The organism is Variovorax sp. 22077, from assembly GCF_052044195.1.
GTDB lineage: Bacteria > Pseudomonadota > Gammaproteobacteria > Burkholderiales > Burkholderiaceae_C > Variovorax > Variovorax atrisoli.
In genome coordinates this window covers 1-54,271 of the sequence record NZ_JBQEQC010000012.1, presented here as the reverse complement: position 1 = coordinate 54,271, position 54,271 = coordinate 1, and the positions used below count along the sequence as shown (strand labels likewise).

General features: G+C 68.2%; 57 protein-coding genes (1 of these 57 cut by a window edge). 29 read left to right on the top strand and 28 right to left on the bottom strand.

Annotation, left to right across the window (positions count from 1 at the left end):
- On the top strand, positions 1-136 hold the final stretch of the coding sequence (locus tag ACTJLF_RS18370) for an efflux transporter outer membrane subunit (protein WP_440883702.1). Its footprint begins 1,307 nt before the window's first position; only the last 136 of its 1,443 coding nucleotides appear in the window; its start codon lies off the left edge, out of view; its stop codon occupies positions 134-136.
- Between the two features lie 18 nt (positions 137-154).
- On the opposite strand, the gene ACTJLF_RS18365 is transcribed toward ACTJLF_RS18370, so the two are convergent.
- The 7 genes from ACTJLF_RS18365 to ACTJLF_RS18335 all read right to left on the bottom strand — a co-directional run bounded on the left by ACTJLF_RS18365 (position 155) and on the right by ACTJLF_RS18335 (position 4,791).
- Positions 155-1,087 (bottom strand): LysR family transcriptional regulator, encoded by a 933-nt coding sequence (locus ACTJLF_RS18365; protein ID WP_440883657.1) that lies wholly within the window; start codon positions 1,085-1,087, stop codon positions 155-157.
- Positions 1,088-1,108: 21 nt separating this feature from the next.
- Positions 1,109-1,468: a hypothetical protein gene (locus ACTJLF_RS18360; RefSeq protein ID WP_126185041.1), complete on the bottom strand. Its 360-nt coding sequence runs from the start codon at positions 1,466-1,468 to the stop codon at positions 1,109-1,111.
- A gap of 97 nt (positions 1,469-1,565) precedes the next feature.
- Positions 1,566-1,961, bottom strand: coding sequence for a roadblock/LC7 domain-containing protein (locus tag ACTJLF_RS18355; protein WP_019655788.1), 396 nt, complete (start codon positions 1,959-1,961; stop codon positions 1,566-1,568).
- Positions 1,958-2,500: a GTP-binding protein gene (locus ACTJLF_RS18350; RefSeq protein WP_132751731.1), complete on the bottom strand. Its 543-nt coding sequence runs from the start codon at positions 2,498-2,500 to the stop codon at positions 1,958-1,960. Before ACTJLF_RS18350 ends, ACTJLF_RS18355 begins: the two co-directional genes overlap by 4 nt.
- Entirely contained in the window at positions 2,497-3,174 is a 678-nt protein-coding gene (locus ACTJLF_RS18345; RefSeq protein WP_354324321.1) for a hypothetical protein, read from the bottom strand. Before ACTJLF_RS18345 ends, ACTJLF_RS18350 begins: the two co-directional genes overlap by 4 nt.
- 32 nt (positions 3,175-3,206) lie before the next feature.
- The gene (locus ACTJLF_RS18340; RefSeq protein ID WP_132800465.1) at positions 3,207-3,395 is read right to left on the bottom strand and encodes a hypothetical protein; all 189 of its coding nucleotides are present in this window, start codon (positions 3,393-3,395) and stop codon (positions 3,207-3,209) included.
- Between the two features lie 427 nt (positions 3,396-3,822).
- Complete coding sequence (locus ACTJLF_RS18335) at positions 3,823-4,791, bottom strand: LysR family transcriptional regulator (RefSeq protein WP_132751734.1); 969 nt, start codon at positions 4,789-4,791, stop codon at positions 3,823-3,825.
- 326 nt (positions 4,792-5,117) lie between these two features.
- Here ACTJLF_RS18335 and ACTJLF_RS18330 point away from each other — a divergent pair, with 326 nt between their 5' ends.
- From ACTJLF_RS18330 to ACTJLF_RS18320, 3 genes are all read left to right on the top strand, one after another.
- Complete coding sequence (locus ACTJLF_RS18330; protein WP_019655783.1) at positions 5,118-5,663, top strand: MarR family winged helix-turn-helix transcriptional regulator; 546 nt, start codon at positions 5,118-5,120, stop codon at positions 5,661-5,663.
- Positions 5,664-5,744: 81 nt separating this feature from the next.
- Complete coding sequence (locus tag ACTJLF_RS18325; protein ID WP_019655782.1) at positions 5,745-6,323, top strand: DUF1569 domain-containing protein; 579 nt, start codon at positions 5,745-5,747, stop codon at positions 6,321-6,323.
- A gap of 188 nt (positions 6,324-6,511) precedes the next feature.
- Entirely contained in the window at positions 6,512-7,270 is a 759-nt protein-coding gene (locus ACTJLF_RS18320; protein ID WP_440883656.1) for an alpha/beta fold hydrolase, read from the top strand.
- 52 nt (positions 7,271-7,322) lie between these two features.
- On the opposite strand, the gene ACTJLF_RS18315 is transcribed toward ACTJLF_RS18320, so the two are convergent.
- On the bottom strand, positions 7,323-8,366 hold the full coding sequence (locus ACTJLF_RS18315; protein ID WP_132751736.1) for an RNA methyltransferase: 1,044 nt from the start codon (positions 8,364-8,366) through the stop codon (positions 7,323-7,325).
- Between the two features lie 87 nt (positions 8,367-8,453).
- Complete coding sequence (locus ACTJLF_RS18310) at positions 8,454-9,548, bottom strand: PA0069 family radical SAM protein (RefSeq protein WP_126185049.1); 1,095 nt, start codon at positions 9,546-9,548, stop codon at positions 8,454-8,456.
- 124 nt (positions 9,549-9,672) lie between these two features.
- Between ACTJLF_RS18310 and ACTJLF_RS18305 the strand changes: the two genes are divergently transcribed.
- Genes ACTJLF_RS18305 through ACTJLF_RS18280 form a run of 6 tightly spaced genes read left to right on the top strand, consistent with a single transcriptional unit; the run spans position 9,673 to position 13,828 of the window.
- Positions 9,673-10,269: a GbsR/MarR family transcriptional regulator gene (locus tag ACTJLF_RS18305; RefSeq protein WP_019655778.1), complete on the top strand. Its 597-nt coding sequence runs from the start codon at positions 9,673-9,675 to the stop codon at positions 10,267-10,269.
- A 60-nt stretch (positions 10,270-10,329) separates the two neighbouring features.
- Complete coding sequence (locus ACTJLF_RS18300; RefSeq protein WP_440883655.1) at positions 10,330-10,752, top strand: thiol-disulfide oxidoreductase DCC family protein; 423 nt, start codon at positions 10,330-10,332, stop codon at positions 10,750-10,752.
- Between the two features lie 29 nt (positions 10,753-10,781).
- On the top strand, positions 10,782-11,729 hold the full coding sequence (locus ACTJLF_RS18295) for an SAM-dependent methyltransferase (RefSeq protein WP_440883654.1): 948 nt from the start codon (positions 10,782-10,784) through the stop codon (positions 11,727-11,729).
- A 56-nt stretch (positions 11,730-11,785) separates the two neighbouring features.
- Positions 11,786-12,847, top strand: a complete 1,062-nt coding sequence (locus ACTJLF_RS18290; RefSeq protein WP_440883653.1) for an SRPBCC family protein — start codon at positions 11,786-11,788, stop codon at positions 12,845-12,847.
- A complete protein-coding gene (locus ACTJLF_RS18285; protein WP_440883652.1) occupies positions 12,844-13,473 on the top strand; it encodes a DUF4166 domain-containing protein in 630 nt (209 codons plus the stop codon). Before ACTJLF_RS18290 ends, ACTJLF_RS18285 begins: the two co-directional genes overlap by 4 nt.
- 7 nt (positions 13,474-13,480) lie before the next feature.
- Positions 13,481-13,828 (top strand): DOPA 4,5-dioxygenase family protein, encoded by a 348-nt coding sequence (locus tag ACTJLF_RS18280; protein ID WP_440883651.1) that lies wholly within the window; start codon positions 13,481-13,483, stop codon positions 13,826-13,828.
- Here ACTJLF_RS18280 and ACTJLF_RS18275 read toward each other — a convergent pair.
- Complete coding sequence (locus ACTJLF_RS18275) at positions 13,825-15,177, bottom strand: Rieske 2Fe-2S domain-containing protein (RefSeq protein ID WP_440883650.1); 1,353 nt, start codon at positions 15,175-15,177, stop codon at positions 13,825-13,827. The two genes, ACTJLF_RS18280 and ACTJLF_RS18275, sit on opposite strands and share 4 nt — an antisense overlap.
- 34 nt (positions 15,178-15,211) lie before the next feature.
- Entirely contained in the window at positions 15,212-16,198 is a 987-nt protein-coding gene (locus ACTJLF_RS18270; protein ID WP_440883649.1) for a Bug family tripartite tricarboxylate transporter substrate binding protein, read from the bottom strand.
- A 109-nt stretch (positions 16,199-16,307) separates the two neighbouring features.
- Between ACTJLF_RS18270 and ACTJLF_RS18265 the strand changes: the two genes are divergently transcribed.
- Positions 16,308-17,135: a helix-turn-helix domain-containing protein gene (locus ACTJLF_RS18265; protein WP_440883648.1), complete on the top strand. Its 828-nt coding sequence runs from the start codon at positions 16,308-16,310 to the stop codon at positions 17,133-17,135.
- A gap of 10 nt (positions 17,136-17,145) precedes the next feature.
- Here the strand turns inward: ACTJLF_RS18265 and ACTJLF_RS18260 are convergent, their stop codons facing one another.
- A complete protein-coding gene (locus tag ACTJLF_RS18260) occupies positions 17,146-17,802 on the bottom strand; it encodes a glutathione S-transferase (RefSeq protein WP_026346511.1) in 657 nt (218 codons plus the stop codon).
- A gap of 90 nt (positions 17,803-17,892) precedes the next feature.
- On the opposite strand from ACTJLF_RS18260, the gene ACTJLF_RS18255 reads away from it, so the two are divergent.
- The 3 genes from ACTJLF_RS18255 (at position 17,893) to ACTJLF_RS18245 (ending at position 20,980) form a co-directional block, all read left to right on the top strand.
- The gene (locus ACTJLF_RS18255) at positions 17,893-19,113 is read left to right on the top strand and encodes a polyhydroxyalkanoate depolymerase (protein ID WP_019655768.1); all 1,221 of its coding nucleotides are present in this window, start codon (positions 17,893-17,895) and stop codon (positions 19,111-19,113) included.
- Between the two features lie 350 nt (positions 19,114-19,463).
- Complete coding sequence (locus tag ACTJLF_RS18250; RefSeq protein WP_440883647.1) at positions 19,464-20,348, top strand: universal stress protein; 885 nt, start codon at positions 19,464-19,466, stop codon at positions 20,346-20,348.
- Complete coding sequence (locus ACTJLF_RS18245; RefSeq protein ID WP_440883646.1) at positions 20,345-20,980, top strand: N-acetyltransferase; 636 nt, start codon at positions 20,345-20,347, stop codon at positions 20,978-20,980. Before ACTJLF_RS18250 ends, ACTJLF_RS18245 begins: the two co-directional genes overlap by 4 nt.
- 4 nt (positions 20,981-20,984) lie before the next feature.
- Here ACTJLF_RS18245 and ACTJLF_RS18240 read toward each other — a convergent pair whose 3' ends face one another.
- Positions 20,985-21,941: a LysR family transcriptional regulator gene (locus tag ACTJLF_RS18240; protein ID WP_440883645.1), complete on the bottom strand. Its 957-nt coding sequence runs from the start codon at positions 21,939-21,941 to the stop codon at positions 20,985-20,987.
- Between the two features lie 87 nt (positions 21,942-22,028).
- Here ACTJLF_RS18240 and add point away from each other — a divergent pair, with 87 nt between their 5' ends.
- The 3 genes from add to ACTJLF_RS18225 are packed head-to-tail and all read left to right on the top strand — an operon-like array spanning position 22,029 to position 25,223.
- On the top strand, positions 22,029-23,138 hold the full coding sequence (gene add, locus ACTJLF_RS18235; RefSeq protein WP_440883644.1) for an adenosine deaminase: 1,110 nt from the start codon (positions 22,029-22,031) through the stop codon (positions 23,136-23,138).
- Between the two features lie 8 nt (positions 23,139-23,146).
- A complete protein-coding gene (locus tag ACTJLF_RS18230) occupies positions 23,147-24,127 on the top strand; it encodes a Bug family tripartite tricarboxylate transporter substrate binding protein (protein WP_440883643.1) in 981 nt (326 codons plus the stop codon).
- A gap of 4 nt (positions 24,128-24,131) precedes the next feature.
- Positions 24,132-25,223 carry a nucleoside hydrolase gene (locus ACTJLF_RS18225; protein WP_440883642.1) on the top strand — a complete coding sequence of 364 codons (1,092 nt, stop codon included), beginning with the start codon at positions 24,132-24,134 and terminating at the stop codon, positions 25,221-25,223.
- Positions 25,224-25,256: 33 nt separating this feature from the next.
- On the opposite strand, the gene ACTJLF_RS18220 is transcribed toward ACTJLF_RS18225, so the two are convergent.
- Positions 25,257-25,709, bottom strand: coding sequence for a CBS domain-containing protein (locus ACTJLF_RS18220; protein WP_019655760.1), 453 nt, complete (start codon positions 25,707-25,709; stop codon positions 25,257-25,259).
- A 166-nt stretch (positions 25,710-25,875) separates the two neighbouring features.
- On the opposite strand from ACTJLF_RS18220, the gene ACTJLF_RS18215 reads away from it, so the two are divergent.
- A complete protein-coding gene (locus ACTJLF_RS18215; RefSeq protein WP_126185062.1) occupies positions 25,876-27,186 on the top strand; it encodes an O-acetylhomoserine aminocarboxypropyltransferase in 1,311 nt (436 codons plus the stop codon).
- A 1-nt stretch (position 27,187) separates the two neighbouring features.
- Complete coding sequence (locus ACTJLF_RS18210) at positions 27,188-27,994, top strand: alpha/beta fold hydrolase (RefSeq protein WP_440883641.1); 807 nt, start codon at positions 27,188-27,190, stop codon at positions 27,992-27,994.
- Positions 27,995-27,997: 3 nt separating this feature from the next.
- Here the strand turns inward: ACTJLF_RS18210 and ACTJLF_RS18205 are convergent, their stop codons facing one another.
- Together ACTJLF_RS18205 and ACTJLF_RS18200 are read right to left on the bottom strand one after the other, a co-directional pair.
- Positions 27,998-28,987 (bottom strand): Bug family tripartite tricarboxylate transporter substrate binding protein, encoded by a 990-nt coding sequence (locus tag ACTJLF_RS18205; RefSeq protein ID WP_440883640.1) that lies wholly within the window; start codon positions 28,985-28,987, stop codon positions 27,998-28,000.
- Positions 28,988-28,995: 8 nt separating this feature from the next.
- Positions 28,996-30,423 carry a M20 family metallopeptidase gene (locus tag ACTJLF_RS18200; RefSeq protein WP_440883639.1) on the bottom strand — a complete coding sequence of 476 codons (1,428 nt, stop codon included), beginning with the start codon at positions 30,421-30,423 and terminating at the stop codon, positions 28,996-28,998.
- A gap of 127 nt (positions 30,424-30,550) precedes the next feature.
- Between ACTJLF_RS18200 and ACTJLF_RS18195 the strand changes: the two genes are divergently transcribed.
- Positions 30,551-31,519 carry a LysR family transcriptional regulator gene (locus tag ACTJLF_RS18195; protein WP_440883638.1) on the top strand — a complete coding sequence of 323 codons (969 nt, stop codon included), beginning with the start codon at positions 30,551-30,553 and terminating at the stop codon, positions 31,517-31,519.
- Here ACTJLF_RS18195 and ACTJLF_RS18190 read toward each other — a convergent pair.
- Entirely contained in the window at positions 31,503-32,165 is a 663-nt protein-coding gene (locus tag ACTJLF_RS18190; RefSeq protein WP_145758965.1) for an NAD-dependent epimerase/dehydratase family protein, read from the bottom strand. The two genes, ACTJLF_RS18195 and ACTJLF_RS18190, sit on opposite strands and share 17 nt — an antisense overlap.
- An 18-nt stretch (positions 32,166-32,183) precedes the next feature.
- Entirely contained in the window at positions 32,184-32,576 is a 393-nt protein-coding gene (locus tag ACTJLF_RS18185) for a thioredoxin family protein (protein WP_405054263.1), read from the bottom strand.
- Positions 32,577-32,678: 102 nt separating this feature from the next.
- Between ACTJLF_RS18185 and ACTJLF_RS18180 the strand changes: the two genes are divergently transcribed.
- Positions 32,679-33,020 (top strand): Mpo1-like protein, encoded by a 342-nt coding sequence (locus ACTJLF_RS18180; protein WP_019655752.1) that lies wholly within the window; start codon positions 32,679-32,681, stop codon positions 33,018-33,020.
- A 99-nt stretch (positions 33,021-33,119) separates the two neighbouring features.
- Here the strand turns inward: ACTJLF_RS18180 and ACTJLF_RS18175 are convergent, their stop codons facing one another.
- A complete protein-coding gene (locus tag ACTJLF_RS18175; RefSeq protein ID WP_440883637.1) occupies positions 33,120-34,331 on the bottom strand; it encodes a YihY family inner membrane protein in 1,212 nt (403 codons plus the stop codon).
- A 109-nt stretch (positions 34,332-34,440) separates the two neighbouring features.
- Between ACTJLF_RS18175 and ACTJLF_RS18170 the strand changes: the two genes are divergently transcribed.
- The 4 genes from ACTJLF_RS18170 to ACTJLF_RS18155 all read left to right on the top strand — a co-directional run bounded on the left by ACTJLF_RS18170 (position 34,441) and on the right by ACTJLF_RS18155 (position 38,246).
- Positions 34,441-34,851, top strand: coding sequence for a DUF2069 domain-containing protein (locus tag ACTJLF_RS18170; protein WP_019655750.1), 411 nt, complete (start codon positions 34,441-34,443; stop codon positions 34,849-34,851).
- Positions 34,848-36,293, top strand: coding sequence for an FAD-binding oxidoreductase (locus ACTJLF_RS18165; RefSeq protein ID WP_126185069.1), 1,446 nt, complete (start codon positions 34,848-34,850; stop codon positions 36,291-36,293). The genes ACTJLF_RS18170 and ACTJLF_RS18165 overlap by 4 nt, the downstream gene beginning before the upstream one ends.
- A 271-nt stretch (positions 36,294-36,564) precedes the next feature.
- Positions 36,565-37,185 (top strand): RNA polymerase sigma factor, encoded by a 621-nt coding sequence (locus tag ACTJLF_RS18160; RefSeq protein WP_145758966.1) that lies wholly within the window; start codon positions 36,565-36,567, stop codon positions 37,183-37,185.
- Positions 37,182-38,246, top strand: a complete 1,065-nt coding sequence (locus tag ACTJLF_RS18155; RefSeq protein ID WP_440883636.1) for a FecR family protein — start codon at positions 37,182-37,184, stop codon at positions 38,244-38,246. The genes ACTJLF_RS18160 and ACTJLF_RS18155 overlap by 4 nt, the downstream gene beginning before the upstream one ends.
- A gap of 31 nt (positions 38,247-38,277) precedes the next feature.
- Here the strand turns inward: ACTJLF_RS18155 and ACTJLF_RS18150 are convergent, their stop codons facing one another.
- The 8 genes from ACTJLF_RS18150 to ACTJLF_RS18115 form a co-directional block, all read right to left on the bottom strand.
- Positions 38,278-38,505, bottom strand: coding sequence for a hypothetical protein (locus ACTJLF_RS18150; RefSeq protein ID WP_132756398.1), 228 nt, complete (start codon positions 38,503-38,505; stop codon positions 38,278-38,280).
- Complete coding sequence (locus tag ACTJLF_RS18145; protein ID WP_132756396.1) at positions 38,502-38,741, bottom strand: hypothetical protein; 240 nt, start codon at positions 38,739-38,741, stop codon at positions 38,502-38,504. Before ACTJLF_RS18145 ends, ACTJLF_RS18150 begins: the two co-directional genes overlap by 4 nt.
- A 118-nt stretch (positions 38,742-38,859) precedes the next feature.
- Entirely contained in the window at positions 38,860-40,167 is a 1,308-nt protein-coding gene (locus ACTJLF_RS18140) for a PepSY domain-containing protein (RefSeq protein ID WP_019655744.1), read from the bottom strand.
- Complete coding sequence (locus ACTJLF_RS18135) at positions 40,167-41,609, bottom strand: efflux transporter outer membrane subunit (RefSeq protein WP_440883635.1); 1,443 nt, start codon at positions 41,607-41,609, stop codon at positions 40,167-40,169. The genes ACTJLF_RS18140 and ACTJLF_RS18135 overlap by 1 nt, the downstream gene beginning before the upstream one ends.
- Positions 41,610-41,611: 2 nt before the next feature.
- Entirely contained in the window at positions 41,612-43,609 is a 1,998-nt protein-coding gene (locus tag ACTJLF_RS18130; RefSeq protein WP_440883634.1) for an ABC transporter permease, read from the bottom strand.
- A complete protein-coding gene (locus tag ACTJLF_RS18125) occupies positions 43,606-44,793 on the bottom strand; it encodes an efflux RND transporter periplasmic adaptor subunit (protein ID WP_440883633.1) in 1,188 nt (395 codons plus the stop codon). The genes ACTJLF_RS18130 and ACTJLF_RS18125 overlap by 4 nt, the downstream gene beginning before the upstream one ends.
- 12 nt (positions 44,794-44,805) lie before the next feature.
- Complete coding sequence (locus ACTJLF_RS18120) at positions 44,806-45,408, bottom strand: Fur family transcriptional regulator (RefSeq protein ID WP_020723173.1); 603 nt, start codon at positions 45,406-45,408, stop codon at positions 44,806-44,808.
- Positions 45,405-47,087, bottom strand: coding sequence for a cyclic peptide export ABC transporter (locus tag ACTJLF_RS18115; RefSeq protein ID WP_440883632.1), 1,683 nt, complete (start codon positions 47,085-47,087; stop codon positions 45,405-45,407). Before ACTJLF_RS18115 ends, ACTJLF_RS18120 begins: the two co-directional genes overlap by 4 nt.
- Positions 47,088-47,333: 246 nt before the next feature.
- On the opposite strand from ACTJLF_RS18115, the gene fhuF reads away from it, so the two are divergent.
- The 4 genes from fhuF to ACTJLF_RS18095 all read left to right on the top strand — a co-directional run bounded on the left by fhuF (position 47,334) and on the right by ACTJLF_RS18095 (position 53,086).
- Positions 47,334-48,110 (top strand): siderophore-iron reductase FhuF, encoded by a 777-nt coding sequence (gene fhuF, locus ACTJLF_RS18110; RefSeq protein WP_440883631.1) that lies wholly within the window; start codon positions 47,334-47,336, stop codon positions 48,108-48,110.
- Positions 48,111-48,214: 104 nt separating this feature from the next.
- Positions 48,215-49,060 (top strand): N(5)-hydroxyornithine transformylase PvdF, encoded by an 846-nt coding sequence (locus ACTJLF_RS18105; protein ID WP_019655737.1) that lies wholly within the window; start codon positions 48,215-48,217, stop codon positions 49,058-49,060.
- Between the two features lie 96 nt (positions 49,061-49,156).
- Positions 49,157-50,476: a lysine N(6)-hydroxylase/L-ornithine N(5)-oxygenase family protein gene (locus ACTJLF_RS18100; RefSeq protein ID WP_440883630.1), complete on the top strand. Its 1,320-nt coding sequence runs from the start codon at positions 49,157-49,159 to the stop codon at positions 50,474-50,476.
- Between the two features lie 258 nt (positions 50,477-50,734).
- Complete coding sequence (locus tag ACTJLF_RS18095) at positions 50,735-53,086, top strand: TonB-dependent siderophore receptor (RefSeq protein ID WP_440883629.1); 2,352 nt, start codon at positions 50,735-50,737, stop codon at positions 53,084-53,086.
- A 172-nt stretch (positions 53,087-53,258) separates the two neighbouring features.
- Here the strand turns inward: ACTJLF_RS18095 and ACTJLF_RS18090 are convergent.
- The coding region (locus ACTJLF_RS18090) for a thioesterase domain-containing protein (RefSeq protein ID WP_440883628.1) at positions 53,259-54,271 on the bottom strand (1,013 nt) is incomplete at its 5' end.

The window sequence follows — 54,271 nt, the reverse complement described above, 5'->3', positions numbered from 1 at the left end:
GCTGCAGGGGCAGCGGCTGCTGACGTCGGTGTTCCTGGTGAAGGCGCTGGGCGGCGACTGGTGCGGCGCCGACGTGGCCGGTGCGCCCGCGAACTGCCCTGCGCCCGCGGCCGACCGTACCGCCAAGGCCGACTGACCGCCGCCGGCCGGCGTTTCAGCCGGCAGGCCTCCCCGGAGAAGCCGAACCCCAGTCCTGGCTGGCGGCAAGCTTCTCCATCGCCATCTCGACGAAGGCCGAGACCGCGTGCGGAATGTGGTGGCGGCTGGCGTAGGTCACGCTCAGCCCGCGTCCGGCGCGCCTGTACTGCGGCAGCACGCGCACCAGCCGTCCGGCGGCCAGGTCGGAGGCCACCACGATCGACGGCAGCGCCGCGATGCCCAGGCCGGCGCATGCGGCCTTGCGCCGCACGTCCTCCATGTTGCTCACGAAGCGGCCGCGCACCTGCACGTCGTGCTCCACGCCTTCGACGTCCAGCAGGAGCCAGGTCGACAGGCGGCCGGTGTCCGGCGGCGGCGTCACGCAATGGTGTTCGCCCAGCTCCTCCAGGCTGGCAGGCTGGCCGTGCGCAGCCACGTAGCCGGGGCTCGCGAAGAGGCCGCCGTAGCTGGCGAATATCCTGCGTGTCGCGCCGCTCGCATCCCGTAGCGGGCCACCGCGGAAAGCCACGTCGACGCGCTCCGCGATCATGTCGGCCACCGCGTCGCTGAGGACGAAGTCGAGCCGCACGTGCGGGTTCGCAGAGAGAAAGGCGGACACCCACTCGATCGGGAAGAAGTCGAAGAAATTGGCCGGGGCGGCCACCCGCACCAGGCCCCTCGGCTCCTGGCCTCCGGCGAGCTGCAGCTTGCCGGCGCCCATGAGCTCCTCGACCGCGGGCAGGCAGCGGTCGAGAAAGCCCTGCCCCGCGCTGGTCAGCGCCAGCTTGCGGGTCGAGCGCTGCAGCAGGCGGGTGCCCAGGTGCGCCTCCAGCTGCCGCACTCGACGGCTCAGGGTGGCGGAAGGCATGCGCAGGTGCCTCGCGGCTTCGGCAAAACTGCCCAGCCGCGCCACCTGCACGAACATGGCGACTTCGTTGAGATCCAGCACCGGGAACTGCCTGCCGCTTTCTCAGAAGTCCATCAGCTTGTCGACTTCCTGCGTCTTGCGGCGCGCGAGCGCGAGGTTGGCGCGCTGCTTGTCGAGCACCACGTAGAGGAAGAGCCCTTCCTTCACCGACGAGGGCCGAAGGATGTGGTACTGCCTGCCGAGCGTGATGAGCATGTCCTCGATCACGTCGCTCAGGCCCAGCGCACGCATGGTCTTGAGCTTGGCGCGCACCACTTCCGTGTTGCCGGCCGCGGCGATCTCCATGTCCACGCCCGACCCTGCGCTGCCGAGGATCATGCCGCTGCCGGCGTCGACGACGGCCGCGCACATGGCGCCGTCGATGGTGAGGATGTCTTCGAGCGTCTGCTTGATGGAAGCCAAGTTTTTCTCCAGGGAAATCGTTGAAGTTCAATGAAGGGATTGCTGCGTACGGGAAGAGACCCGCGCGCCACGCAGACGCGCGCGGGGGAATCGGTGGTCACACCTCGGCGAGGGTCCTGGCGAGCTGGGCGGCGCGGTACGCCACCATCGCGGGCACGGCGCTGTCTCGCGCCAGCACGTTGATCACGAGATCGGCATCGCGGCGATGAACGCTGTGGAACACCGCGAAGCCAGAGTCCGTGAGCACCATCACACTCTCGCGGCGACCGAGGCGAGCCTCCTGGGAGACCACGTCGCCGATCGCCACGATGGAGCTGCCCATGGCGGCCACGCGCGCCGGGTCCGTGTCGCTGACGCAGGCGGAGGCGACGTCGAAGCCGTCCGCCGTGGCGACCACCACCGCCGTCACCCCGGTCAGCTCTTCGACCAGCTTTCGCACTTCGCGCTGCGCGTGCGCCGTGGCAGTCTTTGACAGGCCGTGTGTGGAACTCACGCTTCGTCTCCCCGCATGTCGGCTTCGAGTTGCATGAGCAGCGTGTCGATGAGCAGAAGCACGTCGCTCCTGCGGCGCACGTCCACGTCGAGAATCGGAAACACCCGGCCGGAGGATGCGAGCCGCTCGGCATAGTCGTCGAGGGTGGGCACGGGATGGGAGTGCATCCGCCCCACGCCCACGACGCAGGGCAGCGTCCGCAGGTGCTCGGCAAATGCGTCCAGGTACATGGACAGGTCGGCCAGCGGATCGGCCCGCGAGTTGTCCATCAGCACGATCAGGCCCAGCGCGTTGCGCGCGAGGATCTTCCAGAGAAAGTCGAAGCGGGCCTGCCCCGGCGTGCCGAACAGGCGGACGATGTCGCCGTTGTCCAGCGTGAGCTGGCCGTAGTCCAGCCCGACGGTGGTGCGGGCCTTGTCGATGGACGCGTCGGAATTGCGCACGTCGGTCACGACGGGCGCGACCTCGCTCACGAGGCCGATGGCCGTCGTCTTGCCAGCACCGACGGTGCCCGTGACGAGGATCTTGTGCTCCCTCATGGCACGCGCAGGCCCAGCCGGCGGCGGATGCCATCGATGAAGCTGCGCGCGAGATCGCGGCTGCGCAGCGCCTTGTCGCTCCGGGGCGCGACAGGCGGCAGCGCCTGCGCCACGTGCAGCTCCAGCACGCCGGCCCTGCGCAGTTCGAGCAGGAAGGCCACGCACTTCGAGAAAGGAAGCTGGCTGATGTCCGACAGCTCGCTCGCGTTCAACGCGCGGCGCGACAGCAGGCTCGCCATGCGGATGTTGTCGAGGTCGTTGCGAAGCAGCATGGACGGCGGCCAGCGGCGCAGCATGAAGCGCTCCGCGTCGGAGACCTCGACTTCCAGCGCCGTCTGCTCGTGCAGCATGAGGCCGCCGGGCTGCGCCTCGCGCAACGCCTGCTCGATGCTGCAAAGCCACTGCTGCAGCCTGTCGGCGCGGATCGGCCGCTCCATGGTGCCGGGCTGCCAGCCCGCGTTCATGCGCGTGAGCCTGAGCACGGCCGCGGCCATGCTGCCGACCACCCCGGGATATTCATGCTGCGCCGAGGAGCCGTCGACCAGCAGCGCGTCGTAGGGCGGCGCATCGACCAGCTGCCAGGCAAAGCCGGGCTGGCCCGCCGAGAGCCGCATGATCGTGCGGATCAGGACCACCTCTGCCATGGGCAGCTTGTGGACGCCGAGCCTCAGCATGGGTGTCTCCTCTGCGCCGTCGCCATGCCCCGTCAATCCATCGAAGCCGTGTCGCGCCAGCCTTGCAGGCCCGGCGCAAGGATGCGCTCCAGCGCCCCTGCGGCAGCATGTTGGAAGCGCTGCATGCCGATGTGGGACGCCACGAGGCCGTCCGACCCGGCAAGCGGACGTCCGCTCAGGAGTTCGTTCTTGCAGCGGGGCAGCACGGCGGATGCGGCCACGGCGAAGCAAGCCAGAAGGACCGCCGACTCGATCAGCGTGAAACCCTTGGTGCGGCGCGAAAGCCGTTGGCCTGCCTGTTCTGCCTGTTGTTTCGCTGCACCCGTCGACCGTGTATTCAACCCGTACCCCTTGCCCGTGACCTGGGAGATCCATTTCCCAATGCGGGAATGATGAAAATGAATGAGTTTTTTCGTGCACTGAGCACAATGCAGACATGCCGAATTGCATGTCCATCAAAAGACTTCGTGACAATTGTTTACGAGATTTGTTGCGCTCCACTAGCGCACAAAATGAGTTTCAGCCGATCAGCTTTCGACGCAATCCACTCGATCAAGCAGAATAAATTGCACCAAATAATGGCAAATTCGCCCTCATATGGTGCATATGCGACAAGCAAATAAGAACGGCGGAAATTGCGCGCGAAGCTCAGCGGCAGACCGAATAATCGAGATGCCGCTGCGGCCGGCCTTCGCTCATGGTGTCGGCTGAATGAGGCGTCCACTCCTGCAGACTGAGCTTTTCGACCGCCATGTCCACGAACGCCGTGACCGCCAGCGGCCGTTGCTGGCGGCTCGGGTAGACCACGCTCATGCCTCGCCCTGCCCGCATGTATTGGGGCAGCACGGGCACCAGCCGGCCCGACGCCAGTTCGGCCGCGGTCAGGATCGCCGGCAGGGCGACGATGCCCAGTCCTGCGCAGGCGGCCTCGCGCAGTGCGACGTGGGTGTTGCTGCTGAAGCGGCCGCGCACACGCACGTCTTCCTCGGAGCCGTCGGGACCCTGCAGGCGCCAGGTGGCGAAGCTGCCCGTGGCAGGCGGCTGCGTCACGCATTCGTGCTCGCTCAGTTCGCGAAGGTCGCGCGGCGCGCCGTTCGCCGCGATGTAGGCGGGGCTTGCCAGGAGGCCGCCGTAGCTCGTGAAGATCCGGCGCGCCACGTAGCTCGAATCTTCGAGCGCTCCGATCTGGAACGCCACGTCGATGCGGTCGGCGATGAGGTCGGCCGGCAGGTCGCTGAGCACGAAGTCGATCTGCACCAGCGGGTGCGCAGCCATGAAGGCCGACACCCAGCTCATGTCGAAATACTCGAAGAAGCTGGCCGAAGCGGCCACCCGGATCGCGCCGCTGGGCTCCTTGTTAACCGCCACATGCGACTGCCCGGCCTCGATCAGTTCCTCGACCGCCGGGCCGCAGCGTTCGTGGAATGTCTGGCCGGCGCTCGTCAGCGTGAGCTTGCGGGTCGAGCGCTGCATCAGGCGCGTGCCCAGGCGCGCCTCGAGCTGCTGGATGCGCCGGCTCACCGTGGCCGAGGGCACGCGCAGGTGCCGCGCGGCCTCCGCGAAGCTGCCCAGGCGCGCCACCTGGACAAACATGGCGACTTCGTTCAGATCGAGCAAGGGATTCCTTCCTTGAATGACTGCTGCAAAAGGCTTGGGGTCCAACAATTCCACTATTGCTATCGATCGATATTCAAATTGCGATCAATACGGCGCGAATAGCGGTGCGATATGCCGACTCTGCGCGCAAGCGCGGCGGCGAATACTGAGCAACAACTGACTTTCCGCAATTGGCGGACGTCTTAATGGATAAATTCCGCGAGTCTCAATGACATTGCGGCAATATTCATTGCCCGGCAGTTTATAAATATCAACAAACGATTGATCTAATCCATCACCCACCATCGAGGTCGGTTGGCCCGCAAGACCTCGCGTTCGGATTTCCAATGCAAGCTTTCCCCGATGCTCAGGCGCTGCGCGCGCCGCGCTCCCTGGACGACCTGCTCCTTTACCGCCTCTCCCGTGCCATGCGCGCGGGCAGTGGCATGGCGACGCGCCTCGTCGAAGGCGGCTTCGGCATCACGCACCGCGAGTGGGGAATGATCGGCATGCTCGCGCAGATCGGAGAGATCACCTCCTCCGCATTCGCCGAGCGCCTGCACCTCGACCGCGTGCGCACCTCGCGCGGCCTGCGCAGCCTGGCAGAGAAGAAGCTGGTGGAGCGCCGGCGCGATGCCGACGACGGCCGCGAGGTGCACGTGCGGCTGAGCGCCGCGGGCCGGGAACTGTGCGACTCGGTGTTCCCGCGGATCGCGCGCCTCAACATGGACCTGCTCGAAGCCATCGACGAGGAACACCTCGACGTCTTCCTCACATGCCTGCGCCGGCTCGAACTGCGCGGCAAGGAACTGAGCGCGCTGGGCGTGGTGCCCGAGAAGGCCGACCGCCGCTCCGGGGGCACGCGCCACAGGTGGCCGGGCCGCAGCGCCTGAGCAGCCCGAAGCGCGATCGTTGGGAGATCGTCGGAAATTTGACAGTTCCGGCGCTGACCGGTGCCTACCATCCGGCACCACATGAACACCGACACCAGGAATGACCATCCGGCCCGGCGCACCCGGCGCGCCCTGCTGACCGGCGGCGCGCTGCTCGCCGGCGCGGCGGCCGCGGGTGCCGGCTACGTCCTCACCCACGCCGACCAGCCCATCGCCATGGCCGACTTCACCGACCTTCCCCGCGCCATGCGCACCCTCGAACGCCTGCGCACCACACCGCTGCACACCCGCTCCGGCTGGGACCTGGCCCAGGTGCTGCACCACAGCGCGCAGAGCATCGAGTACTCGCTGGACGGTTTTCCGCATCTCAAGCCCGCGTGGTTCCGCGCCTCGCTGGGCCGCACGGCGTTCGCGGTGTTCTCGGCGCGCGGAAAGATGAGCCACGGGCTCGAAGAGCCCATCCCCGGTGCACCGGCGATCGCCTCAGGCCAGCCCCTCGATGCGGCCGTGGACCACCTGATGAGCGCGCTGGAACGCTTCGAGCGGCACCGCTCGGCGCTCGCACCGCACTTCGCCTACGGCGCGCTCGGCAAGCCGGAGTACACCCGGGCGCATCTCATGCACCTGGCCAATCACTGGGAGCTGGTGGACGCCGGCTGAGGCGCGGAGTGTCGCGGCGCGCAGGTGATCCTCGTCGTGGCAACGCCTTGCGCTCCTTGATGGCGTGCCTGCCCGCCCCTTGGCTTTGCCTGATGTGCGCGGCGGCTCTGCCGGAGGCGTCGTGCACGCACCGGCGGGTATTCTCGGCTCTTCGAAGATCCGACGGAGACAAGGCGGTGGACATCCACATGGAACAAGGCGGCGAAGGCCCCGACCTGCTTCTGATGCTGCATGGCATGGGCGCGACCGGCGCAGTGTGGTCGCCTCTGTGCGCGGACATGCGCACCGGCGCAAGCGCCGCCTGGCAAGGCCGCTGGCTGGCGCCGGACCTGCCCGGCCACGGCCGCTCCGCCGCCCAGGATTCCTATGCCATCGGCCAGCACGCCGCGAGCGTGGCGCGCGCGGTGTTGCCGCACATCCAGCCCGGCGGACGCCTCGTGGTGCTCGGGCATTCGCTGGGCGGCGTGGTCGCCCTTGCGCTCGCCACCGGCTGGTTCGGCCTGATGCCTCAACGCGTGTTCGCGGCCGGCATCAAGATCGCGTGGAGCGACGAGGAGCTTCGTCGCATGGAGGCGCTGGCGCTGCAGCCCGCGAAGCTGTTCGCGACGCAAGCGGAGGCGCAGGAGCGCTACCTGAAGGTGTCCGGCCTCGCGGCGGTGGCCGGTGCGGCATCACCGGTGGCTGCGCGAGGTGTCGCCCGAGAAGGCGAGAGCTGGCGCCTGGCGATGGATCCGCGCGCCAATGCGGTCGGCAAGCCGCCGCTGTCCGAACTGATGTCGCTGGCGCGCTGCCCCGTCCATCTCGCCCGCGGCGGCAACGATGCGATGGTGACGCTGGCGCAGACCCGCTCTCTCGATCCCGACGCCATGGACCTCGGTGCGCACGGCCACAACGTGATGGTCGAGGCACCCGACAAGATCCGCCACTGGATGGCCTCCTTCGCCTGAGGCAGGCGCCAGGCGACAGGCGGCCGGAGCGCCGCTTTCCTTCTTCGCTTCCTCAGCGCTGCGCTTCGATCCGGCGGATCGGTATCGCGACCTCGGCCGCCTCGGCGGCACGCGCCCTCAGCTGCCCGCACCCGCCGTCGATGTCCTGCCCCGCCGACTGCCGCAGCTTCGTGAGAATGCCGCGCTCGTGCAGCGTGCGGGCGATCTGCTTGCAGCGCTCCCACGACGGACGGTTGAACGCCACGCCATCCACGGCGTTGAAGGGAATCATGTTCAGCACGCCCCACTTGCCAGAGAGCAGCCGCACGATGCCGTCGATCTCGTCCTGCCCGTCGTTCACGCCTTCGAGCAGCGTCCACTGGTACTGGATCGGGTAGCCGCTGGCACGCGCATAGCCTTCGCCAGCCTCGACCAGCTCCTCGGGCGTCATGCCGGGCGCGCGCGGAAGCAGCTTCCTGCGCAGCTCGGCCTTGGTGGTGTGCAGCGAGAGCGCCAGCGCGGGCCTCACGCGCTCCCTGGCGAGTCGCTCGAACACGCGCGGATCGCCCACCGTGGAGAACACCAGGTTCTTGTGGCCGACGTTGCCCACGGTGCCGAGCAGCTCGATGGCTTCGAGCACGTTGTCCATGTTGTGCGCCGGCTCGCCCATGCCCATGAACACCACCTTGCGCACCGGCCTGCGCATGCGCGCGAGCGCGACCTGGGCAATGATCTCGGCGCTTCCGACCTGGCGCAGCAGGCCGTCGCGGCCCGTCATGCAGAACTGGCAGCCGACCGCGCAGCCCACCTGCGACGAGACGCAGAGCCCGTCGCGCGGCAGCAGCACGCTTTCGACGGTCTGGCCGTCGGCGAGGGCCACCAGCAGCCTCTCAGAGCCATCGGCACCCGGATGCGCCGCGACCACGCGCGCCAGCCCCGCCAGCTCGGCCTCGATGGCAGGCAGCGCCTCCATCAGCGGCGCGGGAAAGAAGCTCGCGGGCAGGCGCCTGCCGCTGTTCCTGGGCAGGGCGTGGGACCACAGCCGCAGGATGCGCTGTTCGTGGCTGGGGCCGGCTCCGGCTTTTCGCAGCCGCTCTTTCAGTTCGTGGATTCGCATGCGCCCTCTGGGGCTGGAGGCTCTGCGCGCATGCCGGGCGTACCGGGTGCGCTGCGGGGTGGTCGACAAGCCCCGGATTGTGCACCTCTAGAACAGGCTGCCCTGCCCCGCAGCCCCCGGCGGCCGGAACGCGGAAAGATCGAGCGGGATGCGCTCGCGGTTGTAGCCCAGGCGGTTCGCGGCCTTCTGGAAGCGCTGGTGGATCAGGTCGGCCCACAGGCCCGAGCCCTTCATGCGGGTGGCGAAGTCGGCGTCGTAGTCCTTGCCGCCGCGCATCTCGCGGATGCGCGCCATGATGCGGTCGGCGCGCTGCGGGTAGTGCAGCGCCAGCCACTCCTTGAAGAGCGGCGCCACCTCCCAGGGCAGCCGCACCACCGTATAGAAGGCGCTGCGCGCGCCCGCCTCCCAGGCGGCCTCGAGTACCTGCTCCATGTCTTCGGTGACGAAGGGAATCTGCGGCGCCACGCTCACTCCCACCGGCACGCCGGCCTCGGTGAGCGCGCGGATGGTGCGCAGCCGGCGGTGCGGTGCGGCCGCGCGGGGCTCCAGCTTGCGGGCGAGGTCGCCGTCGAGCGTGGTCACGGTGACGTACACGGCCGCCAGATGGTCGGCCGCCATGGGCGCGATCAGGTCGAGGTCGCGCTCGACGGCGCTCGACTTGGTGACCAGCGCGAACGGATGCCGCGCCTCGCTCAGCAGCTCGATCACCGAGCGCGTGAGCCGCAGCTCGCGCTCGATGGGCTGGTAGCAGTCGGTGGCGGTGCCGATGGCGATGTAGTTCGGGCGATAGCTGCGGCGCCCGAGTTCGGCGCGCAGCACCTCGACGATGTTGCGCTTGGCGATCAGCTTGGTCTCGAAGTCGAGGCCGGGCGACAGGTTGAGGTAGCTGTGGGTCGGACGCGCGAAGCAGTAGATGCAGCCGTGCTCGCATCCCCGGTACGGGTTGATCGAGCGGTCGAAGTAGATGTCGGGCGAGTCGTTCTCGTTGAGCGCCGACTTCACGTCCTCGAAGCGCACCTCGGTGGCGATGGGCTGGAGCTCCTCGGCTTCGGCCGCGCCTTCCTCCAGCGTGCCCCAGCCGTCGTCGAAGGCGTTGCGCTCGTCCTTGGAGAAGCGGTGCGCGATGTGCGTGGCCGCGCCGCGGCCCTTGATGGCGTGGATGGGAATGAAGGCGGCTGGCATGGTCGGCGATTCCTTGGCAACTCGATTAACTGTTTATTCATACAGTATTCCACCGATTCACCGTCGCTGCCGAATTTTTAATTTCTGTCTTGACAGAAATTTCGAGAATCCTAAACTCGGCGCCATGGAACTCACCGACATCCAACGCAAGTTCGTCCTGCACTGGGGCGAAATGGGCTCGCTGTGGGGCGTGAACCGCACCGTCTCGCAGATCCATGCCCTGCTCTTCGCCCACGGCAAGCCCATGAACGCCGAAGAGCTGTGCGAAACCCTCGGCGTGGCCCGCTCCAACATCAGCAACAGCTTGAAGGAGCTGCAGGCCTGGAACCTGGTCCGCGTGACCCACACACTGGGCGACCGGCGCGACTACTTCGAGACCAGCGTCGACGTGTGGGAGCTGTTCCGCACCGTCGTTCGCGAGCGCAAGGAGCGCGAGTTCGACCCCACGGTGCGCGTGCTGCGCGAGCTCGTGGCCAGCCCCGACTTCCAGAAAGAGCCCGCCGATGCGCAGGACCGCATCCGCTCGACGATGGAGCTCATGGAAAAGCTCGCCACCTGGGCCGACGAAATGCTGCGGCTGTCGCCTGGCACGCTCGACAAGGTGCTGACGCTCGGCGCGAGCGTGCAGAAGTTCGTGCGCGGCGATTCGTCGCAAGGCGGCAAGGGCGCGGGCAAGGGCGAAGACCCGGACGCGCACCACGCCAGCCTTCCCATGATCTGAGGTCTCTTTTTTTGCCCGTCAATTTCTGTTTTAACAGAAATATCGATAACAAGGAACAACATGAGCCACACCACCGTTCCAGTCCCCCCTCTGACGATCTATTTCGATGCGAGCTGCGCGATCTGCTCCGCCGAAATGGGCGCGCTCAAGGCACGCGATACGGCGGGCCGGCTGAATCTGGTCGACTGCTCGCCAGCCGATTTCACAAGCGGCCCTGCACCGCGCGAGGCGCTGATGGCCGCCATCCACGTCGTCGACGCCGAAGGCCGTGTGCACGTCGGCGTGCCGGCGATCCGCATCTGCCGCGCGGCGGTGGGCCTGTCCAGCGGCGGCGTGCTGCTCGACCTGCCGCTGGTCGCGCCGCTGGCCGATCGCGCCTATGCGCTGCTGGCGCGCAACCGCTACCGCATTCCACGCTGGCTGGCCGCGAGGCTGGCGGGGCGCGTCGCGCCGTCCTGCAATGACGGCAACTGCCGCATCTGAAGAAGAAACGACCATCCGAGGAAACCGCCATGCCGACCGTATTCCAGCCCGACTTCCGCCTGCCGCACGAGACTCGCGCGCGCAGCCACTCCGAGAACACTCTCACCCCCGAAGACACCCAGGACTACTTCACCGAGGTAGCAACCGACTACAGCGCCTGGAGCCCCAGCTACAACATGCACTTCGGCTTCTGGCGCGCGGGCCTGAACCCGCTGCGCCGCGAAGGCATGCTGGTCGAGATGAACCGCATGGTCGGCCGTGCGCTGCGCATCGACGCCGCACTCTCGGGCGGCGACATCCACCGATGCGTGATCGACATGGGCTGCGGCGCCGGCGCCACCGCGCGCACGCTGGTCGGCGACCATGCGTCGCTCTATGCCGTCACCGTGACCAACGTGGCCGTGCAGAACCGCATCGCCGCGAAGCTCGACGCCGCCGCGGGCGTGGCACACCGCATGGCCCACATCGAGGCCGACTACACCCGCACCGGCCTGCCCGCCGCCCAGGCCGACGGCGCATGGGCGCTCGAAAGCGCCTGCTATGCCGCCGGCACCGACAAGGCCGACTTCGTCCGCGAAGTTGCGCGCCTGCTGAAGCCCGGCGCGCGCCTCGCGGTGGTCGACGGCTTCCTGCTTCGACGCAAGCCCGGCGGCATCGCTGGCTGGCTGCACCGCCTGTGGGCCGACAGCTGGGCCGTGCCCACGCTGGCCGTGCGCGAAGACTTCGTGGCTGCGCTGCATGCCCATGGCTTCGAGGATGTCGAGGTGAAGTCGCTGCGCTGGCGCGTGGCGCCGAGCGCGCTGCACATCCCGGTGCTGGCCACCCGCTTCACGCTGGCCGAGCTCTGGAAGGCACGCGGCAGGCTCAGCCCGTGGCGGCGCAAGCACATCGTGGCGAGCTACTGCGCCCTGGCGCTGGGCATGTTCTGGCGCGACTTCGACTACTGCATCGTCACCGCCACCCGCCGCGCCGACTGAGGGCCCGACAGCAACACAAACAAGACAGACGTACAGACAGAGGAGAAGAGCCTTCCATGCAGAACGACTCCGACGACAGCAGGCTCGCCGAGCTGCCCCCCAACCAGCCGCAGCCCGCGCCGAACGAAGAAGCACAGCCCAGGCCCGTTCGCGGCATGCCCTTCGGCTGGTTCTGGCCGATGGCCATCGGCGCGGCGGTCGCGCTCGTGCTGCGCCTGTTCTTCAGCAGCGCGCCCGGCAAGCCCTACTCGGCCATGCTGGCCTCCTTCGTTTACTTCGTGCCCGCCGTGTGCGGCGCGGTCACGGTGTACATGGCCGAGCGCATCGAGCGCCGCAGCTGGGGCTACTACATCTGGGCGCCTTGGGTGGCGACCTCGCTCTTCGTCGGCGGCACGCTGCTGGTGTTCATCGAGGGGCTGATCTGCGCCATCGTCATCGTTCCGCTCTTCGCCACCATGGGCAGCGTGGGCGGCCTGGCGATGGGCATCGTGTGCCGCGTCACCAACTGGCCGAAGCAGGCCGTCTACAGCTTCGCGATGCTGCCGCTGGTGCTGGGCGCCATCGAGCCCCAGCTGCCCAACCCCGACCGCTACTCGGACACCTCTCGCGCACTCTTCATCGCCGCGCCGCCCGAGCGTGTGTGGCACGAGCTCAACGCAGCGCGCGACATCCGCCCCGCCGAAGTCGGCGACGCCTGGGCCTACCGCATCGGCGTGCCGATGCCGGTGTCGGGCGTGACCGTCGACACGCCCGAGGGCCGCGTGCGCCAGGTGCAGTGGCAGAAGAACGTCCACTTCGAGGAGGTCATCACCGAGTGGGAGCCCAACCGGCTGCTGAAGTGGCGCTTCCGCTTCTCGCCCGACTCCTTCCCGGCCGGCGCGCTCGACGACCACGTGATGATCGGCGGCCAGTACTTCGACCTGCGCGACGCCACCTACACGCTGACGCCGCGAGAGGGCGGCACCGAGCTGCGCGTGGCGGTGTCGTGGCGGCTGAGCACCAGCTTCAACTGGTATGCCGACCGCGTCATGCACCTGCTGCTCAACGATGCTTCGGAGAACATCCTGCGCTTCTACAAGGCACGCGCCGAAGCCACGGCGACTGCGGCCGTTCGATGACGGTGCAACCCGTCTTCCGGCAGGCGCTGGGCCCCGCGTGGGACCGGCTGGGCGAGGTCATCCGCCGCCACTATGCGATGAGGCCCTTCTCCGACGATCACGTCTGCGTGCGCGGCACCATGGACGAGGTCTGGCACGCGCCCTGGGCTGCGCTGCTGATGCCCTTCGGGCGGCTGTTCGGCGCGCTGGTGCCGCACCAGGGCAAGGAAGTGCCCATCGAGGTGCACTACCGCTGCCGCCCCGACGCCGCCACGCTCCACTGGGACCGCGTCTTCCGCTTCCCCGGCAGGGCGGCCTTCCATTTCCGCTCGCACATGGAACACGATGCGGCCCGGGGCAGCGAGGTGATCGAGTACGTGCGCTTCGGCATCGGCATGCGCCTCGCGGTGAGCGCCGAAGAAGGCGCGCTGGTGTTCCGCGACCTGGGCTATGTCTGGCGCGTCGCGGGGATGAGCGTTCCACTGCCGCTCGGGCTCTTGCTCGGCACCGCCTATGTCGAGGAGCGGCCCGACCCCGCCGACGCAGACCGCTTCACCATGAAGATGCTGCTGCGCCACCGCTGGCTGGGCGACGTGTTCCGCTACAGCGGGCGCTTCAGCCTCGGAGCGCGAACGGGATCACAATGAGCGCACCATGCCCCGCCGTCCAGAAAACCTCTACGCCCAGTACCACGCCCACGTCTATTTCGGCCCCGACACGCTCGCGCAGGCCAAGGCCCTCTGCGAACGCGCGGGCCGCGAGCTGATGGTGGTGGTCGGCCGCGTGCACGAGCGGCTTGTGGGCCCCCATCCGCACTGGAGCTGCCAGCTCGCCTTCGACGCCGCCGAGTTCGACCAAGTCATCGGCTGGCTCGACGCCAACCGCGACGGGCTCGACGTGTTCGTGCATGGCGTGACCGGCGACGACCTCGCCGACCACACGACGCACGCCATGTGGCTGGGCGAGGAAAGCGAGCTCGACCTGCGGATGTTCCGGCGCTAGACCTCTTCCCGCGCCTCTTTCCGAGACTCTTCCCGGGCCTCTTCCTCGATGCCGGCGCCGTGCACCTTGAAGAAGGTGGCGCCCTCCACCTTCTGCCCGATGGCCTTCTCGTAGGCCGCGCGCACCTCGTCGGGCTGCCCGGCCTGGCCGAAGAAGTCCTTCAGGTACGGCCCCAGCAGCGGATGTGCCGCCAGCTCCTTGCGCGGCAGGCCGTTGATCATCTCGTCGCGGCATGCCGAGGGCAGGAACACATTGCGGTTCTTCTCCGGATCTCGGATCAGCCCCTTGGGCTCGTGCGCCGGATCGGCCTGCATCGCCTCGAGCTCCTCGAAGAAGCGGCGCCGCATCATCACGATGCCCTTGTCGCTCTGCCCCAGCTTCTCGCGCGTGCGGTCGGTGACGGTGCCCTGCCCCACCCACACCACGAAGTCCTGGTTGGCGACGTGGCTGGTGATCCAGCGGCCCGTCACCGGGTCCTTGATCGGTCCGTACCACGACGGGATTCGCTCCTGCACGTAGGGCTCCTGCTCGCTGGGCACGCGGCTCAGCACCCACAGCACGCTCAGCGTGTTGTGGTCGTCGATGGGCACGCGCCATTCGAAGTGATGGCCCAGGAAGAAGCCGTTGGGCCACAGCGTGACGCGGCCGGTGGTCCACATCACGTTGTCCTCGCGCTCGCCGCCGCGCAGGCGCTTGTAGACGAAGCCGTGCTCGAACTCCTCGAAGGCCAGCTTCAGGTGGGTGGGCACGTACGGCCCTTCGTCGCCCTGCAGGCGCGTGGTCCAGTTGTTGTGGGTCCACTCGAAGTGCACCGGGTCGATGGAGTTCTCCTGGCACTGGAACCAGTTGCAGGGGATCTCGGCGAACACCGCCTGCGCGAAGCCGTTCGCGCAGTTGAAGAGTTCCCAGTCGGGCAAAAGAGGCGCGGGCTGCGGGCCCATGTATGCCCACAGCAGGCCGGCCTTCTCCTGCACCGAGTAGGCCTTGATCCTCGTGTTCCTGCGCATGCGTGCGCCGGGGTCCAGCGTTTCCTCGAAGGGCTGGTGCACGCACTGGCCGCTCTGGTCGTACTGCCAGCCGTGGTAGCTGCAGCGCAGGCCGCACTGCTCGACGTAGCCGTAGGACATGTCGGCGCTGCGGTGCGGGCAGCGGCGGTCGACCAGGCCGTAGTTGCCGCTCAGGTCCTTGTAGAGCACCAGGTCCTCGCCCAGGATGCGAAGCGGCTTCACCGCCTTGTCGTCGAACTCGCTGGCGCCCGCGATCGGGTGCCAGTAGCGGCGCAGGTAGTCGCCCATCGGCTTGCCGGGGCCCACTTCGGTCAGCAGGCGGTTCTTTTCTTCGCTCAACATGCGCAGTCTCCTTGTTCCGTGTCGCTTGTCTTCTTCAGTCGGCGCGGATGCCGAACTCGCGAACCAGCCTGCCGAAGCGCTGGTCGTCGTCTGAAATCTGCTGCGCCAGCACCGCGGGCGCGCCGCCCACGGGTTCGATGCCGAGCGCGGCCATCCTTGCCTGCACGTCGGGCATCTTCAGGATCTCGTTGAAGTGCCTGTTGATCGCCTGCACGACGTCCGGCGGCATCGCCTTTGGGCCGAGCAGGCCCATCCATGCGCTCACGTCCACATCCTTGAAGCCCAGCTCGATGAAGGTGGGCACCTCGGGCATCAGCTTCGTGCGCTGGCGCTCCGCCACGCCGAGCGGCACCAGCTTGCCCGCCGCGATGTGGCTCGCCACCGCGCCCGGCGTGATCCAGCCCACGGCGACATGGCCGCCGAGCACGTCGTTGACCACCGGCGCCACGCCGCGGTAAGGCGCGTGCGTGGCTGCGATGCCCGCGTCCTTGTTGAAGAGCTCGCCCGCGATGTGCATCGGCGAGCCCGCGCCCGGCGTGCCGTAGCTCAGCGCCTTTCCCGCCTTCGCGCCGGCCACGAGCTGCGCGACGCTGCGGATGCCTGTCACCGGCGCGGTCACCAGCAGCAGCGGGATGTTGCCGGTCTTGACTATGGGGGTGAAGTCCTTCACCACGTCGTGCGCCACGCCGGGGCCGGCCTTCAGCACATGCTGCGCGATGGGAAAGGTGCTGGGCGTGAACAGCAGCGTGTAGCCGTCGGCCGGCGCCTTCGCGACCCAGGCGTTGCCGATCATCCCGCTCGCGCCGGGCCGGTTGTCGATCAGCACCGGCTGGCCGGTGCGCTGCGACAGCTTCTCGGCATAGGTGCGCGCAATGGCGTCGGTGTCGCCGCCGGCCGGATAGGCGACGACGATGGTGATCGGCTTCGACGGCCAGGACTGCGCCATGGCCGCGGTCACGGCGCATAGCGAAAGAACGGCTGCTGCAGCGGCTCGGGCCGGGTTTCGAGGGTGAAACAACATGCTCTTTTCCTTCTCGGTGGGACGACGTTGGTGTCGTCCGCACTGTAGGAACGGGGCCGCGAAGCCAGAAGATATAGTTTCACGCAGTGAACCTTTGCCGGAGACCGGCATGTCGGACACCACGGGCGCGCAGAGCGTGAAATCCATCGATGCATTGCGCCGCGGGCTCGATGTGATGCTGGCCATCCAGCGCTCCTCGGCCGTGACGCTGCAGGAGCTGCACCGGCAGACGGGCCTGTCGAAGGCCACGCTGCTGCGCATCCTCAAGACGCTGCAGCAGGCGGGCTGGGCCGAGCGCAGCGAGCATGACCGGCGCTACGTGCCCACCTCGGCAACGGGTCAGTCGGGGGCTGTGGCGACGTGGCGCACGCGCCTGTCGGCACTGGCGGCGCCCGCGCGCGCCACGCTGCAGCGCGTGGTGCCATGGCCCATCGACCTGGGCGTGCGCGACGGCACGGCCATGCTCATCCTCGACACCGACAGGCCGCGCAACGGGCTGGCGGTCAACTACCGTGCGCTGGGCTTCCGCCCGCCGATGCTGCTGTCCTCGCTGGGGCGCTGCTATCTCTCGTTCTGCCCGGAAGACGAGCGCCGGGAGATCCTCTCCGCGCTGACGCGTTCGCCCAATGACTTCGACCGCAGCGCGCGGCGCCCCGAAAACATCCGCCGCATGGTGGTGCATGCGCGCGACCTCGGCTACGTGGCGCGCGACCCGACCTCGACCAGCATGGATTCGCCCGACCGCTTCGGCGCGATCTCGGTGCCGCTGCGCCAGGGCGAGCGGGTGTTGGGCTGCCTCAGCTGCGCCTGGCTGCCGGCGGTGAAGAGCGAGCGGGAGATCGTGTCGGCCCATCTGGGCGACCTGCAGCAGGCCGCGCAGAACATCGAGCGCAGGCTAGCGCAGGCGGGCTTCGGGCCGCCTCCGGCAAGCCAATGAAGCGCGCGGCTCAGAACTCCGCGTCGAGCTCGTCGATCTCGTCGGGTTCCTGCTTCGCGGCCGCCACCCATTCCTTCATGGCGGGCAGCTCCATCACCCGCTTGCAGTACGCGGCGCAGACGCTGTCGAGCGCCACGTCGTAGCTCAGGAAGCGCGTGACCACCGGCGCGTACATCGCGTCGGCCATGCCGGGCTGGGAGCCGAAGAGAAAGGGGCCGCCATAGGCCTTGAGACACTCGCGCCAGATCGCGACGATGCGGTCGATGTCGGCCTGCGCGCGCGACCACACCTTGAAGTTCTTGAAATGGGCCTTGATGTTCATCGGCAGCGCGCCGCGCATCGAGGCGAAGCCCGAATGCATCTCGCCGCAGATGGCCCTGCAATGGGCGCGGGCGGCGACATCGGCGGGCAGCAGGCCGGCCTTGGGCTTGATCTCGTTGAGGTATTCGCCGATGGCCAGCGTGTCCCACACCTTCACGCTGCCGTGCTGCAGCGAGGGCACCAGCATCGACGAAGACAGCAGCAGCATCTCGGCCTTCATGGCCGGGTCGTCGGGCGGAATCACCTTCTCGCTGAAGTCCAGCCCCGCCAGCCTGCACATCAGCCAGCCGCGCAGCGCCCAGGCGCCGTAGTTCTTGCTGCTGATGGTGAGTACGGGTTTGGCCATCTCGGAGCTCTCCTTGGGCGTTGCGCCTTTGGCTTTGCCGTGCAAGCCCCATGCCATGCGGCTGGCCCGCAACTTGCCTGCGCGAGGTTCATGCTGTACCGGGCCTACCAGAACCAAGCCGACCTGCTCTCCCCGGCACGGCTCGCGGCGCAGTACCTGGCCAAGGCGCTGTGGAAGGAAGGCACCGAGCGCACCATGATGCGGCGCATGGCGGCCCAGTTCGAGGTGTTCTCGCGCATGCGGCTGACCCACACCCGGCCCGACTACGGCATCCGCAGCGTGGTGTCCGACGGCACCGAGGTAGCCGTGCACGAGGAGAAAACCCTCGTCTCCCCCTTCGGCACCCTGCTGCACTTCCGCAAGGACACCGATGCGGTGCATCCACCCGTGCTGCTGGCCGCACCGTTGTCGGGCCATTTCGCCACGCTGCTGCGCGAAACGGTGCGCACCCTGCTGCGCGACCACGACGTCTACCTGACCGACTGGCACAACGCGCGCGACGTGCCGCTGTGGCACGGCGGCTTCGGGCTGGACGACTACACGCTGCAGCTCATCCGCTTCCTGGAGGCCGTCGGCCCTGGCGTTCACATGGTGGCCGTCTGCCAGCCCTGCGTGGCCGCGCTGGCCGCCACCGCGCTCATGGCCGAGGACGGCAACCCCGCCACGCCCCGCAGCCTGACGCTGATGGCGGGCCCGGTCGACTGCCGCATCAACCCCACGGCGGTGAACAAGCTCGCGACCGACCGTCCCATCGACTGGTTCCGGCGCAACCTCATCAGCCACGTGCCATGGCCGCACGCCGGCATGATGCGGCGCGTGTACCCCGGCTTCCTGCAGCTGTCGGCCTTCATGAGCATGAACCCCGAGCGGCACAAGAAGCAGTTCGAGGACATGTACACCCACCTGGTCGAAGGCGACATCGAGAAGGCCCGCACCATCGGCACCTTCTACGACGAGTACCTGGCCGTGAACGACCTGCCGGCCGAGTTCTACCTGGAGACGGTGGAGCGCGTGTTCCAGACCTACGACCTGCCACTGGGCAAACTCACCGTGGGCGAGCGAACCGTGAACCCGGCCGCCATCCGCCGCACCGCGCTGCTCACCGTGGAAGGCGAGCGCGACGACATCTGCTCCGTGGGCCAGACCGTCGCGGCGCAAGACCTCTGCACCGGCATCCGGCCCTACATGAAGGCGCATCACCTTCAGGCCGGCGTGGGGCACTACGGGGTTTTCAGCGGCAGCAAGTGGAACGCGCAGATCTATCCGCGCGTGCGCGAGACGATCCATGCAGCAGCCGAGTTGAGCGGCTGAGAGAGAAGAACAATCTGGCAAGGGCCGTGAGGCCTTTGTTTGCCCTTGTGCGCCGGTCTTCCTACACTCGGCCGCCATGCAACGCCAGCCCTTGATCCGCAGCACGCCGCGCGCAGTCTTCACTGCGCGGACCGTCGCGGGGTCGCACCAGACCCTCGCAGATCTCTGAGCCCGGCGGTCAGCCTCCTTCCCCTTTCATCAGCACCTTTCATCGACCGCCGGGCCCAAGCCCCGCGCGGTAGCGCGCCCGCCCGGGCGCGCAGCGCCTTCCCCCGCTGAACCCCTTGCCCGTCGCCAGCCGCTTCGCCGCGGACGGCGGCCGGCCTTGCCATGCGGAAAGAGCACTGACGATGAGCAACATCCAATCGATCCTGGCGGTGACGGACCTGTCGGCGCACGGCCTGCGCACTGTCGTGCGCGCAGCCTCCATCGCGGCGGCGCACGGCGCGCTGCTGAAGATCATGTACGCCCCCGCGGCCTTCGCGGGTCCTGCGAATGCCGATGCGGCAGGCGGCCTTGGCGCCGTGTGCCTGGAGGTGGCCGAGCGCTTCGGCATCCTCGTCAAGAAGATCGACGACACGCGAGGACTGCTCGACGATGCCGCGCGCGAGGCGCGCTGGTGCGACCTCGTGGTGATCGGCGACGAACCCGACCGCTCGCTCGCCGCCTTCTTCCAGGGCCAGCCGGCCGAACGGCTGCTGCGGGCGTCGCAGCGGCCCGTGCTGGTGACAAGGCTGCACGCACAGGCTGGCGGCTACGCGCGCATCCTCGTCGCCGTCGACCTCATCGAGGAATCGCGCTCGCTGGTCGACCTGGCCTGCGACCTCGACGAACAGGCCGATATCGAGCTGTTCCATGCCTTCACACCCATGCATGAAGGCAAGCTGCGCTATGCCGACGTGTCGGCGCACGCGATAGACGCCTACCGTCACGCCTGCGCCCGCCAGGCGCGCGAACGCATGCTGTGGCTGTCGGACGCGTCGAACGCGCGCCGCAACCGCGTGGTGTCGTCGATCGGGCGTGGCGATCCGGCTCGGCAGGCGGCCGTGCAGCAGCAGTACACGGGGGCCGACCTGCTGGTGGTCGGCAAGCGCAGGCGCTCGGCGCTGACGGATTTCCTGCTCGGCAGCGTGGCGCTGCGCGCGCTGAGATGGTCCACGGGCGACGTGCTCGTGGTGCCGCACGGCACGCAAGTTCGGCATGCTCCCTCACTCGCGCAAAGGGGCACGGCATGACCATGCTGGCACTGCCATTCCCTTTTCTTACGCCGCTGCCGGGCTGCCTCTTGAGGCCGGCCGAGCTTCGCATCGACGTGGCCCCGGGCAAGCCAGGCCCCGCGGACACGCTCGCGCCCGTCCACGAGCGCATGCGCGCCATGCACGACCGCCTTCTGGAAATGCCGGGCCTTGCGCTCGGCGACCCCGGCCTGCGCGCACGTTTTCGCGAGGCCGACGGCGAGTTGTACGTCTACATCGAGGACCTGCGCCGGGACATGCTCGTGGGCTACACCGTGTTCAATCGTCTGATCGAGCTGAGCCGCAGGGCGGATCGCCACGTCCGTGCGCCGCATTCGCAGTACCACCCGGCCTGGCAGCGGCGCGGGCTGGCCTCCGCCGTCTACCGCTGGGCACTGGACCGGGGCATCTGCCTCATGAGCGGCGCACGGCAATCGCCGGGCGCGCATGCGCTCTGGCAGCGGCTGGCGTGCCGCTACGAGGCCGGCTTCGCCGATCTGCGATGCAAGCAGCTGAACTATCTGGGCCGCGAGATCGATGGCGCCACGCTCGATGCGCTGCACACCCGCATGTTCCTGATCGGCGAAGGCTGGACGCTGGAGCGCTTCCGCTTCGAGACGCAGATGGGCTAGCGCCTCAGCGCCGCGCCCGCGCGCCCTTGCCGCTCACGCGCCGCACCGTCGCCTCGCCGGCCTGCGGCAGCCGCTCGCGCAGGAAGGCGATGAGCTCCTGCGCCACCACGTTGCGCATCGGCCCCGGCAGGTAGGCCAGCACCACTCGGCGCTCGACGCGCGGCTTCAGCAGCGGCACCACGGCCAGCTCGGGGTCGCGCAGCGACGAGGTGTACAGGCGCGGCATCAGCCCCAGGGCCTGGCCGCCGCGCACCAGCGCATAGAGCGTCTCGGAGTAGCTCACGCGGTAGGGCTGCGGCCCCTGCGCGAACTGCGCACGCGCCGGGTTTCCCAGCGCCGGCATGCTTCCGCTTTCGAAGAGCACCAGCCGCTCCTTGCCGATGGCCTCCCAGCTCGCATCGCCGGCCGCCGCCAGCGGGTGGTCGCGCCGCACCACCAGCACGAGCGGGTCACGGAAGAGGTCGATGCAGGTAAGGCCACCCGGCGGCTCGGTGATGGCGGCCACGGCCATGTCGATCTGGCCACTGCGCAGCTCGGCCAGCAGGGTGTTCGACGGGGCATCGCGCCAGGACAGCTCCACCTCGCGATGGCCGTCCTGAAGGAACTCGCTGGCGGCAGCCGCCACCCGCGCGCTGGCCGAGGGGATCACGCCGATGCGCACATAGGCCCGGCCGCGCTGCACCGTGCTCTCGATGTCGCGCAATGCCACCTCGAAGGTGTTGACCAGGAAGTCGGTGCGCGCGAGCACCTCGGCGCCCACGGGCGTGAGTTCGAGCCGATGGGTGGACCGGGTGAGCAGTTCGGCGCCAAGCAGCTTCTCCATCTGCTTGATGGCGTTGCTCAGGGCCGGCTGGGTGATGGCCAGCCGCCGCGCGGCCCTGCCGAACTGGCCTTCTTCCACGAGCACCGAGAAGAACTGCAGCTGGCGCAGCGTGAGAGCGCGCAGGGGCAAGGCGGCCATGGCGAATCCCTGGTTATTGATTCAGTGAATCAAATTATAGAAATTCAAAATTTTCCTTATGGGCACTGCGTTACTAGACTGCCCGCCATGATCAGCCCCACGTCCGCGCCCACCATCTCCGCAGCGCCCCTCACGCTGGAGGTGATGCTGCATGCGATGCCCAAGGCCGAGCTGCACTGCCACCTGTTCGGCACGGTGCGCCACGAGACCTTCAAGCAGCTCAACCGCCGCGCCGGCTCTCCGCTGGCCGACGACGAGATCGAGGGCTTCTACACGCGCGGCGAGAAGCCGGTCGGTGTGCTGCGGGTGCTGCGCGCGCTCGATGCCCAGCTGGTGCGCAGCGCCGGCGACCTCTACCAGCTCACGCTCGAATACCTGCAGGACGCCGCTGCCCACAACGTGCGCCATGCGGAGTTCTTCTGGAACCCGACCGGCACGGTGCATGAGTCGGGCATCGCCTACCCGCTCGCGCAGGGCGCCATCGTGCGGGCCATCCAGGATGCGAAGCAGGAGTTCGGCATCTCCGGCCGCCTCATCGCCGCCATCGACCGCGAGGCCAGCCCCGAGGCGGCCGTGGAGATGGTCGAATGGGTCAAGGCTCATCGCTGCGACGAAGTGATTGGCATCGGCATCGACTACCGCGAGGTCGACCGCCCGCCCGAGATGTTCGCCCGGGCCTATGCCGACGCGAAGAAGGCCGGCCTGAAGACCACCGCGCACGCGGGCGAGTTCGGCATGCCCTGGACCAACGTGCGCACCGCGCTCGACGAATTGCAGGTCGACCGCATCGACCACGGCTACACGGTGGTCGACCAGCCCGACTACGCGCGCAGGTGCGCCGAGCGCGGCGTGATCTTCACCGTCGTGCCCACCAACTCCTACTACCTGCGCACCCTGCCCCCCGAGCGCTGGGCGCTGGACCACCCCATCCGCCGCATGCCCGGCCTGGGCCTGCGCATCCACCCGAACACCGACGACCCGACGCTGCACAAGGTCACGCCCACGCAGGCCTGGCTGATGATGGTGCGCGACTTCGGCTTCGGGCTGGACGACCTGCGCGGCTTCATGCTCAACGGCCTCGACGGCGCATGGATCGACGACGCGCAGCGCCGCGAGTGGCGCACGCAATGGAGCGCCGAGTTCGACGCGCTGCGCGCCCGGCTCGACACCGAACCCGCCCCCACCAACCACGAATGACCCACGCCATGAACACGCCCCGCCGCCTGCTCCTTGCCGCTGCGCTCTGCGCCGCCCTTCCCGCCGCCGCCCTCGCACAGGCGGCATGGCCTGCCGCCAAGCCCATCACGCTGATCGTGCCCTTCACGGCCGGCGGCAGCGTGGACGTGAACGCGCGCCTCGTGGCCCAGCGCCTCGGCGAACGGCTCAAGCAGTCGGTGGTGGTCGAGAACGTGGCCGGCGCGGGCGGCGCGATCGGCGTGGCGAAGGCGGTGAACGCGGCGCCCGACGGCTACACGCTGGTGGCGGGCCCCGACAGCGCCATCGCCATCGGCAAGCTGGTGAACCCCTCGGCCTTCCGCTTCGATCCGCTGAAGGACCTGGCGCCGGTGGGCATGCTCAACACGGCGCCGATGGTGCTGGTGGCACGGCCCGGCCTCGAGGCACAGACCTTCTCCGACTTCGTGAAGCTGGCCAAGGCCAAGCCCGGCAAGTACAACTACGCGACCTCGGGCGTGGGGACCGTGCTGCAGCTGGCGATGGAGCTGCTGAAGGAGCGCAGCGGCATCTTCGTCACGCACGTGCCCTACCGCGGCGGCGCGCAGATCGCCACCGACGTGATCGGCGAGCAGGTCGACCTGGCGATGCTGGTGAGCACCAGCGCGATTCCGCACGTGAACGGCAAGCGGCTGAAGGCGCTGGGCATCACCGGCAGCAAGCGGCTGGCCGCGCTGCCCAACGTGCCGACCTTCGACGAGATGCCAGGCCTCAAGGGCTTCGACATGGTGAGCTGGACCGGCATCTTCGCGCCCGCGAAGACGCCGCCGGCCGTGGTCGCGCAGATCAACCAGGAACTCAACGCGGTGCTGCAGGAGGAAGGCGTGCGCAGCAAGCTCGTGGAGCAAGGCGCGCTGCCGGGCAGCGGCACGCCCGAGGCCTTCGCGAAGTTCGTGCAGGCCGAGTACGCGCGCAACCAGAAGATCGTGCAGACCGCCAACATCAAGGAGTGAGCGCGTGACCAGGCCCTTGCTGTCCCGCCGCGCCCTGCTGCTGGGCGCATCCGCCGCCGGCCTCGCGGGCGTGTCATGGGCCCAGAGCCCGAGCCCCGCCCAACTGGCGCAGGCACTCGCCGGCACCCCGGCCACCCGGCTGCCCCCGGTGACGGGCAGGCGCCAGGTCATCATCGACACCGACCCCGGCCAGGACGACGCCATCGCCCTGCTGATGGCCATGGCCGCCACCGACCGGCTCGACATCAGGGCGCTGACCGTGAGCGTGGGCAACCTGCCGCTGGCGGTGACCGAGAAGAATGCGCGCATCGTGCGCGACTGGGCCGGGCGGCCCGAGATTCCGGTCTACGCCGGCTATCCGCGCCCGCTGGTGCGCGAACCCATCTTCGCCGACGACGTGCACGGCAAGACCGGCATGGAAGGCCCGACGCTGCACGAGCCACGCGGGCCGCTGGAGCCGAAGCATGCGGTGCAGTACATCATCGAGACGCTGCGCGCCGCCCAGCCTAGGAGCATCACGCTCGTGGGCCTGGGGCCGCTCACCAACTTCGCGGCCGCGCTCAACTCGGCGCCCGACATCAAGCCGGCCATTGCCGAGATCGTGGTGATGGACGGCTCCTGGGGCGTGGGCGGCAACATCACGCCGGCCGCCACCTTCAACGTGTATGCCGACCCCGAGGCCGCGTCGATCGTGTTCCGCAGCGGCGTGCCGGTCACGGCCATGTCGCACGACGCGGCGCGCCGCGTACTGCTCACGCCAGAGCGCATCGCACCCTTCCGCGCCATGCGCAACAACGCCGGCAAGGTGGTGGCGGACATCTTCGACTCGATGATGGCCTACGGCGTGCGCCGCCGCGGCGTGGCGGTCGGGCCGATCTACGACCCGTGCGTGATCGCCTATCTGCTCGAGCCCGAGCTCTTCAAGGGCGCGAAGGTGAGCGTGGATGTGGAGACGAAGGGGGAGTTCACGACCGGCGCGACGGTGGTCGACTTTCGCGGCTACAACCGCCGCACGCCCAATGCGCTGTGGATCAGCGAGGCCGATACCGAGGGCTTCTACGCCCTGCTGCAGGCGCAGATCGCGCGGCTGCCCTGACCAGGGCCTGCCGCGCAAGGGGATGCCGGCGGGTCAGCCGGCCTTCTCGTCTTCCTCGGGCCAGTCGCGGATGTAGGCCTTGAGCATCTTGTTCTCGAAGTTCTGGCTGTCCACCACGGCCTTGGCCACGTCGTAGAAGCTGATCACGCCCATCAGCATGCGCTTGTCCATCACGGGCATGTAGCGCGCGTGGCGCTCCAGCATGATGCGGCGGATCTCGTCGAGGTCGGTTTCCAGGGTGCAGGTGACGGGGGCGTCGTCCATGGCCTTGCGCACGAGCGTGGTGCCGACCTGGCCCCCGTTGGCGACGATGGTCACGATCACCTCGCGGAAGGTGAGCATGCCGACCAGGTCGCCGTGTTCCATGACCACCAGCGAACCGATGTCCTTTTCCGCCATCGTCTTGGCGGCTTCTGCCAGCAGGTCGTCTGGCGTGATGGTGAAGAGCGTATTGCCCTTGACGCGAAGGATGTCGCTGACTTTCATCGTTTTGCTCCTCTGGGGACTCAATCTCGGCTATCTCGGCGGGCGTGCCGTTTTTGAATATAGCCCACAATCGACGCCGACCTGAGCGCCCCTGTCGCGCACGCTGAATTGCAGACGTAACGGGGCTTTGCCAGGAGACAACAGCTCAGACACGAGAAAGGCCCTCATGCCCGGATATTCCGACCCCGGTTTCGACACCCTCGCGCTGCACGCCGGCGCCGCGCCCGACCCCGCCACCGGCGCGCGGGCGGTGCCGATCCACCTGACCACCTCCTTCGTCTTCGAATCCAGCGACCACGCGGCCGCCCTGTTCAACCTGGAGCGCGCCGGCCACGTGTACTCGCGCATCAGCAACCCGACCAACGCGGTGCTGGAGCAGCGCGTTTCGGCGCTCGAGGGCGGCATCGGCGCCATCGCCACCGCCAGCGGGCAGGCGGCGCTGCACCTGTCGGTGGCCACGCTGATGGGCGCGGGCTCGCACATCGTGGCCAGCACGGCCCTGTACGGCGGCTCGCAGAACCTGCTGCACTACACGATGCGCCGCTTCGGCATCGAGACCACCTTCGTGAAACCCGGCGACCTCGACGGCTGGCGCGCCGCGGTACGCCCCGAGACCAAGCTCTTCTTCGGTGAGACGGTGGGCAACCCCGGGCTCGACGTGCTCGACATTCCGGCCGTGGCCGACATCGCCCACGAGGCGGGCGTGCCGCTGCTGGTCGATTCCACGCTCACCTCGCCCTACCTGATCAAGCCCTTCGACTGGGGCGCCGACCTGGTCTACCACTCGGCCACCAAGTTCCTCTCGGGCCACGGCACCGTCATCGGCGGCGTGGTGGTCGACGGCGGCAGCTTCGACTGGGAGAAATCAGGCAAGTTCGCCGAGCTGACCCAGGCCTACGACGGCTTCCACAACATGGTGTTCAGCGAGGAAAGCACCGTCGGCGCCTTCCTGCTGCGTGCCCGCCGCGAGGGGCTGCGCGACTTCGGCGCCTCGATGAGCCCGCACACGGCATGGCTGATCCTGCAGGGCATCGAGACGCTGCCGCTGCGCATGGAGCGCCACATCGACAGCACGCAGAAGGTGGTCGAGTTCCTCGCGAGCCACCCCTTCGTGTCGCGCGTGGGACATCCGCTGATCGAATCGCACCCGAGCCACGCGCTCGCGCAGAAGCTGCTGCGTCACGGCGCGCGCGGCGCCGGAGCCGTGTTCAGCTTCGACATCAAGGGCAGCCGCGCCCAGGGCAAGGCCTTCATCGAGGCGCTGAAGCTCTTCAGCCACCTGGCCAATGTAGGCGACTGCCGCAGCCTGGTGATCCACCCCGCGAGCACCACGCACTTCCGCATGACTGACGAGGCGCTTGCCGGTGCGGGCATCTCGCAGGGCACGATCCGCCTCTCGATCGGCCTGGAAGACCCGGCGGACCTGATCGACGACCTCAAGCGCGCCCTGAAGGCCGCGGAAAAGGCGGGTGCCTGAGATGAACTACACCGTCAACGGCCACGCCACCTACTGCTACACCGGCGGCAAGCCCTTCGATGCGGCCAAGCCCACGGTCGTCTTCATCCACGGCGTGCTCAACGACCACAGCGTGTGGATCCTGCAGAGCCGCTGGTTCGCCAACCACGGCTGGAACGTGCTCGCGGTCGACCTGCCCGGCCACTGCAAGAGCGAGGGCCCGCCGCCGGCCAGCGTGGAAGAGGCGGCGCAATTCGTCATCGCGCTGCTCGACGCGGCGGGCGTGCAGAAGGCAGCGCTGGTCGGCCACAGCTTCGGCTCGCTGATCGCACTGGAAGCGGCGTCGCGCGCGCCGGAGCGGATCACGCGGCTCGCGATGGTCGGCACGGCCTATCCGATGGCGGTGTCGCCCGCGCTGCTCGAAAGCTCGGTGAGCGACCCGCAGCGCGCCATCGCCATGGTCAACACCTTCTCGCACTCGCTGCTGGCGCCGCCGCCCTCCTCGCTCGGCCCCGGCACCTGGCTCTACGGCAGCTCGCGCGCGCTGATGCGCCGCGTGCTCGCGAGCAACCGCGAGGCGAATGTGTTCCACATCGGCTTCAAGGCCTGCAACGACTACGCGAACGGCGAGGCGGCCATCGAGAAGGTGCAGTGCCCCGTGCTCTTCCTGCTCGGCGATGCCGACCAGATGACGCCGCCGCGCGCCACCAAGGCGCTGGTGGGCAAGGCGCGCAACGCGAAGGTGGTGACGGTCAGCGCGGGCCACTCGCTGATGAGCGAGGCGCCCGACGAGGTGCTGTTCGCGCTGCGCGACTTCCTGAACGCCTGAGCCCTACTCCGCCGCGATGCCCGCCCGGTGGGCGAGCGCGCGGTAGCGAGAGATCTCGCCTTCCATCTGCGCGCGGAACGCCGCCGCGCCGATGGCCACCGGCTCCATTCCCTGCGCGCGCAGCTGGGACTGCAGAGCCGGGTGGCCCATGGTCGCGACGACGGTGCGGGCGAGCTTGTCGACAACCGGAGCCGGCGTGCGCGCCGGGGCGGCGAAGCCGTACCAGGCATCGAAAGTGGCCTCGGGCAGGCCCTGTTCGGCCAGCGTGCGCACCTCCGGCAGCATGCTGGAGCGCGTCGCGCCCACGATGCCCAGCGCGCGCAGCTTGCCTGCGCGCACGTGCGGCGCCACCGCCGCCACGGTGTCGATGGCGATCTCGACCTCGCCGCCGATCACCGCCAGCGCGCTCTGGCTGCTGCCCTTGTACGGAATGTCCTGCAGCTGGATGCCCGCGGCCAGCGCGAACAGCTCGCCCGACAGGTGGGGCCCCGAGCCGGAGCCGAAGGTGGCGTAGCGGATGCTCTTCGGCCTCGCCTTGGCCGCCGCGACGAGTTCGGGCAGCGACTGCCAGGGCTGGCCCTTGCCCACCACCAGCACCAGGGGCGTGCGCGCCACGATGGCGATGGGCGCGAGGTCGCGCACCGTGTCGTAGGGCAGCCTGGCGCGCAGGGCCGGGTTCACGCTGAAGCTGGTCGAGCCCGACAGCAGCAGCGTGTAGCCATCGGGTGCGGCCTTGGCGACCGCGTCGGTGCCGATGATGGTGGAGGCGCCCGGCTTGTTGTCGATCACGACGGGCTGGCCGAGCTGCTCCGACAGCGTCTGCCCCATCGCCCGCGCAACCAGGTCGGTGCCGCCACCCGGCAGAAAAGGCACGACGAGCTTGATCGGACGTTCGGGCCAGGCCCCCTGGGCGAAGACGGGCGAATGAGCGCCCGACACGGCGCAAGCGGAAAGAAGCAGGCCGAAGCGGCGACGGGAGATGGCGATGTCCATGGTGCGTGTCAGGAGAGAGTGGAAGCGGATTGCGCAAGCCGGCCGGCGGCCCATGGCGCGAGGCCCGGCTCGCCCAGGTCCCAGTAGAGGCCGGCCATGATCTGCAGGCCATCGCGCGCCAGCGGCGCGAGCAGGTGTTCGTTGGGCGCGTGCTGCGAGCAGGCCGGGTACGAATGCGGCACCCACAGCGTGGGCAGCCCGAGCAGGTCGGCGAACACGTCGTTGGGCAGCGAACCGGCCAAGTTGGGCAGCAGGTCCAGGCGCTGGCCGCTGCTTTCCTCGATGGAACGACGCGCCCAGCCCACCCAGGGGTTCTCCACGTCGAGCCGTGTCGCGGCGCCGGTCAGCGTGACCTCCACCTCGACCTGGCCGAAGCCGTGCGCATCGAGGTGCGCGCGCACGATCTTCTGCAGGTCCTGCCAGGGCGTGCCGACCACGAAGCGCAACTGGCAGTGCGCCACCGCCTCCGAGGGAATCGCGTTGACGGGCCGCTGCGGCGAGCCTGCGCCGAGCGCCAGCACCTCGATGGTGTTCCAGGCCACCAGCCGCTCCGCCGGGCTCAGGCCGGGCTCGCCCCAGCCTTCGTCGACCTCGGGATCGTCCGCGCCGCCGCCGATGGCGATGCTGGCCAGCGCATCGCGCACCGCCTGTGTGACCGGCGGCGGGCGAAGCGCCTCGACGAGGATGCGTCCGCGCGCATCCACCAGCGAAGCCACCGCATGGCTGACGACGGTGCCCGGATTGACCAGCACACCGCCCCAGTTGCCCGAGTGATAGCCGCGCGGCCGGGCGCGCAGGCGCAGGCTGAAGTTGACCGCGCCGCGTGAGCCTAGGAACAGCGTCGGCCGCGCCGCGCTCACGCGCGGTCCGTCGCTGGCGATGAACAGGTCGGCGCGCAGCTTGTCGCGCTGCTGCGCGCAAACCGCGTGCAGGCCGGGCGAGGCGGCCTCCTCGCCCATCTCGACGAGCCAGGTCACGTTGTAGCCGAGCCTGCCGCCGCGGGCCTCCAGCGCTGCCGCCAGGCCGCCGATGTTGATGCTGTGCTGGCCCTTGTTGTCGGCCGTGCCGCGCCCGTACCAGCGCTCGCCGCGTGCCGTCAGCGCCCAGGGGGCGAGGCCCTCTTCCCAGTGCGCGTCCTGCCCGCTGACCACGTCGCCGTGCCCGTAGGTCATCACGGTGGGCAGGGACGGGTCCTCGATGCGGCGCGCGATGAGGAAGGGCCCGCCGCCGGGCATCGGGTTGGCGACCACCTCGCAGGCGAAGCCGAGTGCGGCGAGCGGCGGAATCATCTCCTCGCGCAGGTAGGCCTCGAGCGCAGGCGTGGCGGCGCCGGTGTCGCTTTCGGTGCGGAAGGCGACGCGGCGCTGGAGGTCGGCGAAGAAGCCGCCCCTGTCGAAGTAGGCGGCTGCGGCGGCGAGGCTGTCCTTGCGTTGCATGAAGGGTTCCTTGTCTTTCGGTCCATCGGGACAGCAAGTACAAGGCCTGAAGGCCGATGCTTCCAGCATCGTTTTGGCAAGCTACCATTGCCTTGAAGGCAATTCTTCGGGTACTTCCATCCCTGCCATGACGCTCCCGCTCCTCAGCATCCCGATGCGGCACTTCCTCGAAGTGGCGCGCAGCGGCTCTGTAAATCAGGCGGCCGCGCGCCTCTTCGTGGCCTCATCGGCGGTGAGCCGGCAGATCGCCAAGCTGGAGGACAGCCTGGGCACGCCGCTCTTCGAACGGCATGCGCGGGGCATGGCGCTCACGGCGGCCGGCGAGCGGCTGGCGGCGCACCTGCGCAATGCGCAGATCGACATCGAGCAGGTGGTAGAGCAGGTGCGCGACCTCGGCGGCCAGAGTGCGCGGCGCATCCGCATGGCCTGCACCGAAGGCTTTGCGGGGCACTTCATGCCGCTGGTGATGCGCAGCTTCGAGTCGGCCAACCCGGGCTGCCAGCTGGAGCTGCACGTGGGCTCGCCCGACGGCGTGAGCGCGCTGCTGGCGCGCGGCGAGACCGACATCGCGCTCAAGTACGTGGTCGCGCCCGAGCCCGGCCTGAAGATCGAGCACTCGGTCACCGCGCCGGTGTATGCGGTGCTGCGGCCCGACCATCCGCTGGCACGCCAGCGCGTGGTGTCGGTGGCCGACGCGGTGCGCTATCCGCTGGCCGTGGGCGACAAGGGCGTGACCGCCCGCCAGCTCTTCGACCAGGCCTGCAGCCTGCAGGGGCTGCAGTACCACGCGCTCTTCGTGAGCAATTTCTCCTCGGTGCTGCTGCCGCTGCTGCGCACGCCCGATGTGATGCTCTCGGGCCTGGTCACGGTGATGCACCTGATCGACGACGGCACGGTGGTGGCGCGGCCTTTTGCAGAAGCGCCGCTGCAGCAGCGGCAATTGCAGGTGCTGGCGCTCGAAGGCCGCACGCTGCCGTCGCTGGCGCAGGACTTCGTGCGGCACCTGGTCGCGGCCATCGCCAGCGCGGGGCGCCGCAAGCTGGGGCGCGCGCAGGCTTCCGGCGCAACGAAGAAGAAGATCAGCCCAGGGCGTTGATGTCGGCGGGGTCGAGGATCGGCTTCGGCGCACCGTTGCGCGCCACCGCCAGCATCGCGCGTCCCACCTTCTCGGTGGTCGTCACCCGGTTCGGCCAAAGCCGGAAGGCCAGCCCGAGCACCGGCTTGAGCACGACGATGGCCGCGTCGTACACCGGCGTCTTCGAGCGGATGCCGTGCAGCGGCTGGATCATGCCGGGACGGAACATGTAGGCCGCCTTGAACGGCAGGCGCAGCAGCGCGTTCTCGGTCGCGCCTTTCACCCGCGCCCACATGCTGCTGCCGCGCTCGCTGCTGTCGGTGCCCGCGCCCGTCACGTAGGTGAAGGTCATGCCCGGGTTGAGCCGAGCGAGCACGGTGGCGGCGGCCAGCGTCAGGTCGTAGGTGATGTGCCTGTACTCGGGCTCCTTCATGCCCACCGAGGACACGCCGAGGCAGAAGAAGCAGGCATCGAAACCCTGCAGCTGCGATTCGACGTCGCCGTAGTCGTACATGTTCCTGTGGACCAGGTCGCGCAGCTTCGGGTGCTGCTGCCCCGTGGGGTTGCGGCCGATTGCGACGACGCTTTCCACGTCGGGCGCCAGCAGGCATTCACGCAGCACGCCCTGCCCCACCATGCCGGTGGCGCCGAAGATCAGGACTTTCATGGGAAAGGCTCCAGCCGGTCAGACCGCGAAGACTGCGGGCTTCTTGTTCAGCACGGCCAGCAGCAGGTCGACGTCGAGGCTGGAGGGCTGCGGCGCCTGCAGCGCCGAGAGCATGCGCGAGAGCGTCTCGGCATGCGGCAGCAGCGGACCCAGGAAACGCGTGCCATCGGAACCGGCGACCAGCAGGGTCGGGAAGGTCTCGACGTCGAAGGCATCGGCGATGTCGGCATGGTCCTCGATGTCGACCCAGGCGAAGCGGAACTGCGGATGCGCCCGTGCCACTTCCTGGAGCAGCGGCCGGTAATCGCGGCAGGTGCCGCACCATTCGGCGCAGAGGCAGACGACCCAGGGCGCATCGCCGGCCGGACCGGCGGACTCGGGGGAGCTCGGAAGGCTTGGAATAGCGCTCAAGGCTGATGCGTCGGTGGTGTGATCGGAAGGCCGGATGGTGCGGCCGGGAGGTCGTGGCTATTATGGACAAAGCCCTCCCGAAGGGTACAGGAGACTCGCACGATGAACACCACGACCGCCCCCGCATCTGCCGTCGATCCGCGCCAGTTCAAGAGCTTCGCGGAGTTCTATCCCTTCTACCTGACCGAGCACGCCAACCTCACCTGCCGGCGGCTGCACTTCGCCGGCTCGACCATCTCGCTGCTGTGCCTGGTGGCGCTGGTAGCCACGCTCAATCCGTGGTGGCTGCTGGCAGGCCTCTTGGCTGGATACGGCTTCGCCTGGGTCGGGCACTTCGGCTTCGAGAAGAACAAGCCGGCATCGTTCAAGCGGCCGCTCTATTCATTCATGGGCGACTGGGCGATGTACCGGGACATCTGGCTGGGGCGCGTAAGAATCAACTAACCCCCAGGCTTGCCCACTTCTTGTGGTCTCCACCCCCTGCAGGGGGCAACACCGGCGGCCCGGCGGAGCCGGTTCCGCGGTGTTCCTGGAACAATCCCATCAAATCAACAGCACATCGCCCAACCTCAGGGAGCGCAACGGCCCCTTCTGCCAGAGGTCTTCGAGCGGCTCGGCCTGCGGCATCAGCAGTTCCTTCAGCAGCGGCTCGATGGGCGTCGAGGGGTCGGCGAGCAGCACGTAGCGCGGGTCCTCGTTGGCGGGCTCTTCCGCCAGCGGCGCGATCCAGTCGAGCGCCACCAGCGTCTCGACCACCGGCGCGAGCTGCAGCGCATCGACGCGCATGCGCGTCACCAGCTCGGTCGCGCCCATGCCCTTGGCCGGCGTGGCCTGCGCACGGGCCAGGTGCTGCAGCGTCTCCATGGCCAACTGCATGGGCCAGCCGGCAGTGCCGCCGCGCCGCGCGACGCCCGTCAGCAGGCTGGGCAGGTAGGCCGCGATGACCGCGCCGAGCAGCACGATCACCCAGGCCACGTAGATCCACACCAGAAGAATAGGCACCGTGGCGAAGGCGCCGTACAGCACCGAGTAGGTCGGCACGAGGCTCAGGTAGTAGCCCAGCACGCGCTTGGCGATCTCTATGGCCGCCGCCACGAAGATGCCTCCGGCCCATGCATGCGACCAGCGCACGTTGGTGTTGGGCACGTAGTGGTAGAGCGAGGCCATGCCGACCGCGAGCAGCAAGAACTCGAAGGTGTCGAAGAACAGCTTCACCATGCCGCGTCCCACCACGTCGCTGGTGGCCGCGACCACGTACGAAGTGGTGGAAAGGCTCACCGCGAGGATGATCGGCCCCAGCGTGATGGCCGCCCAGTAGATCAGCACCCGCTGCGCGAACGGCCGCGGCGAGCGCACGCGCCAGATGTTGTTGAGCGTCTTGTCGATGGTGAGGATCAGCGCGATGGCGGTGATCAGCAGCACGATCAGGCCCGCGATGCCGAGCCCGCTGGCCTTGCTCGCGAACTGGTTCAGGTAGCCCAGCACCTGCCGCGCGATGTTGTCCGGGATAAGGCTCTCGATGAGCCAGCGCTGCAGGCGGCCCTGCATCTTCGCGAACATCGGGAACACTGTGAAGAGAGCCAGCGCCACCGTGAAGAAGGGCACCATCGCGATGGTGGTGGTGAAGGTCAGGCTGCTGGCCGTGAGGCCGAGCCGGTCCTCGCGGAAGCGCTCGCCGAGCACCGCTGCGGTGTTGCGCCACGGAAAGCGCGAAAGATCCCTCCAGAGCTGCCGTCGATTCATGGCCGGTATCATAGGAGTTGAACTCTCCCCCAGCCTCCGCGCACTTCGTGTCGCTGCGCCAACCCCCTCGCCGGGGGCGATACCAGCGGCCCGGCAAAGCCGGTTCCGCGGTCTCCCGTTCATGAATGCCAATTCGCCGCTAGCACCATCCTCCGTTCGTGCCACCCGCTGGGCCGCCGTGGGCAGCCTGCTCGGCCTGATCGTGCTGGGCCTGGCCTGGGAACTGTGGCTGGCGCCCCTGCGACCCGGCGGCTCGCTGATGGCGCTGAAGGTACTGCCGCTGGTCATTCCGCTCGCGGGGCTGTGGAAGAACCGCATGTACACCTACCGCTGGGTCAGCCTGATGATCTGGCTCTATTTCACCGAGGGCGTGGTGCGCGCCTGGAGCGACACCAGCGGCGTGAGCCAGGTGCTCGCGCTCGTCGAGGTGCTGCTGTGCCTCGTGCTCTTCGCCGCCTGCGCCTGGCATGTGCGGCTTCGCCTGCGCCACGCCAAGAACGCTGCCCGCCAATTGGAGGCTTCCGCCCAATGACCACTGCCACCACTACCGCTTCTTCCACAGCCCTGATCGAACGACTGCGCGCCATCGTCGGCGCCTCGCACGTGCTCAACGAGGGCGACCTCACCGCCTACGAGCAGGACTGGCGCAAGCGCTCGCGCGGCAAGTCGCTGGCCGTGGTGCGTCCGGCCAACACGCAGCAGGTGGCCGACGTGGTCAAGGCCTGCGCCGCGGCCGGCACGGCCGTCATTCCACAAGGCGGCAACACCGGCCTCGCGGTCGGCTCCATTCCGGACGACAGCGGCACGCAGGTGGTGCTGAGCCTGCAGCGCATGAACGCGATCCGCACCATCGACGCCGCCAACCTCACGATGACGGTGGAGGCCGGCTGCATCCTGCAGACGCTGCAGGAAACCGCCGAGAAAGCCGGCTACCTGTTCCCGCTGAGCCTCGCGGCCGAGGGCAGCTGCACCATCGGCGGCAACCTCGCGACCAACGCGGGCGGCACGCAGGTCGTGCGCTACGGCAACACGCGCGAGCTGTGCCTGGGCCTCGAGGTGGTCACGCCGCAGGGCGAGATCTGGGAAGGTACCAGCGGCCTGCGCAAGGACAACACCGGCTACGACCTGCGCGACCTGTTCGTCGGCAGCGAGGGCACGCTGGGCATCATCACCGCGGCGACCATGAAGCTCTACCCGCTGCCCGCCGCGCAGCTCACCGCCTGGGCCGCGGTGCCGTCACTCGACCACGCGGTGACCCTGCTGGGCCTCGCCCACAAGCACCTGGGCCCCGGCCTCACCGGGTTCGAGGTGATGGGCAAGTTCGCGCTGAGCCTGGTCGACAAGCACATGCCCCAGCTGCGCGTGCCCTTCATCGGCGACGATGCAGTGCCCTACTGCGTGCTGCTGGAGAACTCCGACAGCGAATCCGAGGACCACGCCCGCGCGCGCTTCGAGGCGCTGCTCGAAACCGCCTTCGAGGACGGCTGCGTGACCGACGCGGTGGTGGCCGAGAACCTCACGCAGGCACACCAGCTGTGGCACATCCGCGAGAGCATTCCACTCGCACAGGCCGAGGAAGGCCTGAACATCAAGCACGACATCTCGATTCCCGTCTCGCGCATCCCTGCCTTCGTTCAGGAGACCGACGCGCTGCTGGCGCGCGAGATCGCCGGCGTGCGGCTGGTCAACTTCGGCCACCTGGGCGACGGCAACCTGCACTACAACGTGCAGGCGCCGGAGAACGTCGATACCAAGGCCTTCCTGAAGAACGAGGAAGAGCGCATCAACACGCTGGTGTACGACGCGGTCGAGAAGTTCGGCGGCTCGTTCTCGGCCGAGCACGGCGTGGGCTCGCTCAAGGTCGACAAGCTCGAGAAGCACAAGTCGCCGGTGGCGCTGGAGATGATGCGGGCGATCAAGCGGGGGCTTGATCCGAAGAACATCCTGAACCCCGGGCGGGTGATCCGGGTTTAGGCAGACCTGCGGCCCGCGTCCGCCCAGGCCGCTATTTCCCGACGCGAAGCAGCCGGGCGCTCCGTGACGCGCCGCAGTCATGTCTGGAGCTAACAATTCGGTGATACACTCCAATAAGAATAGTTCTTATTCACCAACCCCGGGGTCTTCGAAGCCAAGCGCCTGCACGGCCTGCACGCCTCTTCCCATGCGGAAGTCGGGGCAGTCTTGTCGACGCGTTCAGGCACGCAGCCCCGGGACCCATCGTCGATGCTTGCGAGAAGGCGGCCGGATGCGCGACCTCGTCCAGGAACTTGTAGCTCACTATGCGGACTTGCGCCGGCAGCTGACTCGCGACCTGAGAGATCCGCACTACGCGGCCGACATCGCGCAATCGAGCTTCGAGCGGGTCTACACGGCAGCCCTCAAGGCGCGCGGCGGCAATCGCGGCGATGCCCCGTCCGACCTGCTGGACCCCAATGCCAACGCCATCGAATCGCCTCGGGCCCTGCTGTTTCGCGTGGCGCGCAACCTGTGCGTCGACGACGCTCGCCGGCGCAAGGTCGCCCAGGAGTGGGCCGGCACGCATGCAGGCATCGGCACGCAGCAGACGGCACAGTCCAGCGAATACGTCGTGGCCCAGCAACGGGTTCTGGCGCGGGTGGTCGAAACCATGGAACAACTGCCGCCGCGGCGGCGCGAAGTCTTCCTGCTGTTTCGCGCCTACGGCCACACGCGCAGCGAAATAGCGCAGCGGCTGAACATCACCGAGATGGCCGTGGCCAAGCATCTGCTGCGCGCCACCATCGACTGCTCGCGCGTATTCGCCGAACTGCGCTCGGAGCTGATCGAACCCCAGGTCGTGCTGAGCCGGCCGGGCTTCGACGCGGCATTGGCAGAAGACTTCTCGTGAACGGCGGCAGCATGGCGGTCGGCGCTCCTCCGCGCGAACGGCTGATCGAGCGCGCGCTCGCGCTGATCGTCGAAGGCGAGATCGCCACCGGCGAAGCCGCGGGCCGCGCCCGCGCGTTGCTCGACCAGTGGCGCAGCAAATCGGCGGAGCACGCGGCAGCCGTGCAGGAGGCGCACGAGCGCTGGGATGCGCTCGGCGGCATGGCAAGCGACCTGCGCGCGCACTTCGACGAACCCGAAGCCGCTCTGATGGCCAATGCGGCAGCTGCCGCCACGACGTCGACGCACCGCCAGCAGCGCCGCAAGATGCTGCTTTCGGTCGCGGCCTTCCTGGGTACCGGCCTGGTCGCGGGCCGAGGCGTGCAGTGGTACTGGCAGCAACCAGTGTTTCGCGCAGCCTACGAAACCCGGACCGCGCAGATGCTCAAGGTGACGCTGACCGACGGCCGCGGCGATGCGTCCGGCAGCCAGCTCGACCTGGCGCCGCAGAGCGCGATCGATGTGACGCTCTATCGACAGCGCCGCACCGTCGACATGGCGCACGGCGAAGTGCGCTTCGAAGTGGCGCGCGACACGACCCGCCCCTTTCACGTCCGCACGCGCGATGCCAGCATCGAAGTGGTCGGTACCGCATTCACTGTGCGCGACCGCGGCGGCCCGCTCACAGTGGGCGTGGAGAATGGCCATGTGCGCGTGCGCGTGTCGCCGCGGGACGGCGCCACCGGCGCGGAAGCGGAAGTAATCGATCTGCGCATGGGCGATTTGCTGGAAATCCAGGACGGCCACGCAGCCGCCGTGCGGCAGACGGACACGGCCGCCCTGTCCGCCTGGCGCAGCGGCTGGCTGGTCTTCGAGAATACGCCGCTCGGCGACGCGCTGGCCGCAGTCAACAGCTATCGCGCACGCCCTATCGTCAGCACGAACTCTCGCATCGACGCGATGCGACTGTCGGGCCGCTTCCGCACCAACGATTCCGATGGCCTCGTTGCCGTGCTGCCGACGATCCTGCCCCTCGCCACCGAACCACGGCCGGATGGCAGCGTGGCCCTGCGAGTGCGCTGAGCCGGTCGGTCCTTCGCCGCCTGCCCGACTCTCAGGCGCCGGGCACGTTCCCGACAGGGTGGCCGGACTGCGCCAAGCCCCACTCCGCCAGCGCGATGTCGAGCGCACGCAGATGACGCGGGTCCTTTCCCAACCACTGGGCCAGTTGCTCGGCGTTCTGCAAGCTCGGTGACGCATGCACGCAGGCAAAGAGCGACGCCGCGGTGCGAATGCACTCCTCGGGCACGAGCGTGCGCGTGACCGGCTCGTCGCGCTTCATTCGAGCCCGCCCGTGGGCGGATGAAAATTCCTGCGGCGACTGACGACCAGCGCGGCACCCGCGAGCGCCCAGAGGCGCAGGGCGCGATCGAATGCGCGCGGATGCGCCTGGTCCTCCCGCAACCAGAGCGTCAGCTTCAACGCGCCCGTGCGGCATGGGTTCTCCCTGAGGTCCATGTAGAGACGCCATGCGGTTTCCTCGGCGTACTGCGCCTTCGGATCGTTTTGCGGGACCACTGCTACTCCAGGCGCTGTGTTGTTGATTCGGAACGACGACCGTCGAGGCCGATGCAGGGCCGGGAATGCCGGCGCGCAAAGGCGTCTCTTGAAAATGACGTTTCGAAAACCGGAATGTTCAGCCGGGCGTTCCCGCACCCGTCGTGGGCTGCAGCACGGGAGGCCCTGTGACCTGCTGTTGCTGTTGCTGCTCCCGGGATTTCAGGTACGCCTTGCGCTTGCGCAGCCAGATCACGACGCCGGTCACGCTCAGCATCGCTACCACCAGGCCCATCACGGAAATCAGGATGCGCCCCGGCAGCCCGAGGATGCGGCCCGAGTGCACCGGGAACTGTGCCTGCACGAAGATATCGGCGGCCGTGCCCTTCCACGGCTCGCGGATGCCGACGAAGCGCCCGTCGACGCCATCGATATACAGGATCCGATGTCCGACGCCGCCTGACCCATGCTCGTCTTCCGGCGCATAGAACTGCGCGCCGTAGATGCCGAAAAGCTCGGCATAGAAGAGCTCCCCCACGGGTTCCTGCCAGCCGAGACGCTGCGCCTCCTGCGTTACCTTGCCGAGCACATCTGCATAGCCGAGCCGGGGGATCACCGGTTTTTCCTCGGGGGCGGGCTGGCGTTGCTCGAAAGGCATGGGCGTCACGTCGGACACCAGCGACATTGCAGGGAAGAACACCTCCCGGTACAGATTCAGCGAGAAGGCGGTGAACGCCACGATGAACAACAGCGCCCAGGTCCACAGGCTACCGGCGCGATGCAGGTCGAAATTCAGCTTGTATGAACCGCCGCGCCAGCGGACCTTCCACGCCGGCTTCCAGCGTTGCCACCAGGCCTTGGCTCCGTCGGCTGCGCGCGCCTCGCCCGCCGCGGGCTTCTTCGGCCGGCGCATCGGCAGCGTCAGGTAGAAGCCGGTGAAGCAGTCGATGGTCCAGACGAGCGCGATCACGCCCATCAGCCATACGCCCCAGCGATCGATGCCCCAGAACTTCGGCAGGTGCAGGCTGTAGTGCAATACGTAGAGAAACGAGACGAAGTTCTCCTTGCTGATCGGCCAGACCGCACCCCATTCGCGCCGCCCGAGTTCTTCGCCGGAAGCCGGATCGATGAAGACCTGGTTGAAGCCGGGCTTGAACAACTGGCCGGTGGCGGGATCGACGCGCGCCTGCACGCTGAAGGCCAGCGAATGCCCCGGCTCGGCGGCCATCGGCAGCGCCGATACCTGCACCTGCGGATGCCGCGCCTCGATCTGCCTGGCCAGCTCCAGCGACGACAAGGCCGAACCGGTCGTGCGGGCATCTGTGAGATGCGGATTGAGCCATTCGTCGATTTCGTGGTCCCACGAAATCACGGCGCCAGTCAGGCCGGCGACGAACAGAAATGCGGCCATCAGGAGGCCGGCCCAGCGATGCAGGGCCACGAGCATCAAGCGCATTCGGTATGTCCCTCATCGGCGGCGGGCGCGACACCCGTGCACCGGGGCTCCTGCCATCCACCGCCCATTGCACGGTAGAGCGAGACCCGTGCCTGCAGACGCGCCATACGCAGCTGCACCGAAAGATCCTGCGCGGCGTAGAGAGTGCGCTGCGCATCGAGCAATGCGAGCAGGGTCTCGGCGCCAGCGCGATAGCGGGCTTCGGACAATTCTGCCGCACGGCGCGCCTCGGCAAGCTCGGCTGCCTGTGCAGCGGCCTGCGCATCGATCGCCGACACACCATTCAGCGCCGTCTCAGCATCCGCGAACGCACCGACGATAGCGGCCCGGTAGTCGGCCAGCAGTTCTTCGCGCTTCGCCTCGGCCAGTTGCCGATTGCCGGCCAGGCGCCCTCCGTCGAAGACCGGCGCCGCCAGACCGGCAGCCAGGCCGTAGAGCGGATTGTCGAAGAGCCTGCCGAAACGGCTTTCCCCGGTGCCCACCGTCGCACTCAGGGAAACGGTCGGCAGCAGCGCGGCGCGTGCCGCCAGCACGTTGGCGTCGGCGGCGGCCAACCGGGCTTCCGCGCGCGCGATGTCCGGGCGGCGCACCAGCAGGGCAGAGGGCGCGTCCACGCCGATGACGGGAACCTGAAGCGCGTCGAGCCGCGGCCCTTGCAGTTCGAACGCCTTTGCCGTGGTGCCCAGCAACAGTGCGAGCGCAGTCTCCGCATCGCTGGCCTGCTGACGCAACGCTGCGTGTGCGCGCTGCTGTGCAGCCACCAGTCCACGCTGCTGCGCGAGATCCAGCGGCGACACGGCGCCGGCGCGGCTACGCGCCTCCACCAGTGCCAGCACGCGACGCGCATTGTCGAGATTGCGCGTGGCAATCTCGGCGCGCTCACGCAAGGCCAGCGCAAGCAGCCAGCTGCCGGCGACGTCTGCCGTCACCGTGAGCCGCACCGTTTCGCGGTCGAAGGTGCTGGCGCGCGAGCCTTGCAGCGCCTCGTCGCGCAACGCGGCGCTTCGGCCCCACAGGTCGAGTTCATAGGTGGCGGCAAAACCCGCGGCATAAGTGCTGCCGGCGACCGTGGCGTCACCGCCTAGGCGCCCCTCGCGGCCGATGCCGAGGCTGGCCGTGACCTGGGGCTGCAGTGCCGCGCCGGCGATGCGCGCCCGCGCATCGGCCTGCCGCACCCGCGAGACAGCAGCGGCCAGATCGTTGCTTTGCGATCGGGCGCGCGCAATCACCGCGTCGAGTTCCGTGCTGCCGAAGCTGCGCCACCATTGCGCATCGATCGGACCCGTGGTGTCGTCGACCTGCGCGTGACGCCACACGGAGGGAAGCTCCACCGCGCGCTCGGCACGGTCGCCGTGCAGCGCACAGCCGGACGTCAACGCCGCGCACAGCAAGGCCATCCAACAGGCAACGTAAACCGGGCGCGTCCTGGGCATGGTCACTCTCCCGCCAGTGCCACCACAGGGTCAAGCCGCGCGGCATTGCGCGCCGGCATGAATCCGAAGATCAGGCCCGTCAGCACTGCGCAGCCGAAGGCCCCCACGCTCGCCGCCAGCGAGAACAGCACCGGCACGCCGGCCAGCATCAGCCCCACGACGATGCCCAGCCCCGCGACGACGCCCACGGTGCCACCCACCGAAGTCACCAGCACCGCCTCGGTCATGAACTGCCGAAGGATGTCGCGCTGGCGCGCGCCCGTCGCCATGCGGATGCCGATCTCGCGCGTGCGCTCGCGCACCGTCATGAGCATCACGTTCATCACGCCGATGCCGCCGACGATCAGCGACACGATGGCGATCAGCCCCAGCATCAGCGTCATCGCGCGCGCCGTCTCGGTCTGCACGCGCAGCGCCTCGACGCGGTTCCAGATGCGCACTTCGCGGCCGGCCTGCTGGCGCGCCAGCTGCGCCTCGATGGCCTCCGCCGTCTCCTGCGCCCGCTCGATGTCGCGCACCTGCACGGCGATCCACGTCGGATGCGGGTGACCGTAGATCCGCGTCGTTGCCGCGGACAGCGGCACCACCACGCGGTCGTCCTGGTCCTCGCCGTCGTTGGCGCCCTTGGCGGCAAGCACGCCGACGATCTGGAACGGCACCTTGTCCACCAGGATGTCCTGGCCGACGGGGCTTTGACCGTCCGCGAAAAGCAGCTTGCGCACCGTCTGGCCGATCACGGCGACCTTGGCGACGCGCAGTTCGTCGTCCGCATCGAACATCACGCCTTCGGCCACGCCCCATCCGAGCACCGGAGCGAAGTCGATCGTGGCGCCGCCGCCTTCGGTCAGGTGGTCGATGTTGCCGCGCCGCACCACCACCTTGTCCTCGATGTAGGGCGCCACGCCCTCGACGTTGGGCAGCATGCGGAGGGCTTCCGCATCGGCCAGCGTCAGCGGCGCGCCGGGATTGCGGGTGCTCGCGACCTGGGCCGAGACGAACATGGTCCGCGTGCCGAAGGTCTCGAACTGCGCCATCACCTTCTTCTGCGAGCCGCCCCCGACCGCGAGCATCACGATGACCGATGCCACGCCGATGACGATGCCCAGTAGCGTGAGCCCGGTGCGAAAGCGGTTGCTCCACATCACGCGCCACGCCGTGCGCGTGGCCTCGCGCATGTCGGCCGCCATGGAGGCTCCGCCGCGCGATGCCTGCAGGTCGGGCATCTCGATGTCGACCGCAACGGTCGGCTGCTCCATGCCGCCCGAGTCCTCGACGATGCGCCCGTCGCGGATCTCGATGATGCGCCGCGCCTGCGCCGCCACCGAGCGGTCGTGGGTGATGAGGATCACGGTGTGGCCTGCATCCGCCAGCTCGTGCAGCAACGCCATCACTTCGGCGCCGCTCTTGCTGTCCAGGGCGCCGGTGGGCTCGTCCGCAAGGATGATCCGCCCACCGTTCATCAGCGCACGCGCGATGGCCACGCGCTGCTGCTGGCCGCCCGAGAGCTGGTGCGGGCGGTGGTGCAGCCGCGCGCCCATGCCCAGCCGTTCGAGCAGGGCAACGGCACGCGCATGCCGCTCGGCTTCCGGCATTCCGGCATAGAGCGCGGGAATCTCCGTGTTCTCCAGCACCGATTCGCTGGGCACCAGGTGGTAGCCCTGGAACACGAAACCGAAGGCCTCGCGGCGGAGCCACGCGAGCGCATCGCCGTCGAAGGTGGACACGTCGCGCCCGTCGAAGAGGTAGCGTCCCGCGCTGGCCCGGTCGAGGCAGCCGAGGATGTGCATGAGCGTGGACTTGCCGGACCCCGAGGCACCGACGATGGCGACGAACTCGCCCGCGTGCAGCTGCAGGGAGATGCCGTGCAGCACCGTCACGGCGGGGCTGCCGCCTTCCGCGCCGCCCTCCCCTTCGCGGCCACCGTACGACTTGCGGATGTCCTGCAACTCGATCAGGGGCCTGGGGGTCTCCCCGCGCGCGGGCTTCCGAGGCGGTGTCATTCCTTCGCCGCCTTGCCCACGACGATGCGCTCGCCGGCCTGCGCCCCTTCGAGCACCTGCGCCGCCAGGCGGTTGCGCACACCGATGCGCAACTCGCGCCGCTCCACCTTGCCGTCGGCGCGCAACACACGGGCGGTGAAGCGGTCGGCGCTGCCGGCCACGGGCACGAGTGCAGCCAGCGGCACAGTGAGCACGTCCTTCTCGGCGTACTCGACGAACGATACTTTCGCGGTCATCTGCGGCATGAGCTCGCCGTCGGCGTTGTCGACATCGAAGAGCGCGGTATAGACCACCACCTTGCTGGACGCGGCCGACTGGCGCGCTCCGCTGTCGCTGTTGCCCGACTTGTTCTCCGGCAGCGGCGGCGCGGGCAGCAGCTGGCGCACCTTGCCTTGCCACTGGCGCCGGCTTTCGCCGAGTGTGGTGAAGTAGACCGGCATGCCCGCCTTGATGCGGCGCACGTCCGCCTCCGACACCTCGGACCACACGGTCATCGACGACAGGTCGGCGATGCGCAGCACATTCGGCGTCTGGTAGGTGGCATTCAGCGTCTGGCCTTCGCGCGCCTCGACGGACACGATGGTGCCGGCCATCGGCGCGTAGATACGGGTGTAGCCGAGCCTGGCCTCGTCGGCCTTCAGCGTGGCCTGGGTCTGCGCGATCTGGGCTTCGAGATTGCGCACTCGCGCGGCGGCGGAAGCCAGCGTGGCCTCCGCACTCTGCACGTCTTCTTCGCGCGTCGCACCGTCGGCAGCCATCTGGCGCTGCCGCGCCTGTTGCTGCTGCGCGAGGCGGTGCTGCGCCTGCTGGTCCGCCAGCTGTGCCCGCTGGCCCGCGAGCGACGCCCGGCCCGCATCGACCGTGGCCTGCTGCACGCTCGGATCGATCTCGACCAGCAACTGCCCCTTGGCGACGATGTCGCCGGGCTGCGCCCGCAGCTTGAGGATCTGGCCCGAGACCTGCGCGCCCACGTCCACATAGTGCCGCGGCTGCAGCACGCCAAGCGCGGTTACGCTCGATTCGATGGTCGTCCGCGCCACTGCCACCGACTCGACCTCGGCAGCGGAGCCGCGCCCCCAGAGCATGCCGGCGCCCGCCACGGCCGCCAGCGAAACGAGCGACAGAGCCACCGCGTAGCGGCGACCGGCGCGCTTCGGGGCACCGCTACTGACACCACTGTTCATCCCGCCACCCCGCTAGGCCGAAAGACGCTGCGTGCGCGGCCGGGAATGAAAACCGGCCAGCGGCAGCATTCCGGCGCCATGGCCGCCGGGCTCTCCGAACTGCGACTCATACGAACCCTGTGGCGTCGCACCCTGGCTCCGGCACGTCGAGCAGGGGCCGTGGATCTGCACGTCGAACGCACCGGCCGACGGCAACCCCCGGCTCAGCGCCACGCGCATGAGCACCTCGCGCAGATCGCGGTCATGAACCTCGGCGACGGCTCCGCAGCCGCCGCAGCGCATGCGCACGCCGCAGGGCTCGGCGTCCGGCATCTTGTAGCGGAACACCGCCAGAGCACCGCCGCGGCTTCGCACCCATTCGCGCATGATCAGGCCGCTCTGCTCGAACTCCTTGAGGATGCGGTAGACCGTCGTCAAGCTCACCGAGGTGCCGCGCAGCAGCATGCGGCGGAAGACTTCTTCGCCTCGCTGCCACTCCTCACCGGCATCCGCGAGGGTCTGGAGCACGCAGACGCGCACCGCGGACGGTCGCAGGTTGGCCGCCCGCAGTTGCGCCAGGAAGGCAGGACGCGGCGGCTGCGGCAGGGCTTTATGTGCTTGCGGTTGGTCGTTCACGCGGCGAGGCTTTCGAGTCGGGGCCGGGCGCGGTCTTCCGCGATGCGCCCCGCGCGCATGGTGATCACGCGGTCGGCCAGGTGGAAGTAGCGGTCGTCGTGCGAGATCACGACCAGCAGGTGCCCCTTGGCACGCAGCTCGGGCAGCAGCTCGGTGTAGAACAGATGACGGAAGGTCGGATCCTGGTCGGCCGCCCATTCGTCGAACACCAGCACTGGCCGCCCTTCGAGATACGCATGCACCAACGCCAGGCGCTTGCGCTGGCCGGTGGAAAGATCGGTGGTGGTGAACAAGCCATCCTTCACGGAGACCTTGTGCGCGATCTCCAGGCGTTCGAGGTACGGCAACGCAGCCTCGGGCAGGCCGGCAGAGGACGCGCAGCCGGAGCCGTCCGCCACCAGATCCTCGAAGAGGTAGAAGTCGGAGAACACGGTGGTGAAGAGCTGCCTGTAGTCGTCCCGGGCCTCGGGCGTGACGACCTTGCCGTCGACGAATATCTCCCCGCCTTGCGGCGCATAGAGGCCCAGCAGCAGCTTGATCATGGTGGTCTTGCCGGAACCGTTGTCACCGACCACGAAGACCAGCTCGCCCTTGTTCAACCGCAGGTCGACGGGGCCCAGCACGAACGCGTCGCTGCCCTCCGCGGCGTCGAAGGCATAGCGCACTCCGCGCAGTTCGATGGCGCTGCCCAGGCGCACTTCGCTAGGCGCGCGGTCCAGGTGCAGATGCGGCTCGGGGCTTGCGAAGCGCGTCGACAGGTCGGCAATGCGCTGGAACGCCACCTTGGCACGGCCCACGCCCGGCAGCGCGCCTGCGATCTGGTCCATCGGCCCCTTGAGGAACAGCAGCACGAGAACGAAACCGCTCAGCACCACGGGATCGGTGTTGCGGAAGGCCGCCCAGCCCAGGATCAGAGCGATCAGCAGGAAGAACAGCGCCGAACCGAAGGCCGTGGCGATCACGTAGGTGTTGATCGCCCGGCTGTTGACGGTGCGGATGCTGTCGACGATGCGTTCGATCTGCCCGCCGAACACCAGCGCGCGGCGCGAGCGATGCATGCGCAACTCCTTCGCACCCTCGCTGATGCCGCGGTAGGCCTTGTGCAGCTGCTCTTCGTAGTCGCGCGCCTTCCAGAAGCCGGCCACGCCGCGGGTTTGTGCCACCACCTGTATGGAGATGCCGATGACCAGTGCCACCATCAGCACGCAGAACAACGGAAACGACAGCACCGCCAGATAGGTCAGGCATCCCAGGGCAATGGCCAGCGAGATCAGCGTCGCGGAGAAAGCGAAGGCCACGTCGCTGATCATGTCCACGTCCTGCGACAGCACGGGCATCAGCCGGTGCGTGCGATAGCGCTCCAGCGCATCGATCGGCGCCGACAGGATCTTCTGGGCCAGGCTCTTGCGGATCTGCGAGACGAGTCGCTGCCCGACGAGATTGGTCGAGACGTCCGAGACCACGCGACCGATCAACGACACCGCGCACAGCGCAACGAAAGTCAGCAGCAGGCCGCCGGCGAGGCCGCCGGACGTGTTCAGCACCTTGTTGATCGTGGCCAGCAGCAGTACGGTGGCCACGCCGGCGGCGATGCCGGTGAACGACGACAAGGCCATCCATGGGAGAAAGGGCTTCAGCAGGCGCCTGATTTCGGCGGCATCGCCATTCGAAGATGTCATGCGAAAGTCTTTCCGCCCCTGGGGCGACAACGACCCGGCAGCGTGGACCTCCAGCGACCGGACGGGTAACGAATGGAAGACGACCGGGCGGATGGCCAGGGTCGCCGGCAGCTCGGAGCCGCTCCCCATTCAACGGGCGACGCTCCGAAATGTTCATGCGGCCTCAGCGTGAACACCGGAGCCCTCCGTCCGTCCTATCTGCATGCACGCCGAATTCCATTTGCCTTCCGAGTCCCGGACCGGGCCATGATTGCGCTGCTGGAACCCCTGTTCCAGGGAGAGCACGCGAGGCATGGCGAGGCCCTCCAGTGCGCGCCGCAGCCGCCCGCCAATGCCATCGGGGTGGCCGATCTGCTGCACGACCCCGCCCTGCTGAACGACTTGCTATATCGCCAGGCCCGACATCTCGGCGCCGATGTCCGCGATCTGCGGGCGGTAGCCTCCGCATGGAGCCTGGAGTACCTGGGCATGTGGCTGCCGCCAATGGTGGCTGCAGCCAGCGTGCTGCAGCATGCCTTTCCGGCGGCGCCGGAACAGGTCTGGGTGAGCTTCGACGAAGCCGGCGATCCGCTCGGCTTCCACATCCGCGACCTGGGCTGGCCGATGACAGGCGCCAGCACTGCGCAGCGCTATGCGCCGATGTTCTGGCAGCACCTGGAGCCGCTCTTCGCAGCCATCAGCCGCCTGACGAAGCTCGCGCCAAAGATTCTCTGGAGCAACACGGCGCGGCACATCGAAACCATCCTGAACGAAGCACTGGCCATGACCGGCTGCGCGGCGCCGATCACGCAGGACCGGGACCGGCTGCTGCGCGACGCGACCTGGCCGCAGGCGCGCGTCCATCCCCTGTACGCGCCCCGGCGGGAGGTGCGCAGGATCGAGGCCGGCCGCTGCGAAACCCTGACGCTGTACCGGCACTGCTGCCTGAACCACCTGCTGCCCGGCGAGACGCACTGCGGCCCATGCCCGCTCGCACCTGCGTACCGCAGGGACCGGGCCGAAGCGGAAGAACGGAACGCCTGAGCGGCGCATGGGCCCTCGCAGATGAACAGATTCACGGCTGCCTCGTCTTTCTCAGGCGGCGGCACATCAGCCACCACTTCAGACCAGACCAACATCGAACGCCCATGTCCAAAGCCAAACTCGTCTACATCCTGTCCCTGAGAAATGCCGCGGCCGACCAGGCCGGCCAGTTCATCGACTACAAGGGCGAGCGGCGCTACATGAAGTCACCGCTCGAATACCTCGCCGAGGCGCTGGACGGCACGTCGCTGGGCGACGCGTATTCGCTCGAGGGGATCATCTACGACGACGACCAGAGTTCGCCGCGCGACCGCAAGTCGCTGCAGGACTACGGCTTCGCCTGCGAGCCAGGCAAGAAATGGATCTTCCCCGCTGACCTGCGCACGCAAGGCAAGCGGCTGAACGACATGCTGCACCCCATCGCGTCGACCTACCGGCAACTGCCCCTCGACGCCCCCGACCGCGCCAAGGGAAAGAGCGACTTCGAGCGCCGCCTGTACGACAAGCTGGTGGAACTCGAGGCCGACGTCGTTGTGCTCGACGGGCTGCTGGTGATCCTCGACGAACTGGTGCGCCCGGGCGCGCCGTTTCACCGGCGGATCGCGAATATCCATCCCGGCATCACGCGCATCGAGTCGCCCTATGAGCGCCGCGGCGCCCACGCAACGCTGGACGCGCTGTACGGCGCGCAGGGCAAGCGGGTGGTCGACTGGAACACCCTCGAGAAAGTCGATGTCGCCCCGGTCACCATGACCGGCGCGTCGTTCCACTACGTCGACAACGGCATCGACTCCGGCGAGGTCATCTTCGACGTGCTCGACACGAAGATCGAGCCCGGAGAAACGATCCTGGAACTGCGCTGGAACAACTTCAACAACAGCCTGTTTCCCGCGCTGCACCAGGGCCTGGCCCTGCTGGCCGAGACCACCATGGCCCCGGTTGCCGCGTGAACACCCGAGCGCACCCGGCGCCATGTCCAGCAACTTCCTGGGCGATTGCCTCACTCGCGCATGCGAGCCCTCTTCATACACAGGAGTCGATCTTCAATGCAACACGTCCATGATCTGATCGGGATCGGGTTCGGCCCGTCCAACATCGCGCTGGCCATCGCGCTCGAGGAAAAGCGCCATGCGGGCCGCCCGTTCGACGCCCTGTTCATCGAGAAGCAGCTGAGCTTCGCCTGGCACCCGCACATGCTGCTGGACCATGCGCACATGCAGATCTCGTTCCTGAAGGACCTGGCGACGCTGCGCAACCCGACCAGCCGCTTCACCTTCATCAACTACCTGCACGAAAAAGGCCGCCTGACGGACTTCGTCAACCTCAAGAGCTTCTTTCCGAGTCGCCACGAGTTCAACGACTACCTGTCCTGGGCCGCGGAGCAGTTCGACGACGCCTGCGCCTACGGTGAAGAGGTGTTCGAGGTGCTTCCCGAGGAAAAAGGCGGCGAAGTAGCCCTGCTGCGCGTGCGCTCGCGCAACCACTCGGGCAAGCTCGTCGAGCGGCTGACGCGCAACCTGGTGGTCGGCATCGGCGGCATGGCCAACATTCCCGACAGCTTTCGCACCCTGCGGAACGACCCGCGCGTGTTTCATTCCAGCACCTACCTGCAGGACATCGCACAGATCGGCAACCCGCGGCGGGTGGCCGTGGTGGGCGCGGGGCAAAGTGCAGCCGAGATCTTCATGGACCTGCAGGGCCGCCCCGGCACGCCGCAGGTCGACCTCATCACGCGTGCCCGCTCGATCCGCCCGGCGGACGACAGCCCCTTCGTGAACGAGATATTCAACGCCGAGTTCACCGACTACACCTTCAGCCGCTCGGAGGCCGAGCGCGCGGCACTGCTTGACGAGTTCTGGCATACCAACTACGCCGTGGCCGACCTCGAGCTGATCCAGCAGATCTTCAAGTCCTTCTACCAACAGCGGGTGATCGGCGGAAACCGGCTGCGCCTCCTGCGCCGGCACGACATCCGCGGAGTGACTGCCGATGGCCACGGCGTGCACCTCACGCTGTGGGACCAGAACGCGATGCGCGAAAGCACCGTCAGGTACGACGCAGTCGTGCTCGCCACGGGTTATGCAAGGGAGCATCACAAGACGCTGCTGTCGCCGCTGGACCCGTACCTGGGGGACTACTCGGTCGACCGGCATTACCGGCTGCAGGGCACGCCTGACTTCCGCCCGGCCATCTACCTGCAGGGCGCCTGCGAGGATTCGCACGGCCTCAGCGACACCCTGCTGTCGGTCACGTCGGTGCGTACCGGAGAGATCGGCAGCGCCCTGCTCGCGACGCCGGCCGGTCCTGCCGTCCAGGTGCACCAGGAGCACCAGGAGCACCAGGAGCACGAAGCGATCGGAACCTGAGTTTTTTCGGGCATCGGACCCCGGGGCGAAAAAAGTTGCGACGGTGTGTCTCTGTTTTATGAGTTCGAACGTCTTACTCATAGAAGCGCCAGAGACCGGAAATCGGGCCGGCATCCGCGCCCGAAGGTAAATACGTCTTACTTTTAATTGAAACCCTGGAGTCCCTGACTTATGCGTCCCTTGCCTCGTCAACATCTACTGAATGCCGCTCTTGCTGCTGCCTTCGGAACTGCCCTCGGGTTGCTGAGCCCCGTTGCCATGGCTCAGACGCCAGGTCAGGCGGCCGTGCAGGTGTTCGAGGTCAAGGTGCCGGCACAGCCTGTGGCAACGGCACTGAACGAGCTCTCGCGGCAGACCGGCGTTCAGGTCTTTGCCGCAGGCGACGTGGTGGCCGGCGTCGGCTCCCAACCGGTGTCGGGCAGGCTGACCGTGGCGCAGGCCCTGGAGACAATGCTCGCAGGCACCGCCCTGCGCGCCACCCGGACTGAAAACGGCGGCTACGCCGTCCGTCGCGCCGCGGACGTGCCGGCCTCCTCCTCCTCGACGCTCCCCACCGTCACCGTTCTCGCTGAAGGCGAGGCCGAAACGGCTTCGGGCCCGCTCAAGGGCTATGTCGCCAAGCGCAATGCCGTCGGTACGAAGACCGACACGCCGATCATCGAAACCCCTCAATCGATCTCGGTCGTCACGTCCGATTTCATCGAGGCGACCGGCGCACTGCGCCTGAAGGATGCGCTGGCCTACACGCCCGGCATCAACGTGTCGCCGTGGGGCGCGGATTCGCGCTTCGACTGGACCATCATCCGCGGCTTCGACGCGCAGACGCCCGGCTACTACCTGGATGGCCTGCAGCTGCGCAACAACAACGGCTGGGCCGTCTGGCAGACCGAGAACTACGGCACCGAGCGCATCGAGGTCCTGCGCGGCCCGTCGTCGGTGCTGTACGGGCAGACCGGCCCCGGCGGCATGATCAACGTGGTCAGCAAGCGTCCGACCGAGGAGCCGCTGCGCGAACTGCAGGTGCAGCTCGGAGACAACTCCCGCCGCCAGGTCGCGGGCGACTTCTCGGGCCCGCTCGACGAGCAGGGCAAGGTGCTGTACCGCATCACTGGACTGGTGCGCGACGCCAAGCTGGATGCCAGCGGACTGCCGAACGACCGCACGTACATCGCGCCGTCGCTCACCTGGAAACCGTCGAGCGACACCTCGCTCACCCTGCTGTCGCACTACCTGCGCATCCGTGACGGCAGCTCCTACGGCAGCTTCCCGGAAGTCGGCACGCTGCTGCCCAACCCGAACGGCAAGTTCTCGCCGAAGACCTACGTGGGCGAGCCCGGCTTCGACCACTTCAACCAGGACCAGTGGATGGTGGGCTACCTGCTCGACCACCGCGTGAACGACACCTGGACGCTGCGCCAGAACGTGCGCTACGGCTCCATCAAGGTCGATTACCGGCAGGTCTACAACGCGAGCAACTTCGTGACCGTCAACCCCGACGTGCCTTCGGACCCGGCCAACTTCCGCACGCTGAGCCGCTTCCCCTTCGGCAGCAAGGAGAGCGCGCGACTCTTCACGATAGACAACCAGGCGCAGGCCAAGTTCAAGCTCGGCGACTGGCAGCACACCTTCCTGTTCGGCGTCGACTATCAACGTTCGCGCAACTACCAGCGCACCTACAACGCCGGCACGGTATCGAACATCGACGGCTACAACCCGGTGTACACGAACGACGTCGTCCCCCTGGACCCGTGGTTCGACGCCAAGACCAGCCTTGAGCAGACCGGCTTCTACCTGCAGGACCAGATCAAGTGGGGCAACTGGGTCGCCACGCTGGGTGGCCGCTATGACACCGCGACTGCCCGCCTGAACAACTACCTCGACGGATCGACGACGCGCATCACGGACCACAAGTTCACGAGCCGCGCGGGCCTGGTCTACCTGCATCCGAGCGGCTGGGCGCCGTACATCAGCTATTCCGAGTCGTTCTCGCCGACGGTGACGATCGACCCCGAGACGAGCAAGCCGCTGAAGCCAGAGACCGGACGCCAGTACGAAGCCGGCGTGCGCTACCAGCCCCTGGACGGCAAGAGCAAGTACAGCGCCGCGATCTTCGACCTGCGCCGCCAGAACTACATCACCTACAACTCGACCTACCAGCCGAAGCAGACCGGCGAGATCCTGGTGCGCGGCGTCGAGTTGGAAGCAGCCTTCCAGCCGGTCAAGAACATGAACGTGATCGCGGCCTACACCTACACGCCGAAGGCGGTGGTCACGGCCAGCAGCACGGCGAGCGAAATCGGCAAGCAGATGCAGGCCGTGTCGCGCAACCAGCTGTCGGTGTGGACGGACTACCGTTTCGATTCCGGCATCAAGGTGGGCCTTGGCGCGCGCTTCATGGGCTCCAACCACGGCTACCAGGAGTCCGCGGCAGCCAAGGTGCCGTCGTACACGCTGATCGACGCACTCGTCGGCTACGACTTCCAGCGCTGGAGCCTGGCGCTGAACGTGCGCAACCTGACCAACAAGACCTACATCAGCAACTGCAGTTCGGGCAGCTGCCGCTACGGCGAGCTGCGCAAGGTCGTCGCTACGGCAACCTACCGTTTCTGACGGGGACGCGCCGCCCGGGAGCGCGTCAGCTCCCGGCGACCCTTCTCATCCTGTCTTCTCAAGACAAAAAAACGGCCTTCATTTCTGAAGGCCGTTTTTCTTTCACTTTCCTCTTCTTAATTTCTGTTTGTCTGCTCGCGTGCGTGCGGGCCGTGACCCGCACGCGATCGCGCTACGCCAGCACCTCCGTGCGTGCCAGGTGCTGCCTCAGGCTGGCGAGCATCTGCGGGTGTCGGATGATGCTCAGGTGATCGGCGTCGGGCACGATCTCGGACGACAGCACCGGGGCGCTGTCCGACCAGTTCCTCAGCACGCCGCGTTCCTGCAGCGACGCATCCGCGAGAAAGACGTGCATGGGCACGTCGATGCGGTCGTAGGCGCATTGCTCTGCCCGCAGGCGCTTGTCGAGCCGGATCCACATTTCGCATTCCAGCGATTCTTCGCCCGGCCCGTCGAGGGGGAACTCGCGGCCGGCAAACAGCATTTCCTCGAGCACGTATGCGCGCTCGGAGCCCCCCATCCGCGCCAGCAGTTCATGCCAGCGGTCGGCCATCTGCGAACGTGCCAGCCAGGCGGCCAGTGCCTCCTCGGCCTGCCGGCGCTGCACGTCCGTGAGGGTGCGCGTGGCCCGCAGGGCGGTGTTCTCGAAGACGTCGACCATGCCCACGAATTCGATCTCGACGCGACCCTGCAACTGGCGCACCACCTCGAACGCAAGATCGCCACCCGACGACCAGCCGAGCAGCGCGCAGCGCCCCTGCAAGGCAGTCGCCGCAATGAAGTCCGCGTACTCCGCGGCAATGGCCTGGACATCGAAGCCGCGCCAACGCTTTCGCGTGAAGACATGGCAAGCGAAACCGTAGACCGGCCGGTCGTCCTGCAGTGCCTGCGCCAGCGGCAGGAACTCGCGCGAGTTGACCATCAGGCCCGGCAGGCAATAGAGCGGCGTTCCGCTGCCGGTTGCGTTGAAGCAGACGGCGTTGTGCTCCTGCTCGAACTTCTGGCGCAGGCGAGCCGCGAGATCCCTCAACGAGCCGCTTTGCATTACGTCGATCAGGGACAGCCAGCTTCCGCCAGGAACGCTCTCGCGGATGCGAGCGATGAGCTTGAGGCTGATGATGGAGTCGCCGCCGAGCTCGAAGAAGTTGTCGTTGCGGCCCACACGGGTCACTCCGAGGACTTCGG

What these genes read in the sequence shown, in the direction of transcription:
- ACTJLF_RS18180 (WP_019655752.1), top strand. Translation starts at nt 32,679, where the DNA reads ATGAACACCACGACCGCCCCCGCATCTGCCGTCGATCCGCGCCAGTTC.
- ACTJLF_RS18115 (WP_440883632.1), bottom strand. Translation starts at nt 47,087, where the DNA reads ATGACATCTTCGAATGGCGATGCCGCCGAAATCAGGCGCCTGCTGAAG.
- ACTJLF_RS18245 (WP_440883646.1), top strand. Translation starts at nt 20,345, where the DNA reads ATGACCATGCTGGCACTGCCATTCCCTTTTCTTACGCCGCTGCCGGGC.
- ACTJLF_RS18205 (WP_440883640.1), bottom strand. Translation starts at nt 28,987, where the DNA reads ATGGACATCGCCATCTCCCGTCGCCGCTTCGGCCTGCTTCTTTCCGCT.
- ACTJLF_RS18230 (WP_440883643.1), top strand. Translation starts at nt 23,147, where the DNA reads ATGAACACGCCCCGCCGCCTGCTCCTTGCCGCTGCGCTCTGCGCCGCC.
- ACTJLF_RS18285 (WP_440883652.1), top strand. Translation starts at nt 12,844, where the DNA reads ATGACGGTGCAACCCGTCTTCCGGCAGGCGCTGGGCCCCGCGTGGGAC.
- ACTJLF_RS18165 (WP_126185069.1), top strand. Translation starts at nt 34,848, where the DNA reads ATGACCACTGCCACCACTACCGCTTCTTCCACAGCCCTGATCGAACGA.
- ACTJLF_RS18240 (WP_440883645.1), bottom strand. Translation starts at nt 21,941, where the DNA reads ATGGCCGCCTTGCCCCTGCGCGCTCTCACGCTGCGCCAGCTGCAGTTC.
- ACTJLF_RS18190 (WP_145758965.1), bottom strand. Translation starts at nt 32,165, where the DNA reads ATGAAAGTCCTGATCTTCGGCGCCACCGGCATGGTGGGGCAGGGCGTG.
- fhuF (WP_440883631.1), top strand. Translation starts at nt 47,334, where the DNA reads ATGATTGCGCTGCTGGAACCCCTGTTCCAGGGAGAGCACGCGAGGCAT.
- ACTJLF_RS18105 (WP_019655737.1), top strand. Translation starts at nt 48,215, where the DNA reads ATGTCCAAAGCCAAACTCGTCTACATCCTGTCCCTGAGAAATGCCGCG.
- ACTJLF_RS18320 (WP_440883656.1), top strand. Translation starts at nt 6,512, where the DNA reads ATGGAACAAGGCGGCGAAGGCCCCGACCTGCTTCTGATGCTGCATGGC.
- ACTJLF_RS18175 (WP_440883637.1), bottom strand. Translation starts at nt 34,331, where the DNA reads ATGATACCGGCCATGAATCGACGGCAGCTCTGGAGGGATCTTTCGCGC.
- ACTJLF_RS18300 (WP_440883655.1), top strand. Translation starts at nt 10,330, where the DNA reads ATGAGCCACACCACCGTTCCAGTCCCCCCTCTGACGATCTATTTCGAT.
- ACTJLF_RS18265 (WP_440883648.1), top strand. Translation starts at nt 16,308, where the DNA reads ATGTCGGACACCACGGGCGCGCAGAGCGTGAAATCCATCGATGCATTG.
- ACTJLF_RS18290 (WP_440883653.1), top strand. Translation starts at nt 11,786, where the DNA reads ATGCAGAACGACTCCGACGACAGCAGGCTCGCCGAGCTGCCCCCCAAC.
- ACTJLF_RS18160 (WP_145758966.1), top strand. Translation starts at nt 36,565, where the DNA reads ATGCGCGACCTCGTCCAGGAACTTGTAGCTCACTATGCGGACTTGCGC.
- ACTJLF_RS18270 (WP_440883649.1), bottom strand. Translation starts at nt 16,198, where the DNA reads ATGTTGTTTCACCCTCGAAACCCGGCCCGAGCCGCTGCAGCAGCCGTT.
- ACTJLF_RS18150 (WP_132756398.1), bottom strand. Translation starts at nt 38,505, where the DNA reads ATGAAGCGCGACGAGCCGGTCACGCGCACGCTCGTGCCCGAGGAGTGC.
- ACTJLF_RS18220 (WP_019655760.1), bottom strand. Translation starts at nt 25,709, where the DNA reads ATGAAAGTCAGCGACATCCTTCGCGTCAAGGGCAATACGCTCTTCACC.
- ACTJLF_RS18325 (WP_019655782.1), top strand. Translation starts at nt 5,745, where the DNA reads ATGAACACCGACACCAGGAATGACCATCCGGCCCGGCGCACCCGGCGC.
- ACTJLF_RS18100 (WP_440883630.1), top strand. Translation starts at nt 49,157, where the DNA reads ATGCAACACGTCCATGATCTGATCGGGATCGGGTTCGGCCCGTCCAAC.
- ACTJLF_RS18195 (WP_440883638.1), top strand. Translation starts at nt 30,551, where the DNA reads ATGACGCTCCCGCTCCTCAGCATCCCGATGCGGCACTTCCTCGAAGTG.
- ACTJLF_RS18305 (WP_019655778.1), top strand. Translation starts at nt 9,673, where the DNA reads ATGGAACTCACCGACATCCAACGCAAGTTCGTCCTGCACTGGGGCGAA.
- ACTJLF_RS18260 (WP_026346511.1), bottom strand. Translation starts at nt 17,802, where the DNA reads ATGGCCAAACCCGTACTCACCATCAGCAGCAAGAACTACGGCGCCTGG.
- ACTJLF_RS18310 (WP_126185049.1), bottom strand. Translation starts at nt 9,548, where the DNA reads ATGCCAGCCGCCTTCATTCCCATCCACGCCATCAAGGGCCGCGGCGCG.
- ACTJLF_RS18125 (WP_440883633.1), bottom strand. Translation starts at nt 44,793, where the DNA reads ATGAACAGTGGTGTCAGTAGCGGTGCCCCGAAGCGCGCCGGTCGCCGC.
- ACTJLF_RS18215 (WP_126185062.1), top strand. Translation starts at nt 25,876, where the DNA reads ATGCCCGGATATTCCGACCCCGGTTTCGACACCCTCGCGCTGCACGCC.
- ACTJLF_RS18170 (WP_019655750.1), top strand. Translation starts at nt 34,441, where the DNA reads ATGAATGCCAATTCGCCGCTAGCACCATCCTCCGTTCGTGCCACCCGC.
- ACTJLF_RS18350 (WP_132751731.1), bottom strand. Translation starts at nt 2,500, where the DNA reads ATGAGGGAGCACAAGATCCTCGTCACGGGCACCGTCGGTGCTGGCAAG.
- ACTJLF_RS18345 (WP_354324321.1), bottom strand. Translation starts at nt 3,174, where the DNA reads ATGCTGAGGCTCGGCGTCCACAAGCTGCCCATGGCAGAGGTGGTCCTG.
- ACTJLF_RS18295 (WP_440883654.1), top strand. Translation starts at nt 10,782, where the DNA reads ATGCCGACCGTATTCCAGCCCGACTTCCGCCTGCCGCACGAGACTCGC.
- ACTJLF_RS18140 (WP_019655744.1), bottom strand. Translation starts at nt 40,167, where the DNA reads ATGCTCGTGGCCCTGCATCGCTGGGCCGGCCTCCTGATGGCCGCATTT.
- ACTJLF_RS18135 (WP_440883635.1), bottom strand. Translation starts at nt 41,609, where the DNA reads ATGCCCAGGACGCGCCCGGTTTACGTTGCCTGTTGGATGGCCTTGCTG.
- ACTJLF_RS18330 (WP_019655783.1), top strand. Translation starts at nt 5,118, where the DNA reads ATGCAAGCTTTCCCCGATGCTCAGGCGCTGCGCGCGCCGCGCTCCCTG.
- ACTJLF_RS18250 (WP_440883647.1), top strand. Translation starts at nt 19,464, where the DNA reads ATGAGCAACATCCAATCGATCCTGGCGGTGACGGACCTGTCGGCGCAC.
- add (WP_440883644.1), top strand. Translation starts at nt 22,029, where the DNA reads ATGATCAGCCCCACGTCCGCGCCCACCATCTCCGCAGCGCCCCTCACG.
- ACTJLF_RS18095 (WP_440883629.1), top strand. Translation starts at nt 50,735, where the DNA reads ATGGCTCAGACGCCAGGTCAGGCGGCCGTGCAGGTGTTCGAGGTCAAG.
- ACTJLF_RS18200 (WP_440883639.1), bottom strand. Translation starts at nt 30,423, where the DNA reads ATGCAACGCAAGGACAGCCTCGCCGCCGCAGCCGCCTACTTCGACAGG.
- ACTJLF_RS18280 (WP_440883651.1), top strand. Translation starts at nt 13,481, where the DNA reads ATGCCCCGCCGTCCAGAAAACCTCTACGCCCAGTACCACGCCCACGTC.
- ACTJLF_RS18315 (WP_132751736.1), bottom strand. Translation starts at nt 8,366, where the DNA reads ATGCGAATCCACGAACTGAAAGAGCGGCTGCGAAAAGCCGGAGCCGGC.
- ACTJLF_RS18275 (WP_440883650.1), bottom strand. Translation starts at nt 15,177, where the DNA reads ATGTTGAGCGAAGAAAAGAACCGCCTGCTGACCGAAGTGGGCCCCGGC.
- ACTJLF_RS18255 (WP_019655768.1), top strand. Translation starts at nt 17,893, where the DNA reads ATGCTGTACCGGGCCTACCAGAACCAAGCCGACCTGCTCTCCCCGGCA.
- ACTJLF_RS18210 (WP_440883641.1), top strand. Translation starts at nt 27,188, where the DNA reads ATGAACTACACCGTCAACGGCCACGCCACCTACTGCTACACCGGCGGC.
- ACTJLF_RS18130 (WP_440883634.1), bottom strand. Translation starts at nt 43,609, where the DNA reads ATGACACCGCCTCGGAAGCCCGCGCGCGGGGAGACCCCCAGGCCCCTG.